This is a genomic window from Pseudomonas sp. HK3 (genome assembly GCF_052920985.1).
The window spans coordinates 1-57671 of sequence record NZ_JBREXD010000007.1; the positions used below are offsets into that span (position 1 = coordinate 1).

Annotated in this window: 52 protein-coding genes and 1 pseudogene (1 of these 53 running past the window's edge); 24 read left to right on the plus strand and 29 right to left on the minus strand. The window is 42.6% G+C overall.

What is annotated here, in order from left to right; all coding sequences use genetic code 11:
- Positions 1 to 473 (plus strand): annotated as a pseudogene (locus tag ACU6U9_RS23120) (KamA family radical SAM protein); the annotation flags it as partial.
- Between the two features lie 58 nt (positions 474 to 531).
- On the opposite strand, the gene ACU6U9_RS23125 reads toward ACU6U9_RS23120, so the two are convergent.
- From ACU6U9_RS23125 to ACU6U9_RS23140, 4 genes are all read right to left on the minus strand, one after another.
- Positions 532 to 1665, minus strand: coding sequence for an imelysin family protein (locus ACU6U9_RS23125; RefSeq protein WP_446737242.1), 1134 nt, complete (start codon positions 1663 to 1665; stop codon positions 532 to 534).
- Positions 1666 to 1711: 46 nt separating this feature from the next.
- The gene (locus ACU6U9_RS23130; RefSeq protein ID WP_446737241.1) at positions 1712 to 2872 is read right to left on the minus strand and encodes a DUF1513 domain-containing protein; all 1161 of its coding nucleotides are present in this window, start codon (positions 2870 to 2872) and stop codon (positions 1712 to 1714) included.
- 4 nt (positions 2873 to 2876) lie between these two features.
- On the minus strand, positions 2877 to 4364 hold the full coding sequence (locus tag ACU6U9_RS23135) for a di-heme oxidoreductase family protein (protein WP_446737240.1): 1488 nt from the start codon (positions 4362 to 4364) through the stop codon (positions 2877 to 2879).
- A 94-nt stretch (positions 4365 to 4458) separates the two neighbouring features.
- Positions 4459 to 5895: an imelysin family protein gene (locus tag ACU6U9_RS23140; RefSeq protein ID WP_446737239.1), complete on the minus strand. Its 1437-nt coding sequence runs from the start codon at positions 5893 to 5895 to the stop codon at positions 4459 to 4461.
- Between the two features lie 175 nt (positions 5896 to 6070).
- Between ACU6U9_RS23140 and ACU6U9_RS23145 the strand changes: the two genes are divergently transcribed.
- Together ACU6U9_RS23145 and ACU6U9_RS23150 are read left to right on the plus strand one after the other, a co-directional pair.
- Entirely contained in the window at positions 6071 to 7342 is a 1272-nt protein-coding gene (locus ACU6U9_RS23145; RefSeq protein WP_446737238.1) for a cytochrome-c peroxidase, read from the plus strand.
- Between the two features lie 76 nt (positions 7343 to 7418).
- The gene (locus tag ACU6U9_RS23150) at positions 7419 to 9638 is read left to right on the plus strand and encodes a TonB-dependent receptor family protein (protein ID WP_446737237.1); all 2220 of its coding nucleotides are present in this window, start codon (positions 7419 to 7421) and stop codon (positions 9636 to 9638) included.
- A 108-nt stretch (positions 9639 to 9746) separates the two neighbouring features.
- Here the strand turns inward: ACU6U9_RS23150 and ACU6U9_RS23155 are convergent, their stop codons facing one another.
- Together ACU6U9_RS23155 and ACU6U9_RS23160 are read right to left on the minus strand one after the other, a co-directional pair.
- Positions 9747 to 10058 (minus strand): hypothetical protein, encoded by a 312-nt coding sequence (locus tag ACU6U9_RS23155; RefSeq protein WP_446737236.1) that lies wholly within the window; start codon positions 10056 to 10058, stop codon positions 9747 to 9749.
- 111 nt (positions 10059 to 10169) lie between these two features.
- Positions 10170 to 11366, minus strand: a complete 1197-nt coding sequence (locus ACU6U9_RS23160; protein ID WP_446737247.1) for an aminotransferase-like domain-containing protein — start codon at positions 11364 to 11366, stop codon at positions 10170 to 10172.
- Between the two features lie 603 nt (positions 11367 to 11969).
- Here ACU6U9_RS23160 and ACU6U9_RS23165 point away from each other — a divergent pair.
- A complete protein-coding gene (locus ACU6U9_RS23165; protein ID WP_446737234.1) occupies positions 11970 to 13748 on the plus strand; it encodes a hypothetical protein in 1779 nt (592 codons plus the stop codon).
- A 254-nt stretch (positions 13749 to 14002) separates the two neighbouring features.
- On the plus strand, positions 14003 to 16006 hold the full coding sequence (locus ACU6U9_RS23170) for an EAL domain-containing protein (protein ID WP_446737248.1): 2004 nt from the start codon (positions 14003 to 14005) through the stop codon (positions 16004 to 16006).
- 100 nt (positions 16007 to 16106) lie between these two features.
- Here ACU6U9_RS23170 and serB read toward each other — a convergent pair whose 3' ends face one another.
- Complete coding sequence (gene serB, locus ACU6U9_RS23175; RefSeq protein ID WP_446737232.1) at positions 16107 to 17321, minus strand: phosphoserine phosphatase SerB; 1215 nt, start codon at positions 17319 to 17321, stop codon at positions 16107 to 16109.
- Positions 17322 to 17345: 24 nt separating this feature from the next.
- Complete coding sequence (locus tag ACU6U9_RS23180; protein ID WP_446737231.1) at positions 17346 to 17516, minus strand: hypothetical protein; 171 nt, start codon at positions 17514 to 17516, stop codon at positions 17346 to 17348.
- Positions 17517 to 17579: 63 nt separating this feature from the next.
- Between ACU6U9_RS23180 and ACU6U9_RS23185 the strand changes: the two genes are divergently transcribed.
- The 6 genes from ACU6U9_RS23185 to ACU6U9_RS23210 all read left to right on the plus strand — a co-directional run bounded on the left by ACU6U9_RS23185 (position 17580) and on the right by ACU6U9_RS23210 (position 23306).
- Complete coding sequence (locus ACU6U9_RS23185; RefSeq protein WP_446737249.1) at positions 17580 to 19082, plus strand: adenylate/guanylate cyclase domain-containing protein; 1503 nt, start codon at positions 17580 to 17582, stop codon at positions 19080 to 19082.
- Between the two features lie 82 nt (positions 19083 to 19164).
- Positions 19165 to 19560 (plus strand): hypothetical protein, encoded by a 396-nt coding sequence (locus ACU6U9_RS23190; RefSeq protein WP_446737250.1) that lies wholly within the window; start codon positions 19165 to 19167, stop codon positions 19558 to 19560.
- Positions 19553 to 20164 carry an extracellular solute-binding protein gene (locus ACU6U9_RS23195; protein WP_446737251.1) on the plus strand — a complete coding sequence of 204 codons (612 nt, stop codon included), beginning with the start codon at positions 19553 to 19555 and terminating at the stop codon, positions 20162 to 20164. Before ACU6U9_RS23190 ends, ACU6U9_RS23195 begins: the two co-directional genes overlap by 8 nt.
- A 104-nt stretch (positions 20165 to 20268) precedes the next feature.
- On the plus strand, positions 20269 to 20601 hold the full coding sequence (locus ACU6U9_RS23200) for a hypothetical protein (RefSeq protein WP_446737252.1): 333 nt from the start codon (positions 20269 to 20271) through the stop codon (positions 20599 to 20601).
- 75 nt (positions 20602 to 20676) lie between these two features.
- Positions 20677 to 22308 (plus strand): ABC transporter permease, encoded by a 1632-nt coding sequence (locus ACU6U9_RS23205; RefSeq protein WP_446737253.1) that lies wholly within the window; start codon positions 20677 to 20679, stop codon positions 22306 to 22308.
- On the plus strand, positions 22305 to 23306 hold the full coding sequence (locus tag ACU6U9_RS23210) for an ABC transporter ATP-binding protein (RefSeq protein ID WP_446737254.1): 1002 nt from the start codon (positions 22305 to 22307) through the stop codon (positions 23304 to 23306). Before ACU6U9_RS23205 ends, ACU6U9_RS23210 begins: the two co-directional genes overlap by 4 nt.
- A 42-nt stretch (positions 23307 to 23348) precedes the next feature.
- Here ACU6U9_RS23210 and ACU6U9_RS23215 read toward each other — a convergent pair whose 3' ends face one another.
- From ACU6U9_RS23215 to ACU6U9_RS23235, 5 genes are all read right to left on the minus strand, one after another.
- Entirely contained in the window at positions 23349 to 23594 is a 246-nt protein-coding gene (locus tag ACU6U9_RS23215; RefSeq protein ID WP_446737255.1) for a YdcH family protein, read from the minus strand.
- Between the two features lie 147 nt (positions 23595 to 23741).
- Positions 23742 to 24515, minus strand: coding sequence for a TonB-dependent receptor domain-containing protein (locus ACU6U9_RS23220; protein ID WP_446737256.1), 774 nt, complete (start codon positions 24513 to 24515; stop codon positions 23742 to 23744).
- Positions 24496 to 25836: a TonB-dependent receptor plug domain-containing protein gene (locus ACU6U9_RS23225; RefSeq protein WP_446737257.1), complete on the minus strand. Its 1341-nt coding sequence runs from the start codon at positions 25834 to 25836 to the stop codon at positions 24496 to 24498. Before ACU6U9_RS23225 ends, ACU6U9_RS23220 begins: the two co-directional genes overlap by 20 nt.
- Complete coding sequence (locus ACU6U9_RS23230) at positions 25799 to 27001, minus strand: hypothetical protein (RefSeq protein ID WP_446737258.1); 1203 nt, start codon at positions 26999 to 27001, stop codon at positions 25799 to 25801. Before ACU6U9_RS23230 ends, ACU6U9_RS23225 begins: the two co-directional genes overlap by 38 nt.
- A gap of 211 nt (positions 27002 to 27212) precedes the next feature.
- Positions 27213 to 27557, minus strand: a complete 345-nt coding sequence (locus tag ACU6U9_RS23235) for a hypothetical protein (RefSeq protein ID WP_446737259.1) — start codon at positions 27555 to 27557, stop codon at positions 27213 to 27215.
- A gap of 247 nt (positions 27558 to 27804) precedes the next feature.
- Between ACU6U9_RS23235 and ACU6U9_RS23240 the strand changes: the two genes are divergently transcribed.
- Together ACU6U9_RS23240 and ACU6U9_RS23245 are read left to right on the plus strand one after the other, a co-directional pair.
- Positions 27805 to 29031, plus strand: a complete 1227-nt coding sequence (locus ACU6U9_RS23240; protein WP_446737260.1) for a multidrug effflux MFS transporter — start codon at positions 27805 to 27807, stop codon at positions 29029 to 29031.
- 24 nt (positions 29032 to 29055) lie between these two features.
- Positions 29056 to 29559 (plus strand): GNAT family N-acetyltransferase, encoded by a 504-nt coding sequence (locus tag ACU6U9_RS23245; protein ID WP_446737261.1) that lies wholly within the window; start codon positions 29056 to 29058, stop codon positions 29557 to 29559.
- A gap of 69 nt (positions 29560 to 29628) precedes the next feature.
- Here the strand turns inward: ACU6U9_RS23245 and ACU6U9_RS23250 are convergent, their stop codons facing one another.
- Complete coding sequence (locus tag ACU6U9_RS23250; protein WP_446737262.1) at positions 29629 to 30765, minus strand: potassium channel family protein; 1137 nt, start codon at positions 30763 to 30765, stop codon at positions 29629 to 29631.
- Between the two features lie 215 nt (positions 30766 to 30980).
- On the opposite strand from ACU6U9_RS23250, the gene glnE reads away from it, so the two are divergent.
- From glnE to ACU6U9_RS23265, 3 genes are all read left to right on the plus strand, one after another.
- Entirely contained in the window at positions 30981 to 33872 is a 2892-nt protein-coding gene (gene glnE / locus ACU6U9_RS23255; protein WP_446737263.1) for a bifunctional [glutamate--ammonia ligase]-adenylyl-L-tyrosine phosphorylase/[glutamate--ammonia-ligase] adenylyltransferase, read from the plus strand.
- A gap of 102 nt (positions 33873 to 33974) precedes the next feature.
- The gene (locus ACU6U9_RS23260) at positions 33975 to 34970 is read left to right on the plus strand and encodes a branched-chain amino acid aminotransferase (RefSeq protein ID WP_446735857.1); all 996 of its coding nucleotides are present in this window, start codon (positions 33975 to 33977) and stop codon (positions 34968 to 34970) included.
- Between the two features lie 326 nt (positions 34971 to 35296).
- Positions 35297 to 35749, plus strand: a complete 453-nt coding sequence (locus ACU6U9_RS23265; protein WP_446735856.1) for a PEGA domain-containing protein — start codon at positions 35297 to 35299, stop codon at positions 35747 to 35749.
- Between the two features lie 453 nt (positions 35750 to 36202).
- Here the strand turns inward: ACU6U9_RS23265 and ACU6U9_RS23270 are convergent, their stop codons facing one another.
- From ACU6U9_RS23270 to ACU6U9_RS23295, 6 genes are all read right to left on the minus strand, one after another.
- On the minus strand, positions 36203 to 37750 hold the full coding sequence (locus ACU6U9_RS23270; protein WP_446735855.1) for a hypothetical protein: 1548 nt from the start codon (positions 37748 to 37750) through the stop codon (positions 36203 to 36205).
- Between the two features lie 205 nt (positions 37751 to 37955).
- Entirely contained in the window at positions 37956 to 38309 is a 354-nt protein-coding gene (locus tag ACU6U9_RS23275) for a DUF1330 domain-containing protein (RefSeq protein WP_446737264.1), read from the minus strand.
- 186 nt (positions 38310 to 38495) lie between these two features.
- Positions 38496 to 38714, minus strand: coding sequence for a TIGR02450 family Trp-rich protein (locus ACU6U9_RS23280; protein WP_446735853.1), 219 nt, complete (start codon positions 38712 to 38714; stop codon positions 38496 to 38498).
- A gap of 112 nt (positions 38715 to 38826) precedes the next feature.
- Positions 38827 to 39234, minus strand: a complete 408-nt coding sequence (locus tag ACU6U9_RS23285; protein WP_446735852.1) for a GFA family protein — start codon at positions 39232 to 39234, stop codon at positions 38827 to 38829.
- A 114-nt stretch (positions 39235 to 39348) separates the two neighbouring features.
- The gene (locus ACU6U9_RS23290) at positions 39349 to 40632 is read right to left on the minus strand and encodes an NADH:flavin oxidoreductase/NADH oxidase family protein (RefSeq protein WP_446735851.1); all 1284 of its coding nucleotides are present in this window, start codon (positions 40630 to 40632) and stop codon (positions 39349 to 39351) included.
- 103 nt (positions 40633 to 40735) lie between these two features.
- Positions 40736 to 41344: a TetR/AcrR family transcriptional regulator gene (locus ACU6U9_RS23295; protein ID WP_446737265.1), complete on the minus strand. Its 609-nt coding sequence runs from the start codon at positions 41342 to 41344 to the stop codon at positions 40736 to 40738.
- A 176-nt stretch (positions 41345 to 41520) separates the two neighbouring features.
- On the opposite strand from ACU6U9_RS23295, the gene ACU6U9_RS23300 reads away from it, so the two are divergent.
- From ACU6U9_RS23300 to ACU6U9_RS23310, 3 genes are all read left to right on the plus strand, one after another.
- A complete protein-coding gene (locus tag ACU6U9_RS23300) occupies positions 41521 to 43281 on the plus strand; it encodes an alkaline phosphatase D family protein (protein ID WP_446737266.1) in 1761 nt (586 codons plus the stop codon).
- Between the two features lie 156 nt (positions 43282 to 43437).
- Positions 43438 to 44616: an AAA family ATPase gene (locus tag ACU6U9_RS23305; RefSeq protein WP_446737267.1), complete on the plus strand. Its 1179-nt coding sequence runs from the start codon at positions 43438 to 43440 to the stop codon at positions 44614 to 44616.
- 7 nt (positions 44617 to 44623) lie between these two features.
- Entirely contained in the window at positions 44624 to 45472 is an 849-nt protein-coding gene (locus tag ACU6U9_RS23310) for a mechanosensitive ion channel domain-containing protein (protein ID WP_446737268.1), read from the plus strand.
- Positions 45473 to 45474: 2 nt separating this feature from the next.
- On the opposite strand, the gene ACU6U9_RS23315 is transcribed toward ACU6U9_RS23310, so the two are convergent.
- Both ACU6U9_RS23315 and ACU6U9_RS23320 read right to left on the minus strand, forming a co-directional pair.
- A complete protein-coding gene (locus tag ACU6U9_RS23315) occupies positions 45475 to 46413 on the minus strand; it encodes an SAM-dependent methyltransferase (protein ID WP_446737269.1) in 939 nt (312 codons plus the stop codon).
- Entirely contained in the window at positions 46410 to 47807 is a 1398-nt protein-coding gene (locus ACU6U9_RS23320; RefSeq protein ID WP_446737270.1) for an FAD-dependent oxidoreductase, read from the minus strand. The genes ACU6U9_RS23315 and ACU6U9_RS23320 overlap by 4 nt, the downstream gene beginning before the upstream one ends.
- A gap of 179 nt (positions 47808 to 47986) precedes the next feature.
- Between ACU6U9_RS23320 and ACU6U9_RS23325 the strand changes: the two genes are divergently transcribed.
- The 4 genes from ACU6U9_RS23325 (at position 47987) to ACU6U9_RS23340 (ending at position 51595) form a co-directional block, all read left to right on the plus strand.
- Positions 47987 to 48781 carry a hypothetical protein gene (locus ACU6U9_RS23325; RefSeq protein WP_446737271.1) on the plus strand — a complete coding sequence of 265 codons (795 nt, stop codon included), beginning with the start codon at positions 47987 to 47989 and terminating at the stop codon, positions 48779 to 48781.
- Positions 48782 to 48800: 19 nt separating this feature from the next.
- Positions 48801 to 49160, plus strand: coding sequence for a histidine triad nucleotide-binding protein (locus tag ACU6U9_RS23330; protein WP_446737272.1), 360 nt, complete (start codon positions 48801 to 48803; stop codon positions 49158 to 49160).
- Positions 49161 to 49257: 97 nt separating this feature from the next.
- A complete protein-coding gene (locus tag ACU6U9_RS23335; protein WP_446737273.1) occupies positions 49258 to 49782 on the plus strand; it encodes a hypothetical protein in 525 nt (174 codons plus the stop codon).
- A 403-nt stretch (positions 49783 to 50185) separates the two neighbouring features.
- Complete coding sequence (locus ACU6U9_RS23340) at positions 50186 to 51595, plus strand: hypothetical protein (protein WP_446737274.1); 1410 nt, start codon at positions 50186 to 50188, stop codon at positions 51593 to 51595.
- A 169-nt stretch (positions 51596 to 51764) separates the two neighbouring features.
- Here ACU6U9_RS23340 and ACU6U9_RS23345 read toward each other — a convergent pair whose 3' ends face one another.
- The 6 genes from ACU6U9_RS23345 to ACU6U9_RS23370 all read right to left on the minus strand — a co-directional run bounded on the left by ACU6U9_RS23345 (position 51765) and on the right by ACU6U9_RS23370 (position 55853).
- Positions 51765 to 52079 carry a cyd operon YbgE family protein gene (locus ACU6U9_RS23345; RefSeq protein ID WP_446737275.1) on the minus strand — a complete coding sequence of 105 codons (315 nt, stop codon included), beginning with the start codon at positions 52077 to 52079 and terminating at the stop codon, positions 51765 to 51767.
- Between the two features lie 33 nt (positions 52080 to 52112).
- Entirely contained in the window at positions 52113 to 52229 is a 117-nt protein-coding gene (gene cydX, locus ACU6U9_RS23350; protein WP_446737276.1) for a cytochrome bd-I oxidase subunit CydX, read from the minus strand.
- Positions 52230 to 52312: 83 nt separating this feature from the next.
- Positions 52313 to 53455 (minus strand): cytochrome d ubiquinol oxidase subunit II, encoded by a 1143-nt coding sequence (gene cydB, locus ACU6U9_RS23355; protein ID WP_446737303.1) that lies wholly within the window; start codon positions 53453 to 53455, stop codon positions 52313 to 52315.
- A 6-nt stretch (positions 53456 to 53461) separates the two neighbouring features.
- A complete protein-coding gene (locus tag ACU6U9_RS23360) occupies positions 53462 to 55063 on the minus strand; it encodes a cytochrome ubiquinol oxidase subunit I (RefSeq protein WP_446737277.1) in 1602 nt (533 codons plus the stop codon).
- Positions 55056 to 55283: a cytochrome oxidase putative small subunit CydP gene (cydP, locus tag ACU6U9_RS23365; protein ID WP_446737278.1), complete on the minus strand. Its 228-nt coding sequence runs from the start codon at positions 55281 to 55283 to the stop codon at positions 55056 to 55058. The genes ACU6U9_RS23360 and cydP overlap by 8 nt, the downstream gene beginning before the upstream one ends.
- A gap of 15 nt (positions 55284 to 55298) precedes the next feature.
- Positions 55299 to 55853 carry a GbsR/MarR family transcriptional regulator gene (locus ACU6U9_RS23370; RefSeq protein ID WP_446737279.1) on the minus strand — a complete coding sequence of 185 codons (555 nt, stop codon included), beginning with the start codon at positions 55851 to 55853 and terminating at the stop codon, positions 55299 to 55301.
- A 274-nt stretch (positions 55854 to 56127) separates the two neighbouring features.
- Here ACU6U9_RS23370 and ACU6U9_RS23375 point away from each other — a divergent pair, with 274 nt between their 5' ends.
- On the plus strand, positions 56128 to 56850 hold the full coding sequence (locus ACU6U9_RS23375; RefSeq protein WP_446737280.1) for a YebC/PmpR family DNA-binding transcriptional regulator: 723 nt from the start codon (positions 56128 to 56130) through the stop codon (positions 56848 to 56850).
- A gap of 57 nt (positions 56851 to 56907) precedes the next feature.
- On the opposite strand, the gene ACU6U9_RS23380 is transcribed toward ACU6U9_RS23375, so the two are convergent.
- Positions 56908 to 57671, minus strand: partial view of an NAD(P)/FAD-dependent oxidoreductase gene (locus ACU6U9_RS23380; RefSeq protein WP_446737281.1) — the 3' portion only. 514 nt of this gene lie beyond the right edge of the window; only the last 764 of its 1278 coding nucleotides appear in the window; its start codon lies off the right edge, out of view; it ends in the stop codon at positions 56908 to 56910.

The following is a 57671-nucleotide window of genomic DNA, read 5'->3' on the forward strand; positions in this document are numbered from 1 at the left end:
CGATTGAAGCGATTCCCCATGTAATTCGCCTACGTATTCATAGTCGCTTGCCCATTGTGATTCCGGATCGTATTAACGATGACGTTGTTAAACGTCTACAGCAAAGCCGATTGAAAAGCATTATGGTGGTGCATGCCAATCACGCTAACGAAATTGATGAACATGTGGGTCACGCACTGCAAACGCTCAAACACGCTGGCATTCATGTTTTAAATCAAAGCGTGTTATTAAAAGGGGTGAACGATAACGCGCAAAGTCTCATTGACTTAAGTGAGCGCTTATTTGAATTTGATGCTCTGCCTTATTATCTTCACTTACTTGATCCGGTTGTGGGCGCTCATCATTTTGATGTAAGTGAGCCTATCGCCACACAGTTAATTTTACAGATCCAAAAAACACTGCCGGGTTTTCTTGTGCCTAAGCTTGTGCGTGAGGTGGATGGGCGGGCGTCTAAAACCTTGATTCCTATTTAGACTAAACAGCAGATACAAAAAAAGGGCTTTCGCCCTTTTCATCATGGCTTATTATATATTAATCACCATCAGTAAAATTAAACCCTAAACTAACATCAAGGGCGTCTGGAAGTTCACGTTTAAAGTTGCCATCTAATGTACCGGCGGCGGCTTTAAAATCTATCGAATTTTCAGCGGTAATTGCAGTACGTAGTGTGGCAATGTTTTCTTTAAGATACGCCACCGTACCCGTCAAACCCTTATTTTTCATAATGGCATTTAGGCTGACCGAACTTTTATTCGTGCCCGCTAATACTTCATCCACTGACAGTATGGAGGCTTCAACACTTTGCCAAATAGAACCCGAAATTTGGCTCGTGCTTTCCGTTACATCTCTATTTTTTAAGTAATCAAAATAATCTTGTACCGACACAGTGATTTTTGAAATAGCTGAATCACCCGAGTCATTCACATCTGCATCTTTTAATTCATCATTCGCTAACATATCACGAAAGCTTTTACCTTTTTCAGCGTAGTTACTCACCCAGCCTTCTTGAATCTCATTGATTTTCACAAGCAATTGACTCGATAACGCCGTTAATACTTGGCACTTGCGGGCCTGAGTAGAAAATTCATTCAGCACATCCGATACAACACCAGATTGCGTATCCGTTGTTTCAAAAATAGTGACCTCTAGAGGTAAAAAGCCCACAAGGCTCGAGCTTTTCTGTGCAATAAAAGAGTCGGTAATAGTCGTAGGTGTTGGGCCGTCGACCCATTCTTTGATCTTGTTGCGCACCGTTAACGTTTGGTCATTGCCTTTATTAAAGCGAAAATAATCAATGTACGCGTAAATAGGTTCAACAATATTAATATCCAAGCCGCCTTCTACTGGCCCAAATTTAAACGGTAATACTTGATACCACGCTTTATTGGTTTCTTTCCATTGCTGTTGAAGGCTCAGCAAGTTCGCTTCGTTGGTGTTTCCCGCAGCACAAAACAGTTCTGCGCTGTTATCCAGTAATTGAGCTTGGCTTTGAAGGTTATTCACAGTGGGGATAATTGTATTATCAGCCACTTGAATGGCGGCTACATCGACCTCACTGCCAAGTTTTTTTGATGAGGTAGAGCTTTCACTGCCACAGCCTGTTAACACAAAGCTGTAGGCTAAAGCCAAAATGACGGTTTTTACAGTGCGAACATTCATAAACATATAATATCCAAATACAGGTGTTTAATACGTCACCTGACTAATTTATCTATACCGGTAGCGTGACCGTCATCATGTGGTTGTCCCAGCTTTTATCTGCAAAGTACAACCGCTTAGCTTTATCTTCTTTTAAGGTATCACTGCTGATTTGGCGAATCTTACCAGCTGAATTAGATAGCACAAAATAACGTTCATCCGCGCTGAGCGTTAAACCGCACACATCATGGAATAAGTGATAACCCTGCAAGCTTAAATCATCCAGATGCCAAAACATCACCATATTGCCCTTGGGGCTCGTAAAAGCCGCCAAACGATTCTGACTATGAACCTTAACACTGCCCATATAATCATTGAGTTTACTGATTAAACCCGTTGGTGCATTTAATACTTCAATGTCATGCCCATCTTTATGCACCGCCGCTAATGGCACGAGATGATCGTCACTCATGGCGGCGCGCTGTACTTGTAACGCAATGGCAACGGTGCCATCAGCTGCCACATCCAAATGACGAATACTCGCCTTTGGCTCGGCCAATACATGCTCGCTAATTAACTGACCATTCTCACTATTAATGTAAGCAAGCGTTGAACGCATGGATTCATAATTTAATACTGTACGCCCACTATCCGGATGCGTACGTAAACCACCATTGGCCACGACTAACGTTTTATCATCTGGCATCAATGCCATTTCATGGGGGCCAATGCCGTAACTACTAAAACAGCCCTTAAACGCTAACGTGTTGGCATCACGTACCGTGACCTTACCTTCACCAGTCACATAATTAGATTCAGTATAAAAAAGTTGCGTACCATCAGCACTGTAACAACCATGCCCATGCATATGATGGTTTGGCTCACTGTGAAAAACGTGATCCACTTCGCCACTTAGGGTATTTACCCTTACTGCTAACGTACCAGGGCGACGGCTAAACATCATAATTTCTTCAGGCTTCGTCGGGTTTTGACACATACCATGGCCACGAAAACCGGACAATGCACCATGGCTTTGCTGCGCATTTGGGTCTACCCAACCTAAACTAAAATGTTCGTCATCACGCCCTTGTGCTGACAACCAGATCTCACTGGCACGAGCTTGACTAAACTGTGAAAACAAAACACCCGCCACAGGTGCCGTAACGCCCAGCGCTAATATAGACTGAACAAAACGTCGACGAGTAATGGGCTTATTAATTAATTTTTGACTCATAACATCACAATGAATATACAAATTCCATTAAGGCTTCACGTTGCAAAACAGGCAAATGAATAAACTTGTCTTTCGCATTTTCGGCTTCACCACCGTGCCACAAGATCGCTTCTTCTACATTGCGCGCGCGGCCATCATGCAGCAAAACATGGCTGCCACTGACACCAGGCTGATCACCTAAATTCCACAAAGGTGCCGTACGCCATTCTTGGCCACTGGCTAAAAATTCAGGGCGATTATCCGCTAGCTCTGGCCCCATGTCATGCAGCAACAAGTCCGTATATGGCCAAATCTCTTGCTTGGATAAATGTGTAAACCGTTCACTTTTGCCAGTCACAAATCGCGGTTGATGGCACTGGTTACAACCCGATTGGTAAAACAGCTCCCGCCCTTTCAACACTGCTTTAGTTTGAGGGTTTTGCCGCTTGAGCGGAGCAAGGTTACGATTAAAGTCCACCACTAGTTCGAGTAAATGCTTAGGCAACTCGACACCTTCGTCATCATTGCCTGTTATTTGTCTCACACAGTTTTCCTGTTTAGCTGTGCAAGGCTGGTTTGGAAATAAATAATTGGTAATACCAATATCATTGGTAAAGGCAGCGGCAACTATCATTTCTAATGTGGGTTTATTGCTTTTTAAACCAAAACGGCCAGGTTTCACCGTTTGCGACTTTACATCCCATACCTGATTTACTCGACCAGATATTCCGTCTTGATTTTTATCCGCCTCATCCGCTAAGGCATTAATATCTTGTTGCTCAATCAATTCAAGCAAGCCCATACCATGAATAGAGGGTGCCACACGAATACTCAACAAGGTATCGTCACCTAAAGGACCATAACCCAAATAGCGAAAATCAATAGTGGGTTTGCGCAACATGACTTCACGGCCATCAGGGAATACAAATTTTGATTCCTGCCACTGCACATGCATATAAGCTTCAGGCGCAACATCATGAGGGATATTTTTTGCACTTTCTATATGGCGTAATTGATGAGAGAGCGAGGTAGATTGATGTTGAATTTGGTCGCCATACACAGGGTGCGGAACCAAACCTTGTTGCTGCAACAGCTGGGCGGTTGCACTTGGGTCGTTGTGTGATTTACCCACACGCACCAACGTTGTAGAAAGCGGTGTTTCGCTGTTATCTGGAATAGTCCCCTTGCCACCTTTAATATGGCACGCCAAACACGTTCGAGCATTATAAACAGGGCCCAAGCCATCACGGGCCGTAGTGGTCGTCGGCGCTTTAATCCAAGGCTGATTTGCCAATGCTTTACCAGCATGAAAGTTCGGCTTCAATTCACTTGTCATGTTAGCCGCTGGCTTTTCTAAGCTAGCAAAGGGCTTGATAGAAACCGACGTTTCTCCCCCCGGTAATAACTCAGATTCATTATACGGCGGCGCTTGCGTGGCACGATAATCCAATGCCGGCGAATACACATCACAGCCACTCAACAACCAGCATGTTAAAGCTAAAATTCTTTTCATAACGCGTACTACCTGAACAACAAAATGCAGATTTCAAACCGCAGAAAGCCGGGCAATGCCCGGCTTTAAAAAACACTCAAACTAACCGTGACGCTTAGTCACACGTTACGCCAGGTGTTGTTGTGTCACATGAAGAAGCATCATCATCGACTACATCACCTAAACCTAACTCAGTGGCAATATCTTGAATCGCATTTGACTGTTTATTCAAAGCAATTATCGTTAATGCAACAGGGTTCGTCGCGTTACGGTTTTCATCCATGATTAATACATCAAATGGGAAACCTTCGCCCGCTTTTGTATCAATTGCTTTGTAATTCGTTTCTGTAACAGCAAACTTAGCTGCCGCTTCGTCCGCTAAAGAATCTAAACCCACATCACGCAAGTAATCATTGATGCCGTAACCATTTACTTTATTTGTGATAACGTCATCCGTACCATTTTGATCACTATCATAACCCGCATATTGACCATAAAAGCTGTTTGATACGCCTTCAGCGTTTAGCCAAACATCACGGTGAGTATTATCAGAGAAACAAGAATGCTCGTCTTCTTGAGAGTTAGAAGAATACGCAATTTGCATACGCTCGCCAGCCAACTCACCTTCAGACAAAGTACCCATACCCGTTAGGATTTCTGTTAGTTTTTGCTTAGCTTGGCTTTCGTTAGCGATGGTTGTGAAAGCAGTACGGTAATCGGCACCCGCTTTCCAACCGTCACGTACGCTTTCTAAGTCAGCGATTAATTTATCAACCGCAACTTCTAAATAGGCATGACGACGAGCAGCATCAGAAGCTGGGTTTGCAACATCTATAGTGAAGTCTGTTAAAAGACGTTGTCCACCAGCAACACCCGTGTTTACAGCCGTATGACGATCCGTTCCATTTGTTGTTCCGTTATTACCGTTTAGATCTTGGCCCCAAAGCAAAAATTCAATGGCATGGTAACCGGCAATAACATCATGCTCATCGCTGGCCGTTGCTGTGTTTGCAAGTAAAGCAGCGTTAATCGTAATATCAGATTGAATGATATTTTGATTAGCAACCGTTCCATCTACTACGCCGTTAGAGTTAATCTCAGCGCTATTGGCCGTCACACCGACCTGGCTAGCCGTGAAGTCTGTTGCATTAGTTTGAACATAATCGATTAGTGCTTCACCTAGTGGCCATGCATTTAGGTCACCTTCTGGCCCGTCTTCACTTGAGTAGTCAGTTGAATCAATTGGGCTATTACGGAAACGATATACTTCTGTTTGGCCGTAAGGTTCACGCGAAACCAACCACGCTTTTTTGGCGGCTTCTAGGTTGGTTGCATCAGGTGTAGTTTTGAAAGTAGCCAATGCCGTTTTCAATGCTTTAGCCGTCTCAACCGAATCGGTGTAAGCCGCCAATGCAATGTCTGCATTGGTGCTGAGTACTGCTTCTGCTTTTTCCATGTTGATAGCGGGGGCCGAATCACTGTCGCTTGAGCTGCCACAAGCCGTTAGAAAAGATACTGCTGCTACGCAAGCGGCCAATTGATTAAGTTTCATACGAGTCCCTGATGCTTTTTTAGTAGAATGAGGTTAAATATGAGCCGCACAGTAATACAAATGAAAATGATTAGCAATAACTAAGGAGTATGAGAACACTTATCATTTTAATTCCTCCATCTTTATAGTAATATCCTCGCTGGCAGTAAGGCCTTATACCTGTGGTTTGCATTACATGATCAAGATTAACGCCCCCATTAAGCTCAGTTTCATCATCAGCTCTTTTTTATTTGCCCTCATAGGCTGTGGTAGCTCTAGCAATGATCCCGCTATCAGTACAAAAGAAGCACTTGGTGAAAAGCTCTTTTCTGATCAAAACCTATCGTTCGACCGTACCCAATCCTGTGCCACTTGCCACAGCCTTGAGCACGGTTTTGTGGATAATCGCATTAACGCAACTTATCACGCATCACACGTTTCAGCGGGGTCGCTCGGCGATAACGGAGTATCCATTGGTGATCGCAATGCGCCTACTGCAGCTTACGCCGCATTTAGCCCTGACTTTAAATACGATTCTCGCACTCGCGTAAAAAATCAAAAATCAACAATTGGTCATTACACAGGTTTTATCGGCGGACAATTTTGGGATGGCCGTGCAAAAGATTTAGCCGCACAAGCTGGTGGCCCGCCACTTAATCCTGGTGAAATGAACATGCCAAGCAAAGCAGCCGTCATCGAGCGCATCAAAGAAAATACAGAATATGTGGAAACATTCGAGCGATTATTCTCGAGTGATATTTTTAATGATGTTGATACCGCTTACGACGCAATGACAGAGGTTATTGGCGATTTTGAATTTAAGAATCGCGAAACGTTTTTCCCTCTCAATTCGAAATACGATGCATCTTTGAGCGGTGACTATGTTTACGACCCAAATAGCAAAGCAGCTCTTGGTAAAACCTTATTTTTCTCTTCTGATTTCACCTGTGCTGCCTGTCATCAATTGCGTGAAATCGGTGTGGCGGGGGAAATTTTCACAAGCTTTGAATACCATAACATCGGCGTGCCTGAAAACACCGCCCTACGTGCTATTAATGGGGTAACCGTTCCTGACTTAGGCTTATTTAATAATCCTATCGTGAATGAAAAGTCAGACGCAGCAAATCATAAAGGTAAATTTAAAGTACCTACATTGCGTAATATTGCCTTAACTGCACCCTATATGCATAACGGTGTATTTAACGAATTAGAAACTGTTTTAAAATTTTATGAACATGCAAAATTACGCGGCTTAAACCGTCCAGACGCAAGTTTAAATCCAGAAACAGGTATTGCTTGGGCGGCACCCGAGGTAACGGACAACATTGAACATGATATCTTAAGTAAAAATGATAAAAACCTTACGCCTGAGAATATTGAGGCCATGGTATGCTTTTTTATGAGCTTAACCGATGCCAAGTACGAGCACCTACTTGATACACAAAAAGTAACACGTTGCGGCCTGTAACATATTTATAAAGGCCCTGCGGGGCCTTTCTTTTTTCTAATATTTATCTCTACACAATTTCCCAGCGGAGTCTGTTGTGTTTTATTTTAAAAAACCAATTGCCATCACCTTTATCACAAGTTTTGTCCTTACGTTGCCAGTCTTCGCTGATGAACAAGCGACAGCCTTAGAAAAAATGTACATCACAGGTGGCGCAGACGATATTCTTCGCCAACCAGGCTCTGCCACCTTAATTGACGATGTTGCACTCGAAAAGTTTGAGTACACCGATATTCACCGAGTATTAAATGCAGTGCCCGGCGTTAATCTGCAAGAAGAAGACGGCTATGGCCTACGCCCAAATATTGGCTTACGCGGCACATCACCTGAACGCAGTAAAAAAATCACCATTATGGAAGACGGCGTACTTTCTGGCCCGGCTCCTTATGCCGCACCCGCCGCTTATTATTTCCCGAATATTTCGCGCATGAGTGCAGTTGAGGTATTCAAAGGCCCAGCCACGATTCAATATGGCCCTGCTACGGTAGGCGGTGCCATTAACATGGTCAGCCGACCAATCCCTTACAACTCTCAAGGTGAATTAGATTTACAATACGGCAGTGATAATTTTCAACGTTTAAATGTATACCAAGGTCAGCAAGTGGGTGACTTTGGTTATTTAATTGAAGGGCTGCGTGTTAGTGCCGATGGCTTTAAAGATTTAGATAAAGGCGGTGATACGGGTTTTGAACGCAACGATATTAATGTTAAAACCAGCTGGCAGACATTTGGTCAATATAATCACTCATTTGTTTTAAAACTGGGCTATGCCGATGAGCTTTCAAATGAAACCTATTTGGGCTTAACCCGTGATGATTTAGATGCCAACCCTTACCGTCGTTACAACGCTTCGTCGTTAGATGAAATGGAATGGACCCATGAACAATTCCAGCTGACTCATCAAATGGATGTACAGGACGTAAAAATCACATCCGATGTTTACCGCAACAATTTTGATCGAGATTGGTTTAAGGTCAATGGTTTCAAAGCATTAAAAGATAATGGCGATGCTAATGTTTCCATTCAGGATGTATTGGCCGACCCAATCACCTATCAAACCTATTACCAAGTCTTAAGCGGTCAAGCCGCCAGCAGCAATAGCGATGAGTATTTGCGCATTGGTAATAATGGTCGCATCTTTGTTTCACAAGGGATTCAAACTCGCATTAATATGCCAGCAAACATGTTTGGTTTGAATCACGAAATTGAAATAGGCATTCGTTATCATGAAGACGAAATCAAACGTAACCATAGCGAACAATACTTCGCTACTTTAGCCGATGGCTCACTGCAAGTGGTGACTGATTCCCTGCGTACAACCACGCTCAATAAAAACGATGCGCAAGCCTTGGCTATTTATGCGAAAGATCAAATGCACTTTGGTGACACTACTATCACCGCGGGGATTCGCCACGAAGAAATTATTTCGACCAAGACCACTTATGGCCAGTTTACGGGTATTGCTGAGCAAGAAGATAAATTAGAGCAGTCGGTCACCTTACCCGGTATTGGTATCTATTCGCAGCTCAACCAACGCTTTGGTGTCTTAGCCGGTATTCATAAAGGCTTTACAGCTGCCACACCCGGTGGCAGCGGTGACATCAAACCAGAAGAAAGCATTAATTATGAGATGGGGTTTCGGTATTTTGGTTTAGGTCATGCTGAAGTCATCGCCTTTTTAAATGATTACACCCAATTCAGTGGCACCTGTAGTTTTGCTCAGGGCTCCTGCTCAAACGGCGCCGTTGGTGAGCAAACCAATGCAGGAAACGCACAAGTCTACGGTATTGAAGCAAGCTGGAAACATGAAAAGCAATTAGACCATTTCAAACTGCCGCTGAGCGCAACCTATACTTATAGTCATGGTGAGTTTGGCGAATCCTTTAAAGATGTCAGCGGTGCGTTTGGAGAAAAAGATCTTGTTATCGAAGATGGATTTGAAATTGGTTATTTACCTGAGCACCGCCTAAATCTTCAAGCGGGTATCGGCCAAGAAAAATGGCAGGCGAATATCTCTGTGCTTTACCAAAGTGATATGCGTAATATTCCAAGTTCAGGTGCTATTCCCGTGACGGATAAAATAGATGAGCACACAGTGGTGGATGTATCGGCAAGCTATGAGTTAAAGCACAACATCAAACTTTATAGCTCAATAGATAACGTATTCGATCATGAATATGTTGTATCAGCCAAGCCTTATGGCTATCGCCCAGGCAAACCACTGTCGTTTCATGTGGGCACAAAATTTACTTTTTAGATAATACTCACGTATGAATTGGCAGGTGCTATCTTATCGTAAGCGCCACCCATTCATACGTATTGCTTTCGCTAGGTTTGCATAATCGATGTAACAACAACGCATTGTTTAACCGTTAATACTGGTGCCTGTCCATTCAATAAACCCCAAATCAGCAAGCTGTTCTTCTGAGACAGGACGCTTAATTTTATTCAGTACACCCTCCACAATCACTTTGTCTTTCAAAGGGCGTTTATACATCCAACCTTGTTCTGATGTTGAATGGATAATGATTCGACTATAGTCCTGATCACCAGCCAATTCAGCTCGATACTCATCAACATAAACCCATACTTTTTGTGCGATAAAATAGTAAGGCCACTTACCGTCCGCCTCCCACAGGTCATCAACATGTACAAAATCTCTTGGCGTTTTTCGCATTAGCCGTGCCTCTATTTGCAAAGAAGAAGTCTATATCGATAAAGCAGCACGCAATAGGGTTAGATTCTGAAAAATATAGGGGTACAGATGACAAGCGGCGTTTTTATTCTTCTATTGATTGTCCTCAATTAAACGGCCTAACGACCTTAATGCCGCCATTCTTTGAGCGGTCCATTCATGCGCAAAACTTAAACGTAAGCAATGACGATAATTGGGTTGAGCTGAAAACAAGATGCCAGGCGTAATGGTAATGCCTTTATGCTGTGCTCGCCCATACAGCAATGCTGTATCAATATTCGCATCTAACTCAACCCATAAACTTAACCCACCTTTGGGTTTACTCCAACGAATCGCTGAGGGTAAGTAGTCAGGTAAAAGATGTTGTAGCTGAAGACATTGACTGGCTAAGCGTGTGCGCTTGTTTCGTAAATATTGATCAAAATGACCTCGCTGAATGTAGTCCGACAAACCTTGTTGCACACTGGTACTCACCGATAACGTCGTCACGATTTTTAAACGTTTAATTTGTTCAACAAAATCACCCGCCGCTATCCAACCAACACGAATATCACGGGATAAACACTTCGAAAAAGATGAGCAAAGCAGTACTGTATTTGAATCATCATATGAATGAATCGTTCGAGGACGTTGCAAACCAAAAAAAAGTTCGCTGTATATATCGTCTTCAATAATGACAACATCATGATGCTGGCATATTCGCAAGACCGACTGTTTATCATCCTCGCTCAGAGCAGCACCGGTTGGTGTTGAATAGTTAGGCGAAATAATCAATGCGCTAACCTCCCATTGCTCAAACGCGCTTGTCATCGCATCAATTGAAATACCCGATATAGGAGAGCTTGGTAACTCTAATATCTGTAAGCCTAATGCTTCAATTAATTGAATCGCTCCATAAAACCCAGGTGACTCAATCGCCACAACCGCACCTGGCTGAGTTGTCGCCATCAATGCCAACTGCAAAGCATGTTGGCAGCCACTGGTAATAACAATGTCATCGGCTATTAAGTGTGAGCCACCTGCATGCAGCCGATTGACAATCTGTGCACGCAAGGTTGGTGAGCCCAACGGCGTATCGTAATAATTTTGTTCATAACTAAAGGCTTTACGATAGGCTCTAGAAAAACTGCGACGCAGATTAGGGTTATCTTGATCTTTAGCCGAGCTTGGCAACAAATCAAACGCGGCTCCTTTTTCCATAATATCAACCACCACTTGATGAGTAGAAACACGCGCTGGAATCACCGCTGGGTTACTTAACGGTAGGTTTATCATTTTGGCATGAGGCATTACGCTATCCGACACGATAAAACCAGAACGCGGCCTAGACTCAATATAGCGTTCGGCTTCGAGTAACCCATAAGCCGTTATGACCGTTGATTTAGAGAGTTGATTTGCCTCACACAGCGCTTTGATAGAGGGCAGTTTTCTGCCCTGGCAACCACAGCCCAGATTGTATTTCTTCTTTGAGGGTTGCAGCTAAAATTTGGTAACGATGTTGTTTCATACCATTCATACAGCCGTGGGTAATTAGCCGTCAGTGTAATTCATTTGCACTGAGCAAAATATCATCCTGCATATACTTATCACCGTCAGTATCCATATGATCACCCTATTCTCTCCCTCATTTTTCATCGTGTTATTTTTCTTAATTAGGCTTAAAAAATGCTAGGTAATACACCTAAATACGCTAATATTGACGCCAATCTCGCCATTTTTGAGCTTTTAGCATGTGAATTAAGCATAAATGTTGGCGAATAATGACGTTAGTAATTAGTATTTAACTTATTACCGTTCAAGGAAGAATGGATTTGTAGCATTTCACAATGCTCAGCCCCTTAAAAATTCAAAGAGGAATTTCAATTGCTGGCTGAAATTGACGAGAGAAATATCATGGAAGGGCTTAATGGTAACATGCGTATTTCTGTCCCAGACATACAACAAAGCAGCCTCAGCTTTTGCGATGGCAGCGTAAGTGGTTTTGAAGCTTGGAGCAAAAAACTACCTATGGCCAATGTGGGTGCCGCAGCCAAACTATTGTACCAAGCCAGCCGAGAATTAAACCTTACCCAGATCAACCCCATAATGCGTTATAAAATGCTCGAAATTATTCGCAGCCAAATTTACAGCATATGCGAATTGCTCGGTAAGCGTTTCTTAAACCAATCGGTTGTCTTAAACGACAACGATCTTAAAATTGTGATGCTCGCGCAAACCCTACAAAACCAGCTGGCCATCGGCTACAAACACATCATTCTTAATATTGCCGATGCGCCGGTTAAAAAAAATGACACCCCAAAGCTGCTTACGTTTGCTATTCATCGTGCGATTAGCGACTTAAGTCAAACCATATTACGAGCGTTTCAGCTGTACAATCAGTCCCCTAAAAACGCATGGTTAGAGCTGCATCAGCTTTATATATTAGCCGAGAGCAAACAAATCCAACTGTACGATGTAAAAGACAGCCAAGGCGTTTTTCGAGCAAGTACCACTATTTTTGATAGTTATGTGCGTATTCTATTACTGGGTTGTAGCAAACCCAATCAGTTGCGTCAGTCTGAACAGGCAAACCTATATGCCGCAACCGAACTGTGGAGCAACTTAACCAAGTTAGCATCAAACACAGACAGCCAAGCACAATTCGTATTCATGGCCACTGGTGATAGTGCGCCAGTTTATCGTTCATTAGTGAAAACCACATTATCCGGTTCGGTACGTACTTTTAACCCAGGTGCGTTAGTCCAAGCACTTCAAAAACACCTGAATAAAGAAGCGAATATCATTACCGTGCCTGGCAATATATCTGAATCTTTACTCAGCCACTTACTGCACGCTTGGGGCGGAATGAAGGAACGCAGTTTTAGACGCACCCAGAATTCTGGCGACATACAGATTGGCATTGGGTTAGTGTCTTCTCACTTTTTTTGTGCACGTGAGAAAAGCTTCCCGTACTTGTTAAAAAAATGGAATGTAGAATTAGCCGAAAACAAACCCAAAAACAAGCGGGGCGGCGATGTGTGGGACAACAGCTTTGATGCTGGCAATAGTTTTTCTCATGATGCCGAGAATATTGCATTCGATAGCATTGCGTTTATCAGCAAAAACACCAGTGAAAATGACGATGAAGATACAGGGCCAAAAGGCAAAGAGCTAACAGCCCAAATAGAAAATACGAGTCCAGGCGGCTATGGCATATTTTTATCTGATCCTCCTGCCACCGTGCAAACCGGTGAGCTGGTGATTATCAGAGAGCCTAGAATCAATAACTGGTCCGTCGGTTCGATTCGCTGGATCCGTTCACGTCAAAATATGCCGGCACAACTCGGCATTGAATTACTGGCTCCAAAAGCGGAACCCGTAGCTGTGCGTATACTCAATAAAACAGGAGAAAATGGCGAGTACTTACGCGGCATTCGCTTACCTGCACTACCCGCGGCGGGCCAAGAAGAAACATTATTGCTACCGATACTGCCATTCAAAGTGGGCAGTAAAGCCGAATTAGTTGATGGCAACATGCAACAACGCATTCAACTGATCAAACGTCAGTCAACATCAAGAAGCTTTGTTCAGTACCACTACCAGTCTTTAACTCAAGTGCTTACCGAGCCGCCCAAGAAAAGCAAAGATAGCAATACTGACGATGAATTTGCATCGATCTGGGACAAGCTTTAGCAAAGGGCTCGTCTCAAACGGCCTTGGCGTCTCTTCAATTCAATACAAGCGGCTATAATTACCTGATAAACGGTACTTTTTCACACTAAAAGCCATCCGTAGTACTTAAAGCAAACGACACAACCCGTTATAATCGCCAGAACACCCACTATTTATAAGAACGGCAGCGAGCTTAATTATATGCAGGCTAAAGAAGCGATTCGATTGCTGATTTGTTCAGAATCTCAGCACGAAGCTGAAACAGTCACCAGTTTTTGTTGCGTAACGCTGGACACGCCACTCGAGCGCATATCGCTCAAGATATGGCCACGCTTAAGACTAAGCTCAACGATCAAGTTTGGGATGTTTGCCTGTGCTACATGGAAATGAGCCAACTAAATGGTAAAGACGTATTAAATGAAATTCAGCGTCAAGGTAAAGACATTCCTACCATTTACTTTCACGATGAAATTGATAGCGTTATGGCAGAAAAAGCCATCAAAAGTGGTGCGGTTGACCTTGTTCCCTCCGGTGAGTACAACCACATACTGCAAGTGGTATTAAGAGAAATAAAAAACCTTAAGTTGCGCCGTGAACTGCGTGAAGCCGAAGCGTTATTACGTGAGGCGGAAAAACGCTGCCAAGTTCTATTAGAAAGCGCACAAGATGCCATTGCTTACATTCAAGATGGCATGCACTTGTTTGCAAACGACAGTTACGCCTCTGTTTTTGGTTACGACGATTCTGACGACCTGCTCACCATTCCATTAATGGATATGGTTTACAGCAAAGACCAAGGTCGATTTAAAATATTCTTAAAAGACTTTAACTCCGGCAAAACCCGTAACGCTGAATTTCAATGCAAGATGCTTGATATAACAGGCAAAGAAGTGAATAGCCGCATGATGTTTGCTCGCGCGACTTACGATGATGAGCCTTGCATACAAGTGATGATACGTTCCAATACAGGCAGTGCCGACCTTGAAAGCAAACTCAAACTCATTAGTTCGCAAGATCTATTAACCGGCCTTTATAACAAACAATACTTCAACGAGAAATTAGGCGACGCGGTTGACCAAGCGGTTATTAGCGGCTCCAATGGGGCGATCGCCTACGTGAACATCGACAGCTTTGGTAAATGCAAAGCCAGTGTGGGTATTGAAGGCGCTGACATGGTCATCTGTGATGTGGGCCACTTAATTCGCAGCAAGTGTCGCGAAGAAGATTTAGTCGCCCGCATTGGGGAAGATGTATTTGGTATATTGCTACACGACAGCAAAGCCGAACAAGCTCAAGGTTTTGCGGACCATATTCGCAAGGCGATCCAAGAGCACTTAGTGGCCGTTGATCAACGTACCATTCAAGTAACCTGTAGCATTGGTGTGTCGTTAATTAATGAAAGCTCTCGCTCACCTAAAGACGTATTGCAACATGCTCACGAAGCAAGCTATCACGTACGCAAAATAGAAGGCTCCGAGAAAGGTAATGGCGTTTACCTATACAACCCAGCGCAATTAGCCAATACCGATAGCGAACGTCTAGAAGCTAAAATTCAAGACGCCATCAAAAACAACACACTTAAATTATTGTTTCAGCCAATTATTAATTTACGTGACGAAGCGGGTGAGCACTACGAGTCGCTATTGCGTTTAGTTGATAGTGATGAGACCGATATTTCGCCACAAAACTTCTTGGCCGATATTAGCCCAGAGTTAAAACGTAAAATTGACCGCTGGGTGATTCTCAATACAGGTAAGCGTTTAGCCCAGCAGCGAGTTCAAGGCCTTGATACACGGTTGTTCATCAACCTAACAAATGAATCACTGACAGACGAAACATTACTGCCGTGGCTGCATAAATTGCTGCAAGCATCAAAATTACCCAGCCATGCATTGATTTTTCAATTCACCGAAGCCGATGCCATCAACCACTTGAAACAAGCGCAATTCATGACTAAGTCATTGAATAAGCTAGGCTGTAAAGTCGCTATTAGTCGTTTTGGCTCCGCCATCGACCCATACAAATTGTTTGAACATATCCACAGTGACTTTGTAAAAGTCGATGGCTCGTTCACGCAAGAATTAAATACCGAACAAGGCATGGAGAGCTTGAAACAATTGTTAAGTGGTATCAGTGAACATGGTAAATCATCTATTGTCCCATTTGTCGAAAATGCCAACATCGTGGCACAATTATGGACAAGCGGTGTGAACTTTATTCAAGGCTTCTACTTAAGTGGCCCAACCACGCAAATGAATTATGAGTTCAACGACGACTGATACTGTCGACAAAAAATAGTGTAAAAAATAAAACAAAAAAGGGTTCCTACTTTTCAGCACGAACCCTTTTTTTATTTAGCTCTTATACGTAAGCGATAACTTAAATATCGTCGCGATCGCGAATACCCAATAAGTACAACACGCCATCTAAGCCTAGGGTTGAAATGGCTTGTTCTGCATTTTGGCGAACCAAAGGCTTGGCACGAAACGCTATACCTAAACCTGCTTTGCTTAACATAGGTAAGTCGTTTGCACCGTCACCCACCGCGATGGTTTGCTCAAGTGAAATGCCTTCATTTTTAGCGATTTCTTCTAGTAAAAACGCTTTGCGTTCACCGTTAACGATGGTGCCGGTTACGTTACCTGTAACCTTCCCATCAACGATTTCTAATTCGTTAGCGTGCACATAATCGATGCCTAACTTCTTTTGCAAAAACTGACCAAAGTATTGAAAGCCGCCGGATAAAATAGCGGTTTTATAACCCAGTTTTTTAAGGGTTGAAACTAAACGCTCTGCACCTTCGGTAATGGGCAAACGTGCTGCCACTTGTGCTAAAACAGATTCGTCTAGCCCTTTTAACAATGCAACGCGACGCTGGAAGCTTTCATTAAAATCGATCTCGCCGCGCATGGCGCTTTCGGTAATGGCAATGACTTCATCGCCCACACCCGCTTCGATGGCCAGCTCGTCGATGACTTCGGCTTCGATAAGCGTGCTGTCCATATCGAACGCCACTAAGCGACGATTACGACGGAACGGGCTATCCGCCTGCATGGCGATGTCCACACCTAAATCGCTAGACACTTGTAAGAACTCAGCACGCATAGCGGCTTGATCAGCATGACCACGCACTGAGAATTCAACACTGGCCTTGTTTGGCCCTTGGCTCTCATCGTCTTCTAATGGGATACGACCTGACAAGCGGGAAATATTGTCAATGTTTAGCTCATAACGCGCGACGACTTCGGTCACACGAGCTATGTGTTCGGCTGTTAGCTTACGAGCTAACAACGTAATAATATGGCGAGGCTTGCCTTGAGCTGCGACCCAGCTTTCATACTTTTCAGTCGATACCGGCGTAAAGCGCACCGACATACCCAATTCATGACTACGAAACAACACATCTTTTAATACGGCAGCCGACTCGGCGGTACCGGGCATTTCAGCCAGTATCCCCAAGGAAAGATTGTCATGGATTTCCGCTTGGCCTATATCTAATATGTTCACACCATATTGGGCCAAAATACCGGTAATATGAGCGGTCACACCCGGTTTATCTTCACCGCTGACCTTAATCAGTACAACTTCTTTCACTTGGGCACCTGTGTATCAGAGGAATTACAGCTGGTTAGCGTGTGCTTTTAACTCGGCAACCGCAGCACGTAGCTCATCGACTAAATCTTCAGTTTCATGGTTAGACAGTGCGCGGGCACGATCTTTACTCATAAAGAACAGGCCTTTTTCTAGTTGGGCTGTTTTCTCTTCTAGAAGCTTTTTAGTATCGCTCATGGTGTACACCTTTTATGCATCGAATGTAAAATCGGGGCTGATAGCCTGCTCAAAAAGGCCGCTATGATAAACCATTTAGCCTTTGTGCGTGAAACAAAAACAATTTTTGTTTTTTATCATTATAGTGAATCACGCTGTAGGCGCACACCTGAATTACCGATACTATTGGCCTCTGTTTTCATTATATTTGCCACTGCAATGACATTATTAGAAAAAAATTGGCCTTTAAGTATTCGGGCATTATTTATTGCGTTATTAATTTCCATTTTAGCCAGCACCATTCTAGGCTTGCCGATTACACGCTCAGCGGCTGAACACCTTGAGCAAGAGCAAGCTGATATGCGCCATACCTTGACGCGACAAGTAAGCTTACAAGCGGCTGAAGCTATTTTTAGCCAAGATTTACTCAGTCTCAATGTGATTCTTTCTACCCTCACAGAGTACCCAAATATTCGCTATGCCGCGGTATATGACCTGAACAACAAAGTGGTAGCCGAACAAGGCAGTGCCGATGACAGCAGCGGCATTCCCATGAGCATTCAGTATCAAAATGAAGTCATTGGCTTATTAGAGATCCGCCTAAACGATGAGCCTCTTAAGCAACGAATTTGGCAGCTTTATGGCTTGTGGCTAATACTCAGCTTATTGTTTACCACACTGTGTGCACTAGCCGCTTGGTTTGTTGGCCACCGTTTAGGCGTTAAATTAGAACAGAGCCGTTATGAGTTAGAGCACTTGGGCGCGATTAAACAAGTCACTCAGCACCAAAGTGGTGAATTCAAAGACTTTAGTGACGCACTGGCAAAACATCATCAACTAAACAATCAGCAAAGGGCCCTGCATCAATCCCTTGGGCAATATATGCAGCCGCAATTATTTCCCATATGGCAAAACCGTGAACTCACCATCGAAAGCGATTACCAAACAGGTGCGGTATTATTTTTTAAACTGGCCAATCTTGAACAAGTGCAACAGCAAATCAATAAGTTCGAATTAGCTGAGCTACTGAATCAACATTATGCCCTCATCAATCAAGCGGCAAAGCTCTACAACGGCACGGTTGTCAGTTATGAGGGCGACGGTGTCATGGTGCTATTCAACCAAGAACAAAGTGATCAAAAACACTCTTTTCATGGTGTGTGTACAGGTCTGCTCGCGTTGGGGCTCATTGACCTGCTAAATCAAGCGCGCATAAAGAAACAACAATCCGTGGTGGCGTATCAATTAGCGCTGCACTGCGGCGATATACTGACCAGACGCTTCCCCAATACGGCCCAAGCCGATGCGTACCCTTGGCTACCCATGAATAACGATAAAGAAGCCTGTAATGGCGCCGCGTTACTGTGTGAACAAAGTGAAGCTAATAGCTTACTCATGAGTAAAACCTGTTGCGAGCAAGGCCAATTGGCCAGCCAACTTGCACTTAACAAGCACCACAATTTGGTCCAGTTAAACCAGCCCGATGCTGTGGTGTGTTATTGGGTGGATCATCTCACGCCCAATTACCAAGCTTTAATTGAGCGCCAAATTGAACATATCAGTGCTCATTTTCCGAGCGCGGGTTAACATTTATTTTTATCATCATGCCTTTAGCTTAGACTACGTCCTATGTTAGGATGATAAGCATTCTCATATAGGAAGTTGATCAATGCGCAACCTTATTCTCGTAGTCTGCTTAGCAATGACGGCTCAGTTCTCATTAGCTGACAGTGTTAATGTTTATTCTTTTCGTCAGCCGTTCTTAATCGAACCGATTCTTGAACAATTCACTAAAGAAACAGGCATTGAAGCCAAAGTGGTTTTCGCTAAAGACGGTCTTATTCAACGCCTTAAACGCGAAGGAAAACTGAGCCCAGCCGATGTCGTGCTCACATCCAATTTTTCTAAGTTACTTGAAGTAAAAGAAGAAGGCTTAACCCAAGCCTTTAATAGCGACATCATCAATCAGCGTATTCCGGCACAATTTCGTGATAGCGATAAACATTGGGGTGGCACTCACAAAACGTGTGCGCAATATTTATTCGTCAAAAGAGCGTGTGGGTAAAGTTGCCATCAATTACGAAGACCTTGCGAACAAAGAATACAAAGGCCGTATTTGTACCCGCTCAGGTAAACACCCATACAACCTAGGCTTAATTGCTTCTTTAATTGTACACAACGGCGAAGCCGCCACTGAACAGTGGCTGAAAGATGTAAAAGTAAACCTAGCTCGTAAACCTCAAGGCAGTGACCGCGCACAAGTAAAAGCCATCAAAGAAGGCCTATGTGACCTATCACTTGGCAACAGCTACTACTTCGGCAAAATGCTAGAAGACAAAGAGCAAGTTCACTGGGCCAACGCCGTGAACCTTAACTTCCCTAACCAAGCTAATCGCGGTGCACATATCAATGTCAGTGGTGCCGTTATCACAAAATACGCCCCACACAAAACACAGGCCCAAGCGCTTGTGGAATTCCTAAGTTCAGATAAAGCACAATCTATGTATGCTGAACTCAACATGGAATACCCAGTTAAGCCGGATGTTGAACCGTCTAAGCTGGTAAAAAGCTGGGGTGAATTTAAAGCTGACCCGCTTGCGCTTGAAAAAGTCGCCGCTAAACGCAAAGACGCGCTGCGTCTTGTTGATAAGGTTCAGTTCGACCTGTAAATAATATAACTATAAAATAGTGAGCCATCAAAAGATGGCTCTAATACTGGAAGCGTTTTTAGCTTAAAAGTATTGGATTTTTTTCATCATCAGGGATTTCACCAATGAAAAAGAGTCTGTTTTTAGTTACTTGTTTATTTTTTTCAATAGCCGTAAGCGCATACACCAGCCATAGCGGGGGAAAGGTAAATATTCATAGTTTAAGAGCATATAGTGATGATTTTGTACTTTTTAAATCTTCTGGTGCAGATAATAATGATGGTTGCACAGGGAAGGATGGCTGGATTCAAGTAAATCAAAACACTCCCGCTGAAAAACGCATTTTTACGCTTCTTTTAAGTGCCAGAGTGTCAAATCAGCCTGTAACACTGTTCTTTAATGGCTGTTCCGGTAACGGTACATCAGGCTATCGGTTAGTTGAACAAGTAATGCTATAACAAAAATATCAATATATTAGTCCATTATATGCAGATGTTTTCCACTTCTCATCTGCATCCCTTATAATCGCCGCCATGTCCCAATCTAACAAACTCTTACCCGCTATCAGCCTAAGTGTGTCATTGCTGATGTTTATTCCCATACTCGCATTGGTGTATCAGGCGTTTTTTATTGTCGATGGCAATGACCACACCTTTGATAACATTCTCGACAGTGTGTTATGGCAATACATCAAAAACAGCTTATTGGTCGTGGCCACTACGCTTATCTTTGCTTGTTTGTTCGCCATCGCCCCTGCTTGGTGGTGTGCACGCTATGAATTTAAAGGTCGCCGTTTTTTACAATGGGCCATGGTGTTTCCGTTAGCCATACCGGCTTATGTCAGCGCTTATATTTATACAAAGGTGCTCGATTACCCAGGGCCCGTACAAAGTACGTTACGCCAATGGTTTGATTGGCAAAGTCCCAATGATTATTGGTTTTTTGATATGCGCTCTATTATCGGCGGCAGCCTCATGCTGGCGCTGGCGCTTTACCCTTATATCTATTTATTACTGCGCTACGGCTTTGCGAAACAAAGCGACCACCTTGATCATGCTGCGCGTTTGTTAGGCGCTAGCCCAAGACATGTATTCTTTAAAATACGTTTGGCCATGGCGCGTCCTGCTTTGGCGATTGGTTGTACGTTGGTTGCAATGGAGTCACTTGCCGATTTTGGTACCATGCACTTGTTTGCCATCAGTACCTTAACCACAGCAATTTATGACAGCTGGCTGGTGTATGGCAGTTTATCCACAGCTGCGAAATTATCCTGTTTGTTATTGTTGTTTATCGTGACACTGTCGTTATTAGAGCGCCAACAACGCAAGGCCCAAAAACAATACGAATCCCGTGGTCAGCAGTTATTGCAACGCAAAACCATTAGTGCGCGTAAAACCATTGGCATTTGGTTCGCATGTGGCGTTGTTTTAACATTAGGGTTTGTGATTCCCGTTGCCTATTTACTTGATTACACCATCACCTATTTACAGCAAAACTGGCAACCTCAATTATTACAGCACAGCTTGCATACTTTTTTATTAGCCAGCATTGCAGCGACTATTTGTATGGTCATTGCCATGATGCTTAACGGCCAATTGCGGTTTCACCCAAACCGATTTAATCAAAGTCAGCTAAGCTTGGCATCATTGGGGTATGCCATTCCGGGTACGGTGTTAGCCATTGCCGTTTTAATTCCCCTTGGTGCATTAGATGTGGCCATTCACGATGCCATGATGTGGGCCAATATGGACAGCTTGGGCCTAATTTTCTCTGGCACCAGCGTGGCGCTCTTATTTGCGTTTGTATTACGCTTTGTGGCCATTGCTAATGGCAGTATTCACAGCGGTTATCAACAAATAAGCCCCAACTTAGATTTAGCCGGTGCCAGTTTAGGTAAAAATAAAACCGGTATTTTTCGGTTGATTCATTTACCATTAATTCGCCCAATGGCCTTAAGTGCTTTTCTACTGGTGTTTATTGAATGTGTAAAAGAGTTACCCGCCGCGATTTTATTGCGCCCCTTCGATTTTGAAACCTTATCGACCTATGTTTATCAACATGCCAGTGATGATCAACTCGAACATGGCGCGTTGGCAGCCTTGTTAATTATTATCGTAAGCTTGCTGCCGATTATATTATTAAGCCGCACCCAGAGGATGTCATGAGTCAACCTGCATTACACATTGAAGATCTCGCGGTTCACCTGCAACAAAAAACCATATTAGAAGATTTTTCGTTATCGCTAAACGAAGGGGATATCCTGTGTTTGCTTGGCCCAAGTGGTTGCGGTAAAACCACGGCGTTAAAAGCCATTGCCGGTTTAATGGATACACAACACGGCACCATTCGTTTATTTGATGAACTGCTAAAAAAGAATAGCTATGAACGTGCGCCTGAAAAACGTGACATCGGGTTTATCTTTCAAGATTACGCACTGTTCCCTCATATGACGGTGGCACAAAATATTGGCTTTTCCCTAACCTCGTTAAGTAAAGAAGCTAAGCATGCGCAAATCGAAAACAGCTTAAACCTCGTGCATTTACATGGCTTAGGTGAACGTTATCCACACGAACTCAGTGGTGGGCAACAGCAACGCACCGCCGTTGCCCGTGCACTCGCTAAACGACCAAAGCTGTTGTTAATGGATGAGCCATTTTCAAACATCGACAGCCAAGTGAAGTACAAGCTCATGGATGAATTACGAGGCTTGCTCAAACAACACAACATTACATGTATTTTTGTCACCCACAGCAAACAAGAAGCCTTTAGTTTTGCCGATAAAACCGCCGTGTTAAATAACGGCAAGATAGAACAGCTGGATCATACGCAGGTCATATTTGAACAGCCTATTAATCCGTTTGTAGCGGAGTTTATGGAGTCTGGTAATCTTATTCCGGTGAAGCAAGTCCCAAGCGAATTATTCACTTACCCTATGGACTTTGCGAGTGACATGCACTGGCTTTTGCTGCGTGAAAACGGTTTCACTGAAACCCATGAATCTGGGCTAAAAGGGTTAATCGTAGACAGCCTGTATATGGGCTATCGCTATCGTAACCGCATCCAGTTTGATGATTTTTCGGTGTGGGTTGAAACACAAAAAGCGCTAACACCCCATGAACATATCTATTTACAATATGCCCACGAGCCATTAACGCTTAAATAAAATACGCTTAGGGATCAAATTAAAATGATCCGCTAACCCATATTAGGCAGGTTCAGCGACTAACAGAGCCAGTAATTTATCTTTTAAATTCAAACGCTGAACTTTCAGTTTATCCAGATATTCATCAGACGTTGCCTCAGCACCACTTTCAAAATGATGAATCGCTTTATCAACATCATGATATTCATTAAACAAGCGATGAAAATGCATGTTACTTGATTTCAAATCATGAATGCGTTCTTTATGCTCTGGGAATTCATTGGCTAGGCTGTGGTTTTCAATGGGCATTTTACGTCCTTATTTCCTGTGAGGTCTAAGTTCATTTTAGAACCCAAGGCAATAGCCCCCTTGATTTGCATCAAGGAAGCAGCCAATTGCTATCCGAACATTTCATTGCTGTTCATAAAAAACAAACAACATTGAGCCGAATCACTATTAGAACGCGTAAGTCACCCCTAAATTAATATTTCGTCCCATCACAGGACTAAACTCTTTTAAGTAACTCACATGATTGCGCCCAAATTCATCCGTTAGGTTGTGGGCTTTAAGATAAACCTGCACAGACGAATCTGGTAACGGCTTGGTATAAGCAGCGTATAGATTAATCACATGATAATCGGATGTTTGTGTTTCGTTGTTTGCGACATCGGTTTGCTCAGCATAATATTTTACGTCCGAGGTGACTTGCCAATTACCGGTATACCATTTTAGCCCACTGGTTAATGTCAGTGGTGGTGTGCGGGGCAGATTTTTATTCACGCCGTCTTTTAAACGTGCTTGCACAAAATCAGCCCGAGTAAACCACTGCCAATTCGCACTCACGTCATAATCAAGTTGCCATTCTGCACCGGTGAACCAAGCATCTTTTTGCTCATTACGGTAAACAGGGTTGCGATGAAACGGGTCAACCATGTCTTTCAGATCATTATAGATATAACCATCAAAGTCATAATAATAAACCGCACCTTGCAGCTGATAATTTAAGCCATAATACACCCATGTGATATCAAGGCTGTAAGCCGTTTCAATATCTAAGTCCGGATTATCCAACTGGAAACTAAACGTCGCATGATGGTCACCATTCCAATACAACTCATCGGCGGCAGGTGCTCGCTGTGAGCGCGACACACTTAAGCCAAGCTTTTGTTTTTCAAAACGCCATGTCATAGCGGCACTCATTGACGCAGAATCAAACGTTTTTATCGGCATAGTAACTTGCAGACTGACGATAAGACGGCAGAATCGAAACGGGGTCGGCTTCAATCACGCGCTGATCAAACCGGGCGCCCAATTCAAGCAACCCCATTGCCCAATCGCGCTCCATGACCCAGAACACACCCAGGTCTTGAGTCTCGGTCAGCGGCATCGGCGTATCATGCGCAAACGCATTACCGTCAATCACATCATTGTTCAAGTTACTGCCCTCCTCACCATTCCAGCTTAAGTTGCTGTAATTAGGAATGTCAGGGCAGCCACTGTGATCATGACACAGTTGCAAGTCTTGCTTGGACAATTGAACCCCCAAACTAGATTGCCAACCAGCGATATTGGACCAACTTAACGTCGTTTTAAATTCACTGGATGTTTTATCAAATAAACCCACAACAGTATCGTCGAAGTTTTCGCCATGTTCGTAATCAATATGGGTGAATTGTGTTTTTATTTTCTCAACACCCGGCAAAGAATAAACGATACTTTGCGCATCGAATCGTAGCTGACTCGGATCAACCGTAGCTCGCTTATTTTCAGGGTTTGGCACGCCATATTCGTAATCCAAAACAGACACCGCGATACCATGCGCGTTGCCATTTTGCTGAATATAATTCAAACCTGCATTGGCACCTTGGCTATCACTGGCTGTATTACCAATGGTTTCACCATTACCAGCCTCGAAGTTTTCACTGCTGCGGCTAAAACCATCAAGGTGCATCACCCATTGGCCATTGCCCACATCGGTGCTCGCACTGATATTAGTGCCTTCATTCGCGCTACTGACAGAGCTGTGCACGCGGCCTTCCCATCCGTGTAACGGGATTTCGTGAAAGCGAGAGTCCGACATGTTAACCACACCGCCCATAGCGCCACTGCCAAAACGCAATGTATTGGGCCCGTAAATCACTTCAAGTTGATTGGCGTTAGCCGCATCGACCATAGGTGCATGATCACTGCTCATGGCCGAAACATCGGCGCTGTCCGTGCCATTAATCGCCATCTTTACACGGTTACCGCCTAAGCCACGAATAACCGGACGGCCCACACCCGCGCCAAAGCTGGCATTCGAAATGCCAGGTAGGCTTGATAACAGCTCACCAATGGTATCGCCATTTTGCGCTTGTATTTCTTCTTTGCTAAACACTCGAATAGGTTGCGCGACGTCATCCAACAATTGCCCAGAGGCCGTCACACGCACTTCGTCTAACATAACATCACTGCTGGCACTGCTGCTAAACCCCACAGCCAGCACAAAGCTGGCAGTGGTCAGTGTCATGTTTTTAATGGTCATGGTTATGATCGTCTTCGTCTTTTTCATGGAAAATAACCATATCGCTAATATCACTCACACCTAGGTTGAAGCGTTCATGAACGTGATAACCATTTGGGTTTGTTGTTGGTTCGTCCACATCAATTTCATACCCTTTTTGGGCACGATTATCCAAAACCAATGCGGTTTTCGATGCAGACGCCATGACAAAGTCATCGCAATCAGATGCCGCTGACTCATCGAGAGTAATGGCTTTTAATTTCTCGCCCTCATGATTTAACACAGTGAAGTTGCCTGCAGCACTCACCGCTAGAATATCTTGCGATTCGCTATCAAGTTTTACCTCACAAATATTTTGAGTAAAGGCAAACGTAGACGCATCTGATCCTTTAACCACAACCAGATTCTCGCTGTCATCCAGTTCTATAACCGCATAGTTTTTTGTGTTGGGTTCAAACCCCACCACAACATGCCCTTGAGCACGCCAAACATAGTTTGTTGCGGTTCCGTCTAGGGTAAGGGCTGAATCTGTAAAGGTATGTTCACCCGTTGTTTCATTTTCTTCGATGATTAACGCCGAGGCTTGGTTACCACAAGAGACTACGATCAACTCCGAGGTTTGACCGTGATGAGTAGGCGTTGCACACGCAAAGCTGTGCTCTTGTGTCGCCCCTTCATAAGCCACAGCATTAGTGCCGTTGAATAGCAGTTTAAGGTCGTGCTCTTCTTCTAGAATAAGAGCTGGGTAAGTCTCAACGACTGATAGGCTAAAAGAGCTTTCTGTTTCAGGGGTTTCTTTTTCAAGTTCATCATAAGCGACAAAAGTCGTGCTGCCCGCATCTAAAACTGCAAAATGACCATTCGTGGTTATGACTTTACTTGCGATTAAAGAGAAGTCCAAAACATGTGCTTCTTCATGGGCTTCATCGCCTTCTTCTTCATGGGCTTCATCTTCCTCTTCGTGTAAACCATGCACAAAGTTAACGGTTGTGTTGCTTAATACCGCCGCATAAGCGCCTGTTTCACCGAGCACAAATGATGCACCGTTACCGGCTGCCGAATCATCTAGTGATTCAAGCTCGCCTTCTTCTAGTAGTGAAAGGGTATCCGTCGTGCTTTGTGAAACGAGAATCGAATGCTCATGTTCGTGGTCATGATCATCAGTATCCGCTTGTTTGCTGTCATTGCTGCTACTGCTACCACAACCCGCCAAAGGCCAACGTTGCGATACTTACCCAGATTAAATTTTGATTAGATTGCTTCATTTTTTAACTCTATATAACTTTTCGTTTTAATAACGCAACGCCCCGCTGACAACAGCGGATAAAATACACGACGCTACAACACGGTCCACATTTATGGCCGCACACAAATAATTAAGCTCAGCTTAAGCTGTGCCTTGATTAAATTTTGGTAATTAAACGTTAGATAGAGTTGGGGGGTGCACGTGCTTGTTGTTTCTCAAGCTGAGAAAGCACTAAGGCAATGGGGTGGAAAGTTTGTTCCTCTAATGCTTGCTTAGCATTGATACAGTCAGAGCTGACTTCAGGAACCGCTGCACTGCCGTCCAACACGAACATAGGGCAGTCAACGGTATGGTGGTGATCAACCAGTTGATCATGCACTAGCTGCAAGCTGCCACTGATCAGTATGATCAATGCCAACATAGAGGCAATTAAGCCATTATGTTTACGCAAGCGCGAATGCTGGATAAATTTCATGGCGACCATCATACGATTTGTTGCAAGGGGCTTCAATCGTAAATGCATTTTATATTCAAATGTGTGTGGCTGGTACCGAGCTATGACCAAAAGCCATAACCACTGGTAACAGATCTAAACAATCGTGATTCGCATGGACCCCGATAATTCATATGCCATTATATCGAAACGATCTAACTGCCTAATACGATGCAATAGTCTGTCTCATGTTATGGGCTCACAGCCATAATGAAATTATGTTTTACTCACTGTCCCCCGTTTTCATCTACGCTTGTTTAATACCCTTGAGTTTCTTATGTCCAATCCTACCTTACAAATTAGCCGCTTAGAGTTCATCGCTTTAATGGCCGCCCTTATGTCGATGGTCGCGTTATCGATCGACGCTATGCTGCCCGCTTTGAGTATCATTGGCCAAGATTTAAATATTGCAAACCCAAATGATAGCCAGCTCATTATTTCAAGTGTGTTCTTAGGCATGGCATTTGGGCTCATTATTTATGGGCCAATTTCTGATTCATTTGGTCGCAAGAAAGCCATTTACCTTGGCCTTGTGATTTTTCTCGTGGGTTGTTTAATTTCCATTTTTGCACAAGATTTTAATCAAATGTTACTGGGCAGAGTGCTACAAGGTTTTGGTGCGGCCGCTTGTCGTGTGGTCACCATTGCTATGATGCGAGACAAGTATGATGGCAAAGAAATGGCGAAGATTATGTCGCTCATTATGATGGTCTTCATCATGGTACCCGCACTAGCCCCTTCGGTTGGCCAAATCGTTTTACTGTTCGCTAACTGGCATTACATTTTTGTCGTATTATTTGTCTTTGCCATTATCAGTGTACTTTGGTTGCATATACGTCAACCTGAAACCCTAAGTGAAGAAAATCGTATTGGCTTTTCATTAACGAACATTAAGCAGGGTATGATTGAAACGATCAAACACCCTGAAGCACGAACTTACACATTATGTGCTGGCATTATGTTTGGTGCGTTTGTTGGGTATTTAAGCTCGTCGCAACAAATTTTACAGGTGCAATATGGCACAGGGGATTTATTCTCTATTTACTTTGGCGTGTTAGCGTTGGCTATTGGTTTTTCTTCGTTTGCAAATTCTAAATTGGTGATGAAAATTCCAATGCAAACTCTTTGCATTGCTGCATTATGGGTTGTACTAATAACATCTGTTTTATTTTTTGGTTATGCTGAGCTAGTTGATGAGAAACCCGGTTTACTGAGTTTCATGGCTTACATGATGTGCACCTTTTTCTGCTTTGGTATTTTATTTGGTAACTTCAACGCCTTGGCAGTGCACCCTCTTGGTCATATCGCAGGTGTGGCAACGTCGGTAATTAGTACAGTGCAAACGCTTATTTCTGTTGTGGTTGGCACATATGTAGGTCAGCATTATAATGGCACCGTGATTCCTTTGGTGGTTGGCTTTATTATTTGCAGCGGCATTACCTTAGTTTTAATTGCATTGTTACGCCATCGCGTAAAGCTAATGACACAAGACGTTAATATTTAACACTCGATTTTAAAAAGAACAAATATGTCGAACATTGATATCTTTTACCTAGAAATGAACAGTCCAGCCCAAGTCAAAGGCAAGCCATCGATTGATGGCTTGGACGTACAATACTGCGCAATAAAGCAATGGCCGCTGAATAAATTTTTATACAGTTATGTCGGTTCGCCTTATAGCTGGACAGACAAACTCAGCGAATCCGATGCACAATGGCAAACTTATGTAGACGACCCAAACCTTCACACCTGGGTTGCCCACTATAAAGGTGCCATAGCGGGTTACGTTGAAATGCAGCAGCAAGCGCAAGGTGACGTAGAAATTGCCTATTTTGGCTTAACACCTGAATTTGTTGGCAAAGGCATGGGCGGCTATTTTCTAACATCTGCACTTGAACAAGCCTGGTCTTTACCAAATACCAAGCGAGTTTGGCTACATACTTGCTCGCTTGATCACCCAAGCGCAAAAACAAACTATGAAGCACGAGGCTTTATGCATTATAAAACCGAACAAGACGCGTCGGACCCATAGTTTAATCGTTATTCCGCAGACACAAAAAAGCCGATCACTAGATCGGCTTTTTATATTTGCAGGTATGAATCACTCAGGCTCTTGGGAGTCTAAAACAAATTTTTGAAATGCCTTTTGAAACGCCTCGGTAACATCTTCTTGTGTTGGCACTTGATCACTTTTTACTAAAATAATTAAGCTTTGCGCATAGACACGCACATCACCTCGTGGATGCACAGTGATATCACCATCTTTGTTAATAAATGCCATCGGCGTGCCCACACCCGCTTTTAACATAGCGGTTACCACATCGGCCCAGCTTTCTCCCTCTAGCCAAATACTATAGCGCTCAGGGTGATCGTCCTTGCGGGTAAACATATCTTCAATTACAACTTCACTACCAGGTGCATCCATGGCACGAACCAATATTTCAGGGTAAGAACGAATGGGCCTTAATATGGAGCTAACATCAAGATCAAGCATTCTTCCTCGGTTAGCATCTATCACACACTCCACCAATGTTAAGTGGGCCAAGCGCAAATTCGCTAAGCGATGAACGATATCAAAGCTGATGCTGTCGCTATCGGCATGGTATTCGTCTCGGGCTAATACAAATATGTGTTTTGCTAATTTAGCCTCTGCACGCGCTAGGTCATCGTCATTGTTGCCATTACCCAGAATATGCCGCACACCCAAATCTTTTAATTGGGCCGACAAGCCATCACCAAACTCGGTGTTAAGCAGTAGGATATCGATGTCTTTGTTTTCTTCATCCTCACGAATTTGTGTCACTAAGCGCTGGAAGAATTGATCGGCATTATATTTTGGTGCGTTAATAATTAAAATGTGGTCTTTCATATTCCAATCCCATAAACCAGAGCGAATGCGTTCATTTCGCGCGACGCGATAATCAATATAATCACGTACTAAAAATGTGACCATGGTAATGGCCGTTATAAAAATCAATAAAATAGTGGCGGCTTGCCCGGGCATTGTTTTAGCGCTTAAGTCACCATAACCGACCGTTGTGATCGTGGTCAGAGTCATCCAAATCGCCTGCCAAGGCGAAAATGACTCAAACACGATCATGGCTATCACGTGCAGCACCATTAAGCTGAAAATCATAAAAATGGTGCGCTTAATCTTTGATAAAATTCGCGCATCAGAGCCCAGCATGGCTTGACTGAGTATGGGCTCCTTACTCTCTCTTGACGGTAAAATTTTCATATAATGTCATAACAAAAATAAGCCTGCACTATGGCATAAAGGCTACTGCACCCTCAAGTGGCAAGCGTAATATATTAGCTATCAGCAGCATCATAACTGCTTTTTATCGCCTTTAGTGATGGCAAGCTCACCAGAAACATCAAGACGCTGTCACCATTTGGGGCTACAATTATTCACTTAGCTGGCATTAATATAAACAAACAAGGAATACCAAAATGTGGTCTCAGGTCCCTGCGTGTCTTACTGAATTTTCTGCAAAGCGTCGCGACCTATTAACCGCTCTTATTAATAGCCATAGTGAACTAGCTAACATTAATAAAAGTGAAGCATTACTAAAAACACTCACTTTAAGTGACTATGTGTTTAACAGCATTCAATCATGTCCCACTATTGCGCAGAAAATGCTCGCCGATGACTTTCTTGGGCAGCCCTTAAATCAAACCGCGATTGAAAATGAGCTGAGCCAAAAACTTGAGCAATGCACAGACGATACAGAGCTTTATCAGCAATTAAGAGAATTCCGTCGTCTACACCAAATGCGCATGATTCATCGCGATCTTAATCGAGCATCGTCACTACAAGATACTCTGACCGAACTGTCCTTTTTAGCCGACACCAATATTCGCTGTACCTTAGCTTGGCTAGATAAAAAATTACAGCTGCGTTATGGCCAACCCATGGCCAAAAAAAGTGGTGAACCGCAGTCATTAATTGTGATTGCTATGGGCAAACAAGGGGCTGGCGAATTAAACCTATCGAGTGATATTGATTTAATTTTTGCATTCAGTGAAAACGGCGATACACATGCAAGTGATGGTCAAAAAAGTATTTCGAATCAAGAGTATTTTACGAAGCTTGGCCAAGCGTTAATCCAAAGTTTAGATAAAGTCACACAAGATGGTTTTGTTTATCGCGTTGATATGCGCTTGCGCCCGTATGGGCAGTCAGGCCCTTTGGCCATGAATTTTGCCGCCCTTGAAAATTATTACCACGATCAAGGGCGTGACTGGGAACGCTATGCCATGATCAAAGCGCGAGCCGTCACGGGTAATGCTCAACATATCCAAGAACTCATGAAAATTTTGCGGCCGTTCAGCTATCGTAAATATGTGGACTTCAGCGCATTTGAATCATTACGTGAAATGAAAGCCCGTATTCGCCAAGAAACCATCCGTCGAAACCTAGGCAATAACGTTAAACTCGGCAGCGGAGGCATACGTGAAATTGAATTTATCGCACAGGCGTTTCAATTAATCCGTGGCGGTAAAGAAATAGAGCTGCAACAGCCGAATATATTTAAAGTATTTAATTACCTTAAAGAACACGAATACCTGCCCTTTAACGCGGTTAAAGAGCTGCTGGCTGCGTATCATTTTTTACGCGATGCTGAGCACGCCATTCAAGGGATTAATGACGAACAAAGCCAAACACTCCCCACTGATGGCTTTAATCAGGCACGCATTGCCTGCTATATGGGGTTTGAGGACTGGGCAACATTTGCTACCCACTTAGATGAACACCGAGACAATGTCATTTTGCACTTTAAAAACATTGTCGCCGACGATAGCGAGCAAGAAAAACAAGAAGATTTAGAGCCTTGGCAAATCATCTGGTTTCACCAACAAGATGATGAGCACCCGGGCGATCAAAGCAGTGATCCTATTAACACCATTGAGCTACAGCAAACACTCCAAAAATTACGTGATCTAGCCGACCATAAAATGCAGGCCATTGGTAAGCAGCGTCTAGATAAAGTCATGCCATTACTGCTTAAAGCCTTATGGCAGTGTGACAAACCACAACAAACTCTTGAGCGCTTGGTGCCCTTACTTGAAGCCATACTGCGCAGAACCGCTTATCTAGTACTGCTTAGTGAAAACCCTTCAGCATTGCAGCAGCTGGTGCGCTTATGCGGCGCCAGTCCTTGGATTGCTAAAAGCATCGCAGAAACGCCGCTGTTACTGGATGAGCTATTACACCCCGCTCATCTCTATAACCCCAACGATAAAGCCGGCATGATTGCCGACCTAGACCAACGCTTGCTCCGCATAGAACCACTAGACCTAGAAGAACAAATGGATGCCCTACGTCACTATGCTAGCGCCAACAAACTGCAAATTGCCGCCAGCGATATCACAGGTGCACTGCCTCTAATGAAAGTGAGTGATCACCTAACGTGGTTGGCCGAAACGGTATTAGAGCGCGCGTTATGGATGTCATGGGAACAAATGGTCGATAAGTACGGCCACCCTAGCAATGCACAAGGGGATGCCGTCACTGAGCCTGAGTTTTTAATTTTAGGGTATGGCAAGCTTGGCGGCATAGAGCTCAGTTATGGCTCCGACCTAGACATGGTGTTTCTACACAGTGGTACCGTTAATAAATACACCAAAGGCGAACGTGAATTAGAAAACGGCGTATTTTATACCCGCATGGGTCAGCGCTTAATTCATATCCTTAATACCACCACTCGTGCAGGGCAGTTATATGAGGCTGACATGCGACTGCGCCCCAGTGGCTCAAGCGGCATGATCGTCGCGTCACTGAACGCATTCGAAAAATACCAGCAACAAGAAGCGTGGACATGGGAGCACCAAGCGCTCATTCGAGCCCGCGTCATCACAGGTGATGACGCCGTTGCGCAAAAATATACCCAAATTCGAACAGAAATCCTCACAAAAGACAGGGATCCCAAGCAACTACAGCAAGAAGTGCGAGAAATGCGCGAAAAAATGCGCGATAATCTTGGCTCCCAAAGTGTGGGCAAAACCGAATTTCAGCTTAAGCAGGATGCTGGCGGCATAGTGGATATTGAGTTCATGGTGCAGTACCTCGTACTGGCACAGTGTAAACAGCATCCACAATTACTGTCTTGGACAGATAATATCCGTCTACTGGAAACCTTAGCGTCTCATAACATCATCGACACTGAGCAAAGTGACGCCCTCAAACAGGCTTATATTGCCTACCGCTCATTGGCACACCGTCGGGCCTTACAGAACCAAAAGTTACTGTCAGACCCCAATGAGCTCGACCAAGCTGGGTTAACACCCCACATCGACACGGTTAAAGCACTTTGGCAACAGATTATGAATTCTGCCCAGTAAACGGCTAATTGGCCTTGCTGCGACAGCGCATTCAACTGCATCACAATGATTGAGTCGGCAAGCCACTATTAGGGCTTGCGCGCACACACTTAGGAATAGGTAATGGCCGCATTTGGAACCGTTTTCATGCCGAAAATGGCATTAGCAACATACGAAAACAATGCTTGGACTGCTTCAAGCATTGTTGCATCCAACAAACTAGAGCTGCACCCTGGCGCGCATGTCTTGCATTATTCAAGCACCTGCTTTGAAGGCTTAAAAGCGTTTAAGCACGACGATGGCAGCGTGAATATTTTCCGCATGGATGCCAACATCCAACGCATGGCACAAAGCACTGACTTATTGTTTTTACCTGAAATCAATAAAGAACAACTTGCGCAAATGATCCAAGAAACCGTAGCTATGTATGTTGACGACGTGCCTGCGGCACCGGGTTCCATGTACATTCGCCCAACGCACATCGGTACTGAGCCGAGTATTGGTAAAGCCGCCGTTTCTTCTGAAACTTCATTGCTGTACGTACTGCTATCACCAGTAGGAGATTATTTTGCAGGTGGTGCAAAACCGTTACGTTTATTACTTGAAGAAGACGGTATGCGCTGCGCGCCGCATATGGGAATGATTAAAAGCGGCGGCAACTACGCCAGCGCACTGGGCCCAATTGCACGCGCACGTAAGCAAAACAACGCAGACCAAGTTTTGTTTTGCCCTAATGGCGACGTACAAGAAACGGGTGCTGCTAACTTCATTTTGATTGATGGTAATGAAATCATCACCAAAGCATTAGACACCTCGTTTTTACACGGCATTACCCGTGATTCGATTTTGACCATCGCCCGTGACTTAGGCATGACCGTAACCGAACGCGACTTCACCGTCAGCGAATTAATTGAACGCGCACAAAAGCCAGGCACAGAAGCCGCCCTTTCTGGCACGGCAGCTGTATTAACACCAGTGGGGACGTTCATTCACAACGGCGAAGAGATTACCGTGGGTTCTGGCGAACCAGGCGCAACCACATTAAAGCTGCGTCAAGCATTGAACGATATTCAATGGGGTAAAGCAGAAGATAAGTTTGGTTGGTTAACTAAGGTTTAGGAAGTTGCCATTTCGACACGCTCGTTCCTCGCTACTCAGGATGAACGGGCTATAAGTAATCAAGCAATAACCGCTTATGAATTTGTTAATGTAGCTCGCAGCGAAAAATAAATTCTAGCCACTGCAAAAAATAGACCTCAAGCTCTATCAACGTATATTGTATAGACTTAATAATCCATATTAAAAAACATAATAACAACGCCACCATAGCATTTAATTGTTAGATATTTAACTATACATGCGTCTAATTAACGCACACCATTAATTGAAATATCTTATTTTTTAATCATAAATCAAACATATTAATTTATTAAAAGGACAAATACTTGTTCATATTAAAACCTATAATAATTACAACATTATTATTTTTGTCAGGCTGCTCAACGAATAAAGTTGTCTTTTCCGTTCAAAGCTCACCGTCAAACGCCCAGATTGATGTAAATGGAAAAGAAAAGGGCGTAACTCCCACAAAAATATCATTAGAATGTTCAAAGGAGTGGGTTGGTATAATGGTAACACCTACAGGGTGGCTTCGAACCTCTGATCTTTATGAGATAAAAGTGCACCCACCATTAGGGCATCATGGGCAATCTCAATCTCAGTTCATTGATCCCTGTAAATGGTCTGGCAAATACCAACCAACATTAAATTATGAATTTAGCATTATCACTAGTAAAGATAATTTAACTGAATCCATACGCTCATTAAAAATACTTAGGGATCAAAATATACTGACTGAAAAAGAATATAAACAAAAATTACTTCAATTAGTTGAATAGCTTGTTTGTAGAAACCACATAAGCCTGTGTGTCTCAAGTTTCATAGTTTTATCACAACACCTCGGTAACTTTGATATACCTCAATAGTATTTGAATGGTATTAATTAGAAGATCAATTTCACTTCCGAACTAGACGCTAAAAATATAAACCGCTTGTGGAAACACAAACGGTTTTTTTAATCTCTAAATAAAGTATTCTTTCACCTAATCAATTGTAAGCCACAAAAATGTGCCTTTAGCCAACGGGCCTTTCTATTTTCAAATCCATGAGGCATTGATGCTTCGAACTTTATTCCTTGCCCTTATTTCATTTCAATTTTTTTTAGACGCAAGAATAACCGTAAGCTCACTTTTTTCGAGCCAGATATATTTTGTGGTGCCGGAATCAGGTTTTTTTGAAAAAATAATTATTCCATAAAAAGAATTAATCCAGACACCCATGATAAGAAAATGTTAATTGATCACACCCAAATCTAATTCAATAATTTGAATTTGATCATCTGTCATACTCGGATCTGGACGTCGCTTGACTTCAATACTTATATCTTTTCCAACCATATCACTAGTCAAATAAATATCTGCATCACCCGTTGGGCCATAACAAATTCGATCAGTAATAAAAATTATTGGTTGAGATACACCATCAAGGCTCCAAGTAATTTCATCGCCTATTTTGCACGTTTCGAATATTAATCTGTTATTTTGCTCTACTTTACCAGAAACACTATCTCTCAATTTACTATTATGATGAATCGATATTTCCGTCCCGTTCGTATTTTCAGCACCAAAGCAATCAACTAACTTGCCAAGATAAGAAAATGTACAACCAATTTTAACGATACCGCCCGTTTGCTGGGGGATGCGTATGGAAAAATTATTATCTGCATCATTCTGCGTTACGAGATCAAAATCAACGTCTTCTGTCAGCAGCATATCTTGATAGATTATTCTCATGGTTGAAAAATCGACTTTTTCTGCACTACGAAACTTTCCGGAAAAAACCCAAGGAGCCCCTTCTGCATATAAATTATCAATAATGTCAAAAATAGTAGTGACAGGATTAGCTTGTTCATTGATTACCGTTTCGAAGCATACCTCTTCAGAGGGCGTCGAATTACTGTCTTTAAAATTTGCATAATTCTGAGTAACACATATTTTTATATTTTCTGAAAAATAATCCTTTAATAATATTAATTTTTCATTGGTTGATATTTCAACATTATTTAAAAACCATTTATATTCACTCGAAACATGTCGAGTGTAATTGTAAGAACTTCTCACATTGGGTCTAATTTCTCCGTCAAGGGAAAATATACCTGTTAAACCTAAAATACTGACATCAGGCACTTTGGCATTTGGCACAACTACCGTAGAGGAATATTTCACACATTGCTTCGTCACTAATTCATAAACACAAAACTTAACTTTGTCCAAGTTTGAATTTTGAAATTGAAACTGATCAGCTGTTGAGTGATAAATATCATTGTCATCAAACCAGCGCACCTCCCAAGTATTGATATCGGGCATTGAGCTCCACTGAATAGCTGACTCAAAGTAATCTCCTTTATCAAACGCATCTAGGCTAATGATTTTACTGGCGAGTGTTGGAATCGCTTTTATAACAATTGGTTCAGAGCAAAATGCTGAGCCTTTACGACCATCAGTTAGTGCAGGAGCGACACAAGCTTTAATAAAACCAATATGTGTATTCAACAAATCAATATTGGCGCCTTCTTGAATCTCTTGATCGTCTTGGCTCAACCAATAGCTACGCGAGGCATCTATCATATGCATATCATTATCGACAAATGAATGACGAACTATAAGGGTGGTCCCCTCAAAGGCATAACGTGAACTGTCATCTCCTTGCAAATTTTCAATAATTAAAAATGAGATATTAGGAATTTGTTTTTCCAATTGTACAGGTGGCACAGAATTAGAGCCGCCACCGCCACAAGCGGTGACTACAAACATTAAAGACATATAAATCAGAGGTTTCATTTTTACACCCACACAATAAGCTGACTAAATGGTCAGCATTATGCATGTTTCATAACCTCCCACAATATATATTTTGTAAAGATACTGGCTAGGTTGTTAACATACGGGGATAAAGCATTATTTATCAATGACTTATAAGGATCAGTTCGTCACTACATTGGTAATTTTCTACAATGGAGTACCTTAGAGATAGCAACAATTTTAATTAAGGAACGCTCTCAACGACCAATAGCTTGACTAATGGCGGAATATTTCGCCATGCCATCTCATGCATTGCAATAACGGTCTTACTCGACACGGCCTGATCAAAATAGCTTGCCTTAGCCGCCAAATATTCAGTGCACGAGAAAAATTCGTCCATTATTTTTTTGCTTGGAAACTCAATAGTAAAAACACGGTTTATAGAATCTGTTGTTTTTGAGATCAGCACTTCAGATACTTTAAAATCAAAACCGAACGCGCCACCATAGGAATGTAAAATAGGCGTCATAACCTCACGGTAACGCTGATACACTGCATCATCATTCACATTCATGCCCATTACAATTTGAAACGCCATACATCACTCCTTTTTAGCAGCATTGTAAATTTTAACTTTTTGAGCGTAAATAATTCGAGGGAAAAATAATATTGCTCTGTTTATCAATGTGAACAATAGCGTCGGCAATAACATTACCAACGCCATAGTAGCTAGATCATTTATATATATTCTGGGATTGGCTATTTATAAACAATATAGCCAAGATCAATACTTCCAACCTTGCGCCCACAAATTTTGGTCGCTTAAGTCATGCCAATTGATCGCCTGTTCTCGTTTTGTCATGACCGCTTCTATTGTACACAAGGTAACATTACCCTCTTCGTCATATTCAACATCTGTGACCATAAAGTGCTTTTCTTTATTGCTAGGGTTTAACGCTGTCCACTTACTATGCAATAATTTTTTACTGCTGACTTTATTCATATCCAACCCTTGAGCATGTGTAAGAATACACATTAAGTACGAAGGCTCCCTCTAAATAGATTACATATAATATTGTGAGTTCACATTTTCGAATCTAAAAGCGAGGGTATATTTACTCGGGAAACCCATCAAATTTTGTTGCGCATAAACCTGACTTAAGCCAAGATGCTTCTTCAACTGAAAAGATATTCGCTTGTGGTACGAGATCGAACGCATCATTAAGTGAGCCTGCTGGTATAATTAATGACGTTTTCGTCTTATTAACACAAGGTAAAGCGGACCCACACGCCTGACAAAATGCTTTCGAGAACGCCCTAGAAGGATGTTCATAATTAATAATATTGTTTTCACCTGTTAACCATTCAATATTATCAACATTCGTAAATATATTGGATGAAAACGCAGATCCCGTGAGTTGCTTACACTGTTTACAATGACACTGATAAAACACTTTAACGTGATTAACCAAAGTAAAGGTAACTTCTCCACATAAACACCCACCCGTTAATTCATTTTTCATTTAAAATGCCTTTTTATCGTCGATATTAGACCTAACAATAACAGTACAATAAAAAAACCGCTTGCTCTAATTAAAGAACAAACGGTTTCTCACACGTTAACAATCCAGTAGCGGTTAAGCGCGACGCTTTCTAAACGCATAAATACCAGCGCTTAATACCGTTTTAAATACAACGCCTTTGGCACTCAAACTGGGGTTGGGGTCTTTGCCTTTTGCCATGCGCCACATTTGGTGCTCATACCAAGTAATACTTAGCATACCCATGGTATCCAGCCCTTTATTACCTGTGGTTAGATTTTCAAGTGGCATACTGTATTGGTCATCCGCCATTAGCTTATTAGGGAAGCCTGCATCCACCGCGGTTGTGCGAGCAATACCAATAAAATCAGTGGCACCACTTTGTAATGCCTCGGTCATGGCTTGCGCACTACGAAAGCCACCAGTCACAACTAATGGTGTATCCACCAGCTTGCGTACTTTGTCCATGTAATCTAAAAAGTAAGCTTCACGTTTGACCGTGCTTTCTTTTACGTGTTTTTTAGAGGCTGCTCCCATCATGGATGGGCTTTCATAAGTGCCCCCAGAAATTTCAATTAAGTCCATGCCTTCACTAGCAAGCGTCTGTACCACTTGCATGGAGTCTTCTTCGCTAAAACCGCCTTTCATAAAATCTGCGCTATTTAACTTAATACCAATCGGAAAACCTGTGCCGACTTGCTTACGAATAGCACGGTAAACCGACACCACAAAACGCATGCGGTTTTCTAAACGGCCACCCCATTGGTCATCACGCTGATTGTGGCGCGGCGATAAAAACTGGCTGACTAAATAACCATGCGCACCATGAATTTGCACACCAGTAAAGCCAGCTTGCTTAGACAGTTTTGCGGCGGTGGCAAATTTTTGAATAATCACTTCGATTTCAGGCTCAGTTAACGCACGTGGCTTATTAAAGCCTTTTTCTAAACCGCGACCTAATGAGATAGCCGACGGTGCAACGGGTTCACTCACAATAAAACTTGGTATTTGCTTACCCGGGTGATTAAGCTGTGGCCAAATATGTGCGCCATTTTTTTTACCTGCTTGTGCCCATGCTTTGAAAAGCTCAAGATTAGAGTGCTCATCCAACACCACATTCTTAGGTTCCCCCAATGCGCCACGATCCACCATGACATTGCCCGTCATGGCGATACCAATGCCACCTTCTGCCCAGCGCCCATATAGCTTAGCCAGCCCCGGTTGTGGATTGCACTGCTTATCACCTAACTGCTCGCTCATGGCCGATTTAAATAATCGATTTTTAATGACTTGGCCATTTTTCAAAGTAAAGCTGTCGGCTAATTTTAAAGATTCTGCATTACTTACTTGCGGTACGAGTTGAGCGTCTTGGTGCGTCATATAGTTCTCCACGTTATTCATTTCCCACCAATTAGACCGATCGTCTTTTAATGAGATATTAAAAAATGCAGGCACGCTGCATCTATATATTTTTGCTTTCGATTTATGCGACTGGGGCCATGAGCATATTGAGCATTAAGTTCATGCTGTCCTTGGCAGGCTGTACGCGGTTGTGCATATTCATTTTAATTAGAGCCCCTTCCCACGTCGCCCAGTACACGCTGGCTAATTCTTTGGCGGGTATATCTTGGCGAAACTCGCCTGCCGCTTGCCCCTCACGGATACGGTCAATAAAAAACGCCGTCCACTTACGAGTAGCTGTTTTTAGTTGTTCTCGGCATTCTAGGCTTTCAGATGCTATCTCGCTGGACATAGCACCAATTAAACAACCTTGTTTAAACTCGCTCTTAGCCACCTTATTTAAGCTAAATTCATAGATGGCTTGCAGCTGTGCTCTTGGACTTAATGATTGACCTGGCCCGTTTATAAACGTATTAAGCTGCAGCAATAAGTCGTGGCTGTATGCTGCAATAACCTCAGCTACGAAGGCTTCTTTGCTGGCAAAGAAGTTATAGAACGACCCTTTAGGGACATTCACTACATCTAATATTTGTTTGATGCCGGTACCGTGATAACCATGGGTTGAGATTTGTTCAATCCCCGCTTGTATCAAAGCGTCACGTACGTGCTCACTGCGTCTTGGTCTACTCATTCGAACACCATATGACCGATCGTCTTGGAATGAAAGCGTTGATCACCAAAAGAGCAGAAAAACACGGTTGCATAGATAGAACAATGAATCCGACTTTATTAACAAGCGCTTTCATCATTCCTTAACAAAGTCCCTCTAGGCTGTTCGTGGTTTTTCAATCCTTATGAGTAGTACCAATGAAAACATCAATTTCTCGCCGTGATTTTTTAATTTTAACGGCAAAAGGTGTCGGCGCAGCGGTCATTTCGTCCGGCCTTGTGGGTTGTAACCTGTTAGAAGGTGATTCCGATGTCACAGTGAGCTTTAATCATGGTGTCGCCAGTGGGGATCCTACTCAAGGTGCCATTATTTTGTGGACTCGCGTCACCCCAGACGAAAGCGCAACCATCAAAGTTATCTGGGAGATTGCAACTGATGCAGATTTCGCCAACGTCATTAGTAATGGTGAAATGCTCACCACACAAGCACGTGACTACACCGTAAAAGTGGATGCGATTAACTTAACCCCTGGCACCTCTTATTTTTATCGCTTTATCGCCAACGGCAAAACATCAATGGTGGGTAACACTAAAACCTTACCGCAAGGCAGCGTAGATTCAGCAAAATTGGCGGTACTGTCGTGTGCTAACTACCCTGCAGGTCACTTTAACGTATACAACTTAGCCAGCACCATGACAGATATTGATGCGGTATTGCACTTGGGAGATTACATTTATGAATACCCTCGTGGCGGCTACGCCAGCGATAATGCAACAGCGCTCAACCGCGAAGTACTGCCCGTCGGCGAATTATTTACTCTAGACGACTACCGCACTCGTTATGCTCAGTACCGAACCGATGCAGACTTGCAAGCCCTGCATGCAGGCGTGCCGTTTATCACAGTGTGGGACGACCATGAGGTTTGCAACGATACCTACAAAGACGGCGCAGAGAATCACAACGAGGGAGAAGGTGATTTCGAAGAGCGTAAATTAGGCGCGCTACAAGCCTATTTTGAATGGCTGCCTATTCGCCCAATTGCACAAGATAACGAGCTTGAAATTTATCGCAGCTTTAAGTTTGGCGATTTGGTGGATTTACACATGCTCGATACCCGCGTACTTGGCCGAGACATTCAATTAGATTACAAAAACTATATGGACGCCACAGGTGCCTTTAACAGTGCCTTATTTGCGCAAGATATTACCGACGCTAATCGTACAATGTTAGGGGCCGAACAATTACAGTGGCTGCAAACGCAACTGGGTAACAGTACTGGCACTTGGCAGTTACTTGGCCAGCAGGTATTAATGGGCAGTATGTATTTACCCGCCGCCATCGGGCTCTCTTTGATGACATTAGAGCAATACAGTGAACTGGGCGCACTTGCGCAACTTGCCGGCAGAATGCAAGCCAGTGACCCGACCCTAACCAACGCTGAAAAAGCCTACCTAAGCGCCAACCAGAGCAAACTCACCGATGAGGTACTGGCTCAGCTGCAATTACCAGCCGTGCCTTATAACCTTGATGCATGGGATGGCTATGCCGTTGAACGTGAAACGATTTTGCAAACCGCAAAAGCGTACGGTAAAAACTTGGTCGTTATTGCCGGTGATACCCACAATAGCTGGGCCAGTGATATTAAAAACACCAATGGCGATAACGTTGGTGTTGAGTTCGCAACGTCTTCTGTCTCGTCACCGGGCATCGAATATTATCTCAATATTCCGGCTGCATCAGCACCAACTTATGAAGCTGGCATCACAGGCCTCATTGAAAACCTAAAATACTGTAACTTGCGTGATCGTGGCTTAATGACTGTGACCTTTACTCAAGATCAAGCCAAAGCACAATGGCATTATGTGGATACTATTTTGTCCCCTTCTTTCCAAGAAGTGACATCACGTGCAGCAACCGCCATTGTGAATGTGGGTGAAAATACTCTAACCGTATCTTAGAGTGGTGACGGTTTTCATAAAACGGCTGTTCTGCACAGCCGATTTATGAAGACTTTTTATCGGTATGAATTCGCTTCGCTTTAATCCTATAATTCCTCTAATAGCACTAATTATACAACACTGGCATACTGATCAAATCATCAGGACAGTGCGCATATGTTTAACATTAAACAATCATTAACCGATCTATGGTTAAAAGTGAAAGACCACTGGTTTAAAGCCAAGGAAGATTTAACGGTTCCTTTAGATCAAGTCAGCCGTTTTTATCAATCTGAGTTCTACCAGTCACTAGACGATGACTTAAAAAGCGCCTTTTATGATGGGCCGTTAGGTGGCCTCGACTCGCGCATCATTGAATGCAAAGATATTGATTTTTTAATGGATTGTTATTGCCTTTGGGAAAGCGGGCGCAATGTCAGTTGTGGTATATACGGCGAAAAAGGAACCGGTTTATCAACATTGCTCAATATATTCACCACTCAACTGAAGCAAAAAAACCAATCTTATAAACAACTCGATATTCAGCACCGCCTTTGTGATCAACAGGACATCATCACCGAATTAAGTAAACTCTTTGCGATTGAGCCAAAATCATATGCACTGGATGACTTCATCGAAGTTGTAAAAGAGCTGCCTAAAAGCGTCATTATTATTGATAACATCCACTTTCTGGTTCAACGCACCTTAACGGCACAAATAATAGTCGATGCCTTAAGCGCGATTATCCTCGCAAGCCGTGGTCATCACTTATGGGTGATTGCCGGTGAAGAACAGTCTTGGCGACGCCTTAGCTACGGCTATAATTTTGATAATTTATTTTCGCATCAACAACACATCGCTAATTTTAATGAAAGCCAAATGCGCGAGTTATTAGTGAAGCGTTTTTCGTATGCTGGCTTTCATACCATTAATGATATTGCGATTGATAAATTAAAAGATGAAAAGAGCCCTTTAAATGAAATAGCAAAGCGCAGTAAAGGCTGCGTAGAGCTTAGTCTATTCTATGCGTTGAATAAAATAGCGTATGGCATTGAACAAAAAAGTCTTTTAATTTCGCCACCACAAGAAATTGACATGACATCCATAAAGAAATTATCTCGAATTGAACTCTTTACCCTAGCGGAAATAAGTGCACATGGTCAGCTATCCATAAAAGAACATCACTTATTATTTAGAATCAGTTTGAGTGATAGCAAAATGGTACTTGAGCACTTACGCGTTATTGGCATACTCGATAAAAACGAAGCAATAACGTACGTGGATACTTACGGCTTAAAATTAATTATTTCGGCTGTCGTTATTCGCTACTTAATTTCCATGAATTACTTATATTAGGCCGCCCATGGATAAGAATGTTTTTCAGCAGTTGATTGATCTTTTTTCATATACAACATTAGCATCAATCTTTGGCACATTACTGACAACTTGGTTGTTACTGCTCGGTATTCGCTGGGGGATTGATGCTCTGGTTAATTACAAACCTAAATATCGAATTCAGCTAGCACAGGCCTACCCTGTTTTACGCGTATTGATTTGGTTCATTGCCATCTTATACATTGTTATCGTGATTATTCAGCCGCCACAATCTGTTATTTATGCGTCACTGGGTTCACTTGGCTTAGCCTTGGGTTTAGCCTCACAAGATGCTATTCGTAATTTAGTCGCGGGGATTATGATGGCGATGTCACCACGGTTTAAAATTGGTGACATGGTAAGAGTAGAGGATCACTACGGTGAGGTGATTAGTCTAGACTTAAGCACAACAAAGCTACACACATTTAATGACGATGTGATCACCGTTCCCAATGCCGACATTCTTAAAACCCCTATATCAAACTCAAATAACGGTGAATTAAATGAATTAGTGCCTATTGAGCTTCATTTGCCTGTCAGCATTCCGATAGCGCAACTAAAATCCATTGCGCTGAACGCAGCAAAATGCAGCCATTATGTCTATTTGAAAAAACCGCTTATGGCGACGGTCTTTCCTGTTTTTTCAGAGAATTTTTATTATAAACTCACGGTTAAAGCGTATGTTTTGGATGTTCGATTTGAACGAGCCATGGCAACGGATATATCCGAACGTATCATTGAAGCACTGCACGCTAAAAATCTATTCGATGGCAGCCCGTTTTATAAAGAGGCAGTAGCCGATTTACCACTGCATGCAACGCCACATGAAACCATATAACATTAGTGTTCTAATTTTTTAATTCGCATCAACGTATACTGAAAAACATCATAACGAACGGCCCAGCGTAAAAATAGGGCCGTGCCGACATACTTACCCCATGCAATATTTACCAATCGAGAAGCGTCTTTATTTTCTTGCCTCAGTGCTTTTATTTCTTTTTTATAGCGCAACACCCAATTCGAAAAAGGCACCATAACCGCTTTGGATACATCCTGACTTTCTATTAAACATAAACCAGATTGATTAAGTTCACGCTCATAATCATCAAGGTTTTTTAAGTTCTTAAACGGAATATGGCTAAACTTACAAATTACAGCCAATATACGGCGCTGAAAAAAACCAAGTGATGAGCGTGACAAAACTAAGTCACTTACAACAAGCTCGCAGGTATGCATGCTTAAATTCAAACCGCCATTCACTGATGTCAAACGGGACGCACACAGCCGATAAAAATCAGGCCTATTTGAGAAGTGATAAACACAGTCTAAAGCGACGATACGATCAAACGAAATAGGCAATGCATCCCAAATAATATGGTCACAGACATTACCTTGATACAGCGTTGCACCACAAGAAAAGGCATTTAGTTTTGTCTGTGCATATTCAGTTTGAATGATTGATACATTCACGCCCCATATATCATTAACCCCAAACGCCTGTTGCCAATAAATCAGTTGATCGCCACAACCAAAGCCCACATCTAATACATGATGCGATGGCTGTAATTGAGTAAATACCGCTAACTGATGGGCCAGTTGTTGCGCCGCCTCACTATAGTTTTGAATGGTTGATCCGTCTGGCCGCAACCAATACCCTAAATTGCCCCAGCTACCCAGTAATGCACCTGATTGCACATCAATATTAAGCGCTAACTCTTGTAGATCATGAAATTCTCGCCCAAGGTTTTCAGGCCAATCATATTCTATTGCTGTATTCATGAAGAAAGTACGGCTGAAGCCACACTTACCTCATTTTTAATATCCGTGTGTGTCGCCATGCCTTTTTCCTCCCATGGAATACGAACCCCCATATCACGTGCCAGTGTCACACTAGACTCCACCGCTGCATCCAATAGCGGAAATCGGTTGGCCATGTACGAACCACAAATTTTAATAGGGCTTTGATCGTTCAATAATTGCAATTGCCTGATGGCTGTACGGCTATTTAGTGTGACTAACGGGCGAGAAAACTGTGCTTGGCAAATGACTTTATCGGCGGCGGGTAATTTAATAGGGTGCCAGGTTTGAAAAACAGGCTGCTGCTTCTTATATGTACTAAATGCTTTTGTTAAGTCCACAGTGGTCGCGGCTCTCGATTCATTTTTAGCCACTAAATAACTCACAGGGCTGACACTCTTATTACCTGATATAAGACTGTCATCGGTATGCAATACCATAGTGGATACTTCGAGTGGGATAGATTGCAGTAACGCCACTTGTTGCTTTTGAATAACACTATCACTGGCTGATAGTATTTTTGCTGCGATATCGACCTGGCAAGCGACGATGACGCTATCAAAGGACTGCTCAATTACTTGGGACGTGCTCAGATCTTTAACCGTCAAACTGACATGATCTTTATTGTATTCAATAGCGGTAACGTCATGAGCGCATTTAACATCATAACCTTGCGTAATTTTTGGCACGATGCCATCAACGCCTTTTTTCGCCCGTACAATGCCTTGTTGCATAATGCCACAGGTTAAATATTCTAATATTAAGTCTGCTGGGTAATTACCAACCGAATCAAAATCACAGGTTAACGTAACCGCTAATGCAGGCATCAACATATGATCAACAAATTGTGCTGAAAATTGGTGCCGAGTAAGATATTGCGTGAATGTCATCTGAGTAAAGTCAGATTTTTTTTCTTTAACGTCTTTTGTGATCGTTTTAAAAAAACGCCATTGTTGGTACGCCAACATAAAGCCGGTTTTCGTTAAGCTATTACGGTTTAAGTAACTGACCTTAAACCCTAAGCATGTTCGATTATGGTATTGGAAAAACGGCTTTATGGATTGATTACTGGCTAAGTATTGAAATACAGAAGCGTGATCACTCGACTCCATTTCAATCTCTAAATATTGGTACAACGCAAATAAACTGGGGTAGTAATTTGGCGTAAATATTCGCAAAGGAATATCAATTCGGGTACTTAAACCGTTTGAATGATAATCCGCTGTGAAGACACCCATACCTGCGCTTTCGTGACGCTCATACAATGTGACAGAATACTGCTTACTTAATAACCACGCTGCGGATAATCCAGCAAGGCCAGCACCAATCACCGCTAACTTGGGTTTAGCCTGCATAGACTCATTACTCACTGCCATACCTCACCCACTCAGATCTGAGCAAAGATACTAAATGCCACATTCAATCAGAACAAGGGTAATCTCGAACAGATTATTGACCTTAAAAGACACTCTCGCCTTAAGATGTGCAAACTGCTAGTGCCGTACGTGCGAGACTGGCATACTTAGCGCAAATAAGAAGTTGGTAAGGACACACTATGTTAATGGACATTCTGGGCATTTTAATTGGTTTTATTGCCATTATGTTACTGTTTAGTTTGCTTGTAACTGCGTTAGTTCATGGTGCTCAAGCGGCGTTAAATTTACGTTTTAAAAATCTAAAAGTCGTCTTAACTCAGTTTTTTCATAACATGGACTTTGTTGAGCACAAGATTACCCGTTCTATTTTGGCTCAGATCGAAAATCAATTTCCCAATGGCCTGTATGCCACGGCCTTACCATTAAACATTCCTGGCAACCGCTTAAAGCTCACCAGCATCGGTCAACAAGAACTGATTACCATTATTAATAATATCCGTGATGTCAGTATTGAAGAAAAAGAACAATTGAAAAAGAAGGTGCAAGATCACTTTCAAACCCTTGAAGAAATCATGAGCCAACGCTTTAAACAATGGATGCATCAAATTAGCATTATATTGGCGTTTGTTATTTGTTTTGCTTTTCAACTTAACTGCTTTTCATTACTAAATGATCTCAACAAAGATAGCCTGTTTCGCCAACAAACATTGCTTATGGCCGATCAACTGGCGACACACAGTACGTCCGTCGAAGTTAACCATGACGCATTGCAATCACAGATGATGACTCTGCAATTCGATATCACGCCGAATCAATGGCCACAATACTATTTCTCATTGCAAATGAGTACATTAAGTCATTGGTTAGGCATCATCTTTAGCAGTATATTGATTTCATTAGGGGCACCATTTTGGTTTAATCGCCTAAAAGATATGGCGAGCCTTCGCGATAATTTATCGAAAGCAAAATCTTAGTTATTAAGGGAAGGATAATATGCAAAAACCGACGCCCAGTGATGCCACCATATTCAGCAAAATTATTGATAAAGAAGTCCCTGCTGATATCGTTTATGAAGACGAATACTGCTTAGCCTTTAAAGACATAATGCCTTGCGCACCTGTGCATATATTAGTGATCCCCAAAAAACCGATACCTCGCCTATGTGATGCCACTGATGACGACAAAATATTATTAGGCCACTTAAACCTTGTGGCCAATCAAGTTGCAGCAGATGCTGGCATTGGTGATGCGTTTCGTTTAGTCGTCAACAATGGTGAAGGGGCTTGTCAGAGCGTATTTCATTTACACTACCATGTGATTGGTGGTCGTGGTTTACAGTGGCCGCCGGGGTAATCTGGCTTTACATTTCATTACTTATTTTTGAACACAAATCTCTTTTCTCAATTGCCCATTACGTTAAAATGGGCTTTTCTCATTGGCATATACAAATATGACACGTCTAAAAGCAATATTACTTATTACGCCTCTCACCTTATTCTTATTAGGCTGCGCGGCAGAAGATGAAGATGCAACGGTTCTTCAAGGGACATGGCAGTCTGAAGAATTCACCACTGAAGGTAATACAGGTGATATTACCTATAACTTTAACGGTGATAACTTTAAAGTGTTTACATCATTAAAAGTCAGCCCTGACACCTATACTAATATTGAGTCTACTGGTGATTTTAAGATTCTAGATACCATCACAACTGACTCAGGCCTTGAAGCATATCAAGTTAATTTCACATATAAACGAGATAAAGGCGCTTTAGAAAAGAAAATTATTTATATTGATGGGCGTAAGCTCTACTTAGGTAATTCAACTAAATCTGAAGCATGTGAAGGCGACACTTACACTCTTATTGAATCCATTACTCAAGTCGTGAACGAATCTATTATCACAAACGAAGTTTCAACCTGTTATATACGGCCTACTTCTCTTAACCTTAGTTTCACTTATAATAAAAAAGATTAACAACTGCAGCAGTTCTACATACGATAGAGCTAAAAATAATTTTAGCTCTATCGTGATCTTATACTCTCAACCGGCATTCTATTAATAGTGGATTCATATATAATCAGCATGGCTATAATTAATAAATGATGACCCAACCCTATTGATTTCAGGCAATGCAAACATAAAAACATTCGGCTACCCCAATCGTCAAAGTCAGCACTCAAAAATAATATAAGAATTCTCATACAGTAAAATATCAACAGCCAAAGCCTTTATACCCTTCTTAGTCATGCAAAATAACAAATAACTTAATCAGCAAGCACTACAACTAACTGTCCTGCACATATCCATTTACACCATCATGATACATGCAATAATACGCAATAAATAAAATATGGATTTGACTCTTAAGGGACTCTTTATGAATAAATTTTCTAGCGTTATATTGATCCTCACGCTATCAGGCTGTGGGAGTGATGATACAGATACTCCTACGCCTGTTCAGCCGCTTCCTGGTAATCAGCTTAACCTTCAGTCAATCACATCTTCTGACGGTATCTTCAGTAGTAATTTAGGGGGTATTACCTCTCTTGAAAAAATACAGTTACTTGCGGATGGTCAACTTTTACTGTTAGGTGAAACGTCAACTAAAGCTGAATATGGCCAGTATCAAGGCTTTTCAGCCTTCACAAATAGTGAAGGTAAAACAGACGCCATACAAAAAAGCGAAACAGGTTTTGCCGATGCTTGTGTACACCCTTCTGGGGAGTATTCAGTCGCTGCATTTATGCCTTCTGAGAGTCAATATAACCAAATTGAAATTCAGCGGTTCTCTAAAGCGCACCAGCTACTATATTCTGCACCCATGGCCGCGACCACTTTAGAACCTGAATATGATATTAACTTTGATCACGATGAATGGTTAAACGATCCGTTTGAAATAGTCGATAACCCACATGAAAATATAGACGAGAAATACAGTCAGCATTCTATATCTTGGGGGCGATTTGGCTTAATTTCATTAAATTGTGACCAAGAAGAGCTACTCACTGCCTTTAACAATGGCGGTCAAAAACTCGCAAAATACAGCACCGATTTAACATTCCAGTGGGAGAAGGTACTTTCTATCTATTACTGGGGAAATAGCGAACGTAAATCAAAATCCACCAAAATCGCACACGCCGATAATGGTGACATTTATGTAATTGATACGTTAACCAGTAACGCCATCCCTGCTTATAACGATCGCTTTAACAGTCATTTAGCGTTAGCTGAAAACACGCGACATACAACCAATCACATTTTATTTAAACACCTGAATGCTCAAGGGGAACTCATATACGAAGAACTATTTCCCAGTATCCACTCTCAATTTTTAAAAGATATTGCCCTGTATAATGATCATTTATTTGTGGGTAGCATTAGTGCTTTAGTAAAATCAGATGCTTACAATAACACTGTAGAACTGGACATCAGCATCCTTAACATCAACATTGGAAATCGCACTCACACGCAAAAATTTTATAACATTGAGAATGAAGACTGGTTGAACGGTATGACACTCTATGGCGACAGCCTCTATTTGTTTGGTCATATTGGTGGTAATCAAGTAGATTCAAATAGCTGGACTAGCCATACTAAGGCGTTTTATGCACGTTTCGATATAGCTCAAAATACACTAGAAGCCGCCACAACTATTCAACATGAGCGTTCAAGTGAAATAAAAGATCTTGTGATTTCTGATAATAAAATTATCGCTGTGGGAGTAACAAGCGCACCTTTAACCCACTCAGACGACATAAGTCGTCAAGGCCTTTTTGTTTCACAATAATCGTGCAAGAGCAATAAAATACGCTTAGATGAACTCAATATATTGCTTCATCTAAGCGATATTTTTAAGCGTTATAATTGATTCACGAGGAATAAAAACAAAAAATATGGGTGAATTTTAGAACCCGTCTAAACAAATTCAATCACTAACCCGCATCATTCACTCGCTGCTAAAGCACCCACATCCAGACTGCTAACCCAGCCACAGGCCAACATAAGACAGGGCTAAACAGGATTTTAGCTACTATATTATAAGGCTGAAAGCCTATTCCATGCACAAAACAACCACACATAGCCAGCATGACCAGACTTAATATACCGTGATCTAACTCGGTTAGATCACGAGCAATATGCTGCGGAAACAACAAAATAAATACCGACAAGCCAATAGCAAATATAAACGATAATAAACGGGCCAGCGGATGATTCAGCCAAGCCAACACGTTGGTTAATGCATTATCGTTTTTCATACCCTGCTGATTCATATTTATCTCTTCTTTCTTTGGTTAAAGCTAGCATTACTCTTTTACGTCTGGCTCACGATCAAAATTCTCGTTCACTTCAAGCCAAAGCGCATTTAAAATACCAAAACTGCACGCCAGTAATACGCCTAACATCCATGCAAAGTACCACATATTATTTACCTCAATTTTTTATATCTTGTTGCGTATCTTATAAAAACAATGCACTAATTTTAGTAGCGCATTGCCTAAATATCTTAATACGTACCATATTTGTTCTTTTCAATATGATCCGTACTGATTCTTCCCCACATTTTGTAATAACCCCAAGAGGTATACATTAGGATAATTGGGACAAAAATCATCGCGACTACAAACATAACATTCAATGTTTTCTCACTGGATACCACATCCCATACCGTCAGACTAACCTGTGGATTAATACTCGATGGCATAATAAATGGGTACAAACTAAAGCCCGCCGTACAAATAATACTGCTCACTGCAGTGGCGCTTGCAATAAACGTCAGCGTGCTTTTATTCATTAATGTGAATAACATTGTCAGTAACAGGCCTGAGAACGCTAAAACAGGAGCGATAATCGTAATAGGGTAAAGTGTATAATTATTTAACCAAGCACCCTTCATAGTGACGACTGTTTTCGCCATTGGTGTCATGGCTTCGCCGGTGGCTTTTACCATATCGGTAATAACGTAGCCGTCTACCCATAACATTAAGCACACACCAGCAAACATAAACGCGAACAGCGTAACCAGTGCCATGATTACTGTTACCTTACGGCTACGCTCATGCAGCTCATCTTGTGTACGCATTTGTAAATACGCTCCACCATGCATGATAAGCATTGCTAAGCTCACGATCCCGACTAATAATGGGAAAGGAGTTAACAATCCAAAAAAGCCACCGTCATAAAAACTGCGCATGGTGTCATCTAAGGTAAATGGCAACCCTAAAAATAAATTGCCAAATGCCACGCCAAACACAAGTGATGGCACTGCACCCCCGATGGTTAATAACCAATCCCAGTTTTTGCGCCATTTTATTTTTTCTATTTTTGAGCGATATTCAAATCCCACTGGGCGAAAGAACATCGCAAATAAAACCAACAGCAAAGCAAAGTACAACCCACTAAACGCAGTAGCGTACACCACAGGCCAAGCAGCAAAGATAGCGCCGCCTGCTGTAATAAACCACACTTGGTTTCCATCCCAATGAGGGCCAACGGTATTGAGCATCACGCGGCGCTCGTTATCGGTTTTACCGATTACTTTTAATAAACTTAATACGCCCATATCAAAGCCATCAGTAACGGCCCAGCCAATCAGCAATACACCAATGAGTACCCACCAAATTAGTTTTAACGTTTCGTAATCCATGATGGCTCCTTACACTAAATCTTGACGTGATTGTTGTGCCACAGCGGTTTCAATACCCCCGGACGCTTCTTGTTCCCAGAAATAACGTCCGGTATGCAAAGCACTTGGGCCTAAACGTGCAAACTTGAACATCAAGTACATTTCAACAATTAATAAACCGGTATAAAACACAATGAAACCACCTAAGCTTAACCACAGATCAGACGCACTACGTGATGAAACTGAAAGTGCCGTTGGTAAAATCTCACCAATTGACCATGGCTGGCGACCAAATTCAGCCACGAACCAACCCATTTCACAGGCAATCCAAGGGGCTGGTAAGCAAATTAATAACGCTTTTAATAACCAGCGCTGATGCTCAACAGTATGTTTGGCGGAGTAATAAAATGAGGCCGTAATTAAAAACAACATGATAAAGCCTAAGCCCACCATAATACGAAAAGTAAAGAACATGGGTACAACACGAGGAATCGTATCCTGGGCGGCCATTTTAATTTGCTCTTCAGAAGCATCGACGACGTTATCTGTATAACGCTTAAGTAATAAGCCGTACCCTAAATCTTTTTTCACGTCGTTAAAGGCCGCGATATTTTCATCTGTATCATGACCGGCTTTAAGATCCTGCAATATGCCATAAGCTCCCATGCCTGACCGTATACGCACTTCATGTTCGCTAATGAGGTCTTTGATACCCGTTACTTCTTTATCTAATGAACGCGTAGCAATTAAGCCTAATGCATAAGGAATCTTAATGGCGTAATCAGTATGTTGTGTTTCTTCGTTTGGCCAACCAATCAAGGTAAATGCGGCTGGGGCCTCATGGGTGTCCCACTCGGCTTCAATGGCCGCTAATTTAGTGCGCTGCACATCCCCTAACTCATAACCGGATTCATCACCCAATACGATTACTGACAAAATAGACGCCAAACCAAAACTTGCCGCAATCGCAAACGAGCGACGCGCAAACGGTAAATCACGTTTTTTTAGCATGAAATACGCACTGATCGCCAATACAAACATCGCACCGGTCACGTAACCGGCTGATACCGTATGAACAAATTTAACTTGAGCCACAGGGTTAAAAATTAATTCTGAAAAGCTGGTCATTTCCATGCGCATGGTTTCAAAATTAAACTCGGCACCCACTGGATTCTGCATCCAAGCATTGGCTATTAAAATCCATAACGCCGATAAATTCGAGCCAATGGCCACCAGCCACGTCACCATAAGATGTTGGTATTTGGTTAAGCGGTCCCAACCAAAAAAGAATAATCCAATAAAAGTCGATTCTAAGAAAAACGCCATTAACCCTTCAATGGCCAAAGGTGCGCCGAACACATCCCCCACATAATGGGAATAGTAAGCCCAGTTAGTACCAAACTGAAATTCCATGGTTAAACCTGTGGTCACGCCTAGCGCAAAGTTAATACCAAATAACTTGCCCCAGTATTTCACCATGTCTTTGTAAACTTGTTTGCCTGTCATCACGTAAACACTTTCCATGATGGCCAAAATAAACGCCAATCCGATTGTCAGGGGTACAAATAAAAAGTGATAAAACGCCGTGATGGCAAACTGCAACCTCGATAGATCAACAACTGTATCATCCATCGTTTTTCTCCGTGTATTTAATAATAGGAAGGGTGTGTGTATTTGAAACCGGCAAACCCATTTGGGCCTCAACGCTGTTGCTAGCCTGCGTTAAATCAACTGGGTCCGAAAAGAATTGCCACTTTATAGCAAAAATAACCGCTAGCTTTATCAACAACACCACGGTGATTTCGCGTACTAACGGTATTTTAAATATGGATTTGGGTTGTTCGTTTTGCACAGTGCACCCCAGCGTTTAATCTTGGTTTTTTTTGCCCATGATTTTGTCTTTCATGTCTAACAGTTTGCTAATGCCGGAGCCTAATTTCATAAGGCTCTCTAATTTCTCTGGGCTTAGGGTATTTAAGTGATCACCCCATTGCGTCAGCAGCTCTAATAAATCATGGATTTCTTCGATGCGCTGTTGCGCGTATTCTTCATCTTCGTTTTGTGCATCTTCTAATAAATTGGCGCGCAGTAATGACAATGTTGGATCTATCTCACGCTTGCGACGCTCTTCAAATACCGTTTTGGCCATATCCCAAATCGTGCCTGCGGTAATAAAGTAATCCTTACGATCACCGGCCACATGTTGCAACTGGATCAAACGCCACGACTGTAATTCTTTTAAGCCCATACTCACATTGCCGCGACTGATACTCAGCGTTTGGGCAATTTGATCTGCATTTAAGGCCTTGGGGTGAATCACCAATAAGGCTAATATTTGCCCAACCGTACGATTAAAGCCCCAGCGACTGCCCATCTCTCCAAAGTGAAAGACGAATACTTTTGCTTTTTCAGGTAATTCCATAACTTTCTAAACTTTCAGTAATTTCTGAAAATTATGAACCCAAGCTGATTTATGTCAAGAAAAAGGTGCCTTTCTAACCAGATACCCATTAATTACCTCCAGTGAGGCAGCATAATTAGACAAATCTACCCCACAAGGAGAGCAAACCCATTGAGCTATATCAGTAAATACTAATATATTAATTACACATCGAACTTAGCCCTCACCACAAAGGTTCCCTAGTTACCGGCTTACAGGTAGAATTTGGGCCTTTAGAAATGAACGAGAGCACAAAATGGGTCGCGCCTATCAAAACCGTAAAGAGTCCATGGCAAAAACATCCGATGCAAAAGCAAGGGTGTACAGTAAATACGGCCGTGAAATTTATGTTGTAGCTAAAAAAGGCGGCTTTGATCCTGACGGAAACCTCGCCCTGCGCAGCCTGATTGACCGCGCAAAGAAAGACCAAGTGCCGGGTCATGTTATCGATAAAGCCATTGATAAAGCCAAAGGCGGCGGCGGTGAAGATTTTGATACCGCACGTTACGAAGGTTTTGGCCCTGGTGGCATCATGGTGATTGTGGATTGTTTAACCGACAACCCAAATCGCACCTTTGGTGATGTACGCCAAGCATTTACAAAAACAAAATGTAAAATTGGTGCGCAAGGCAGCGCCGCTCACATGTTTGATCACAGTGCTATTTTTGTGTTCAAAGGTGAAGACGAAGAAGCCGTACTAGAAGCTCTAATGATGGATGATGTGGATGTCACTGACATCGAGTGTGAAGACGGCATGATCACTGTTTTTGCACCCCACACTGAATTCTTTAAAGCAAAAACAGCATTACAAGCTGCGTTCGATAGCATCGACTTTGATGTAGAGGAAATTCAATTTATTCCTCAAACGACACAAGCCATCAACGAAGATGACATGCCCATGTTTGAAAAATTCATGGACATGCTGGGCGACCTAGATGACGTACAAAACATTTATCACAATGGCGAAACGCCAGAGTAAAGGTCCGTATCACAAGCATAAAAAAGGTGCTGTTAGCGCCTTTTTTATGGGCCTATATTAATCATCTTTCAATCGTTCAATGCCCAACGCTTTTAATGTGTACTTTTCATAAATGGGTTCACTGGTTCCTGTTTTCATTTTACGCATGAAGTATTTTTCGAACGCCACTTTTGCATAATGCACCCATTTTCCTTTTTTAAACCACGTGACATTACGCGGTGGGATCTGTGGTATCGCAACGAATGCCGCACCTGTATCGCCCATATCGGCTAAACAAATCGCATTCCATGTGCCTTGCTTTGACGGCGGTTCGCCTTTTAGAACATGCACTAAGTTTGCAGTGATCGCCGTCATCATTGATTCAATCATATACCCTGTTTTTGGTGTGCCGGTTGGCACGGGTGTTTCTTCAACTGGTGGTATGGCAATACACACGCCCGCCGCAAAAATATTATGATATTTAGGGCTACGCTGAAACTCATCCACGATCACAAAGCCTTTGGGATTACACAGTGATTTCACATTGGCCACAGCCGGCACGCCTCTGAATGCAGGAATTAACATGCTGTGTTGAAAAGGCAGCACATGCTGCTTAATCACCTGTTTTTGCTCATTGTATTCATCCACATACATCGTGCCTTGCTCTACTTTGGTGACACTGGCATTACAAATCCATTTAATACTGTGCGCGCGTAAATCACTTTCCAGCATGCCGTTTGAATCACCCACACCGCCTAAGCCAAGGTGTCCAATATAAGGCTCGCTGGTCACAAATGTCATGGGGACTTTATCGCGCACTTTTGCATCACGAAGGGCCTTTT

Bases quoted from the DNA above. Each gene is read 5' to 3' on its own strand.
- ACU6U9_RS23360 (WP_446737277.1), bottom strand. From the start codon at position 55,063: ATGGATGATACAGTTGTTGATCTATCGAGGTTGCAGTTTGCCATCACG.
- ACU6U9_RS23165 (WP_446737234.1), top strand. From the start codon at position 11,970: ATGGAAGGGCTTAATGGTAACATGCGTATTTCTGTCCCAGACATACAA.
- ACU6U9_RS23335 (WP_446737273.1), top strand. From the start codon at position 49,258: ATGACACGTCTAAAAGCAATATTACTTATTACGCCTCTCACCTTATTC.
- ACU6U9_RS23225 (WP_446737257.1), bottom strand. From the start codon at position 25,836: ATGAAAAAGACGAAGACGATCATAACCATGACCATTAAAAACATGACA.
- ACU6U9_RS23240 (WP_446737260.1), top strand. From the start codon at position 27,805: ATGTCCAATCCTACCTTACAAATTAGCCGCTTAGAGTTCATCGCTTTA.
- ACU6U9_RS23375 (WP_446737280.1), top strand. From the start codon at position 56,128: ATGGGTCGCGCCTATCAAAACCGTAAAGAGTCCATGGCAAAAACATCC.
- cydX (WP_446737276.1), bottom strand. From the start codon at position 52,229: ATGTGGTACTTTGCATGGATGTTAGGCGTATTACTGGCGTGCAGTTTT.
- ACU6U9_RS23300 (WP_446737266.1), top strand. From the start codon at position 41,521: ATGAAAACATCAATTTCTCGCCGTGATTTTTTAATTTTAACGGCAAAA.
- ACU6U9_RS23330 (WP_446737272.1), top strand. From the start codon at position 48,801: ATGCAAAAACCGACGCCCAGTGATGCCACCATATTCAGCAAAATTATT.
- ACU6U9_RS23295 (WP_446737265.1), bottom strand. From the start codon at position 41,344: ATGAGTAGACCAAGACGCAGTGAGCACGTACGTGACGCTTTGATACAA.
- ACU6U9_RS23310 (WP_446737268.1), top strand. From the start codon at position 44,624: ATGGATAAGAATGTTTTTCAGCAGTTGATTGATCTTTTTTCATATACA.
- ACU6U9_RS23190 (WP_446737250.1), top strand. From the start codon at position 19,165: ATGCGCAACCTTATTCTCGTAGTCTGCTTAGCAATGACGGCTCAGTTC.
- ACU6U9_RS23275 (WP_446737264.1), bottom strand. From the start codon at position 38,309: ATGGCGTTTCAAATTGTAATGGGCATGAATGTGAATGATGATGCAGTG.
- ACU6U9_RS23370 (WP_446737279.1), bottom strand. From the start codon at position 55,853: ATGGAATTACCTGAAAAAGCAAAAGTATTCGTCTTTCACTTTGGAGAG.
- ACU6U9_RS23200 (WP_446737252.1), top strand. From the start codon at position 20,269: ATGAAAAAGAGTCTGTTTTTAGTTACTTGTTTATTTTTTTCAATAGCC.
- glnE (WP_446737263.1), top strand. From the start codon at position 30,981: ATGTGGTCTCAGGTCCCTGCGTGTCTTACTGAATTTTCTGCAAAGCGT.
- ACU6U9_RS23340 (WP_446737274.1), top strand. From the start codon at position 50,186: ATGAATAAATTTTCTAGCGTTATATTGATCCTCACGCTATCAGGCTGT.
- ACU6U9_RS23345 (WP_446737275.1), bottom strand. From the start codon at position 52,079: ATGAATCAGCAGGGTATGAAAAACGATAATGCATTAACCAACGTGTTG.
- ACU6U9_RS23320 (WP_446737270.1), bottom strand. From the start codon at position 47,807: ATGGCAGTGAGTAATGAGTCTATGCAGGCTAAACCCAAGTTAGCGGTG.
- ACU6U9_RS23140 (WP_446737239.1), bottom strand. From the start codon at position 5,895: ATGAAACTTAATCAATTGGCCGCTTGCGTAGCAGCAGTATCTTTTCTA.
- ACU6U9_RS23180 (WP_446737231.1), bottom strand. From the start codon at position 17,516: ATGAGCGATACTAAAAAGCTTCTAGAAGAGAAAACAGCCCAACTAGAA.
- ACU6U9_RS23245 (WP_446737261.1), top strand. From the start codon at position 29,056: ATGTCGAACATTGATATCTTTTACCTAGAAATGAACAGTCCAGCCCAA.
- ACU6U9_RS23145 (WP_446737238.1), top strand. From the start codon at position 6,071: ATGATCAAGATTAACGCCCCCATTAAGCTCAGTTTCATCATCAGCTCT.
- ACU6U9_RS23305 (WP_446737267.1), top strand. From the start codon at position 43,438: ATGTTTAACATTAAACAATCATTAACCGATCTATGGTTAAAAGTGAAA.
- ACU6U9_RS23130 (WP_446737241.1), bottom strand. From the start codon at position 2,872: ATGAGTCAAAAATTAATTAATAAGCCCATTACTCGTCGACGTTTTGTT.
- ACU6U9_RS23210 (WP_446737254.1), top strand. From the start codon at position 22,305: ATGAGTCAACCTGCATTACACATTGAAGATCTCGCGGTTCACCTGCAA.
- ACU6U9_RS23220 (WP_446737256.1), bottom strand. From the start codon at position 24,515: ATGCCGATAAAAACGTTTGATTCTGCGTCAATGAGTGCCGCTATGACA.
- ACU6U9_RS23185 (WP_446737249.1), top strand. From the start codon at position 17,580: ATGATAAACCATTTAGCCTTTGTGCGTGAAACAAAAACAATTTTTGTT.
- ACU6U9_RS23270 (WP_446735855.1), bottom strand. From the start codon at position 37,750: ATGAAACCTCTGATTTATATGTCTTTAATGTTTGTAGTCACCGCTTGT.
- ACU6U9_RS23160 (WP_446737247.1), bottom strand. From the start codon at position 11,366: ATGCCTCATGCCAAAATGATAAACCTACCGTTAAGTAACCCAGCGGTG.
- ACU6U9_RS23155 (WP_446737236.1), bottom strand. From the start codon at position 10,058: ATGCGAAAAACGCCAAGAGATTTTGTACATGTTGATGACCTGTGGGAG.
- ACU6U9_RS23205 (WP_446737253.1), top strand. From the start codon at position 20,677: ATGTCCCAATCTAACAAACTCTTACCCGCTATCAGCCTAAGTGTGTCA.
- ACU6U9_RS23325 (WP_446737271.1), top strand. From the start codon at position 47,987: ATGTTAATGGACATTCTGGGCATTTTAATTGGTTTTATTGCCATTATG.
- ACU6U9_RS23285 (WP_446735852.1), bottom strand. From the start codon at position 39,234: ATGAAAAATGAATTAACGGGTGGGTGTTTATGTGGAGAAGTTACCTTT.
- ACU6U9_RS23280 (WP_446735853.1), bottom strand. From the start codon at position 38,714: ATGAATAAAGTCAGCAGTAAAAAATTATTGCATAGTAAGTGGACAGCG.
- ACU6U9_RS23250 (WP_446737262.1), bottom strand. From the start codon at position 30,765: ATGAAAATTTTACCGTCAAGAGAGAGTAAGGAGCCCATACTCAGTCAA.
- ACU6U9_RS23235 (WP_446737259.1), bottom strand. From the start codon at position 27,557: ATGCATTTACGATTGAAGCCCCTTGCAACAAATCGTATGATGGTCGCC.
- ACU6U9_RS23315 (WP_446737269.1), bottom strand. From the start codon at position 46,413: ATGAATACAGCAATAGAATATGATTGGCCTGAAAACCTTGGGCGAGAA.
- ACU6U9_RS23260 (WP_446735857.1), top strand. From the start codon at position 33,975: ATGGCCGCATTTGGAACCGTTTTCATGCCGAAAATGGCATTAGCAACA.
- ACU6U9_RS23135 (WP_446737240.1), bottom strand. From the start codon at position 4,364: ATGAAAAGAATTTTAGCTTTAACATGCTGGTTGTTGAGTGGCTGTGAT.
- ACU6U9_RS23290 (WP_446735851.1), bottom strand. From the start codon at position 40,632: ATGACGCACCAAGACGCTCAACTCGTACCGCAAGTAAGTAATGCAGAA.
- ACU6U9_RS23125 (WP_446737242.1), bottom strand. From the start codon at position 1,665: ATGTTTATGAATGTTCGCACTGTAAAAACCGTCATTTTGGCTTTAGCC.
- ACU6U9_RS23215 (WP_446737255.1), bottom strand. From the start codon at position 23,594: ATGCCCATTGAAAACCACAGCCTAGCCAATGAATTCCCAGAGCATAAA.